This window comes from Pseudomonas halotolerans (genome assembly GCF_039581215.1).
Taxonomy (GTDB): domain Bacteria; phylum Pseudomonadota; class Gammaproteobacteria; order Pseudomonadales; family Pseudomonadaceae; genus Aquipseudomonas; species Aquipseudomonas tehranensis.
This window is the reverse complement of sequence record NZ_JBCNTJ010000003.1, coordinates 403,700-461,370: the sequence shown is the minus strand read 5'-3', so window position 1 is coordinate 461,370 and position 57,671 is coordinate 403,700. Positions and strand designations below refer to the sequence as shown.

Annotated in this window: 50 protein-coding genes (2 of these 50 running past the window's edge); 27 read left to right on the top strand and 23 right to left on the bottom strand. The window is 60.9% G+C overall.

Annotated features, from left to right (window positions below):
• A protein-coding gene (gene acnB, locus AAIS01_RS06720; RefSeq protein WP_343468368.1) for a bifunctional aconitate hydratase 2/2-methylisocitrate dehydratase crosses the window boundary here: on the bottom strand, positions 1-2,311 show its 5' portion. It extends 290 nt beyond the left edge of the window; the window shows 2,311 of its 2,601 coding nt (coding positions 1-2,311); its start codon is at positions 2,309-2,311; its stop codon lies off the left edge, out of view.
• A 408-nt stretch (positions 2,312-2,719) separates the two neighbouring features.
• On the opposite strand from acnB, the gene AAIS01_RS06715 reads away from it, so the two are divergent.
• Positions 2,720-3,190 (top strand): DUF1289 domain-containing protein, encoded by a 471-nt coding sequence (locus AAIS01_RS06715; RefSeq protein WP_047225747.1) that lies wholly within the window; start codon positions 2,720-2,722, stop codon positions 3,188-3,190.
• A gap of 136 nt (positions 3,191-3,326) precedes the next feature.
• Here AAIS01_RS06715 and AAIS01_RS06710 read toward each other — a convergent pair whose 3' ends face one another.
• Positions 3,327-4,190 carry a universal stress protein gene (locus tag AAIS01_RS06710; RefSeq protein WP_343468355.1) on the bottom strand — a complete coding sequence of 288 codons (864 nt, stop codon included), beginning with the start codon at positions 4,188-4,190 and terminating at the stop codon, positions 3,327-3,329.
• Between the two features lie 159 nt (positions 4,191-4,349).
• Here AAIS01_RS06710 and AAIS01_RS06705 point away from each other — a divergent pair, with 159 nt between their 5' ends.
• Positions 4,350-4,958 (top strand): MiaE family protein, encoded by a 609-nt coding sequence (locus tag AAIS01_RS06705; protein WP_092396857.1) that lies wholly within the window; start codon positions 4,350-4,352, stop codon positions 4,956-4,958.
• A 104-nt stretch (positions 4,959-5,062) separates the two neighbouring features.
• Here AAIS01_RS06705 and AAIS01_RS06700 read toward each other — a convergent pair whose 3' ends face one another.
• The 4 genes from AAIS01_RS06700 to AAIS01_RS06685 form a co-directional block, all read right to left on the bottom strand.
• Positions 5,063-5,551, bottom strand: coding sequence for a GFA family protein (locus AAIS01_RS06700; RefSeq protein WP_343468354.1), 489 nt, complete (start codon positions 5,549-5,551; stop codon positions 5,063-5,065).
• Between the two features lie 201 nt (positions 5,552-5,752).
• Entirely contained in the window at positions 5,753-6,370 is a 618-nt protein-coding gene (locus tag AAIS01_RS06695; RefSeq protein WP_343468353.1) for a DNA-3-methyladenine glycosylase family protein, read from the bottom strand.
• 23 nt (positions 6,371-6,393) lie between these two features.
• Complete coding sequence (locus AAIS01_RS06690) at positions 6,394-7,476, bottom strand: bifunctional transcriptional activator/DNA repair enzyme AdaA (protein WP_343468352.1); 1,083 nt, start codon at positions 7,474-7,476, stop codon at positions 6,394-6,396.
• A 66-nt stretch (positions 7,477-7,542) separates the two neighbouring features.
• The gene (locus tag AAIS01_RS06685) at positions 7,543-8,997 is read right to left on the bottom strand and encodes a TrkH family potassium uptake protein (protein WP_343468351.1); all 1,455 of its coding nucleotides are present in this window, start codon (positions 8,995-8,997) and stop codon (positions 7,543-7,545) included.
• A gap of 202 nt (positions 8,998-9,199) precedes the next feature.
• Here AAIS01_RS06685 and AAIS01_RS06680 point away from each other — a divergent pair, with 202 nt between their 5' ends.
• Entirely contained in the window at positions 9,200-9,787 is a 588-nt protein-coding gene (locus AAIS01_RS06680; protein ID WP_343468350.1) for a LysE family translocator, read from the top strand.
• Between the two features lie 103 nt (positions 9,788-9,890).
• Here AAIS01_RS06680 and AAIS01_RS06675 read toward each other — a convergent pair whose 3' ends face one another.
• The gene (locus tag AAIS01_RS06675) at positions 9,891-10,715 is read right to left on the bottom strand and encodes a helix-turn-helix transcriptional regulator (protein WP_343468349.1); all 825 of its coding nucleotides are present in this window, start codon (positions 10,713-10,715) and stop codon (positions 9,891-9,893) included.
• A 137-nt stretch (positions 10,716-10,852) separates the two neighbouring features.
• Here AAIS01_RS06675 and AAIS01_RS06670 point away from each other — a divergent pair, with 137 nt between their 5' ends.
• On the top strand, positions 10,853-11,815 hold the full coding sequence (locus tag AAIS01_RS06670) for a GGDEF domain-containing protein (protein ID WP_343468348.1): 963 nt from the start codon (positions 10,853-10,855) through the stop codon (positions 11,813-11,815).
• 251 nt (positions 11,816-12,066) lie between these two features.
• Here the strand turns inward: AAIS01_RS06670 and fabI are convergent, their stop codons facing one another.
• From fabI to gloB, 8 genes are all read right to left on the bottom strand, one after another.
• Positions 12,067-12,861, bottom strand: coding sequence for an enoyl-ACP reductase FabI (gene fabI / locus AAIS01_RS06665; RefSeq protein ID WP_025213267.1), 795 nt, complete (start codon positions 12,859-12,861; stop codon positions 12,067-12,069).
• A gap of 19 nt (positions 12,862-12,880) precedes the next feature.
• Positions 12,881-14,491, bottom strand: coding sequence for an ABC transporter ATP-binding protein (locus AAIS01_RS06660; RefSeq protein ID WP_343468347.1), 1,611 nt, complete (start codon positions 14,489-14,491; stop codon positions 12,881-12,883).
• 1 nt (position 14,492) lies between these two features.
• Entirely contained in the window at positions 14,493-15,512 is a 1,020-nt protein-coding gene (locus tag AAIS01_RS06655; RefSeq protein ID WP_343468346.1) for an ABC transporter permease, read from the bottom strand.
• A gap of 1 nt (position 15,513) precedes the next feature.
• Positions 15,514-16,587, bottom strand: coding sequence for a microcin C ABC transporter permease YejB (locus tag AAIS01_RS06650; protein ID WP_047225760.1), 1,074 nt, complete (start codon positions 16,585-16,587; stop codon positions 15,514-15,516).
• A 4-nt stretch (positions 16,588-16,591) separates the two neighbouring features.
• Complete coding sequence (locus AAIS01_RS06645; RefSeq protein ID WP_343468345.1) at positions 16,592-18,445, bottom strand: extracellular solute-binding protein; 1,854 nt, start codon at positions 18,443-18,445, stop codon at positions 16,592-16,594.
• Complete coding sequence (locus AAIS01_RS06640; RefSeq protein ID WP_431191907.1) at positions 18,442-20,274, bottom strand: extracellular solute-binding protein; 1,833 nt, start codon at positions 20,272-20,274, stop codon at positions 18,442-18,444. Before AAIS01_RS06640 ends, AAIS01_RS06645 begins: the two co-directional genes overlap by 4 nt.
• Positions 20,275-20,511: 237 nt before the next feature.
• Positions 20,512-21,942: a transglycosylase SLT domain-containing protein gene (locus tag AAIS01_RS06635; protein WP_343468344.1), complete on the bottom strand. Its 1,431-nt coding sequence runs from the start codon at positions 21,940-21,942 to the stop codon at positions 20,512-20,514.
• 99 nt (positions 21,943-22,041) lie between these two features.
• Positions 22,042-22,809, bottom strand: a complete 768-nt coding sequence (gene gloB / locus AAIS01_RS06630) for a hydroxyacylglutathione hydrolase (RefSeq protein WP_343468343.1) — start codon at positions 22,807-22,809, stop codon at positions 22,042-22,044.
• A gap of 65 nt (positions 22,810-22,874) precedes the next feature.
• Between gloB and AAIS01_RS06625 the strand changes: the two genes are divergently transcribed.
• From AAIS01_RS06625 to AAIS01_RS06610, 4 genes are all read left to right on the top strand, one after another.
• On the top strand, positions 22,875-23,633 hold the full coding sequence (locus AAIS01_RS06625; protein ID WP_025213275.1) for a class I SAM-dependent methyltransferase: 759 nt from the start codon (positions 22,875-22,877) through the stop codon (positions 23,631-23,633).
• A gap of 90 nt (positions 23,634-23,723) precedes the next feature.
• On the top strand, positions 23,724-24,176 hold the full coding sequence (gene rnhA / locus AAIS01_RS06620; protein ID WP_058544565.1) for a ribonuclease HI: 453 nt from the start codon (positions 23,724-23,726) through the stop codon (positions 24,174-24,176).
• A 231-nt stretch (positions 24,177-24,407) separates the two neighbouring features.
• Positions 24,408-25,169, top strand: coding sequence for a DNA polymerase III subunit epsilon (gene dnaQ / locus AAIS01_RS06615; protein ID WP_343468342.1), 762 nt, complete (start codon positions 24,408-24,410; stop codon positions 25,167-25,169).
• 266 nt (positions 25,170-25,435) lie between these two features.
• Entirely contained in the window at positions 25,436-26,050 is a 615-nt protein-coding gene (locus AAIS01_RS06610) for a GNAT family N-acetyltransferase (RefSeq protein WP_343468341.1), read from the top strand.
• Here AAIS01_RS06610 and AAIS01_RS06605 read toward each other — a convergent pair.
• Both AAIS01_RS06605 and AAIS01_RS06600 read right to left on the bottom strand, forming a co-directional pair.
• Positions 26,016-26,909, bottom strand: coding sequence for a LysR substrate-binding domain-containing protein (locus AAIS01_RS06605; protein ID WP_343468340.1), 894 nt, complete (start codon positions 26,907-26,909; stop codon positions 26,016-26,018). The two genes, AAIS01_RS06610 and AAIS01_RS06605, sit on opposite strands and share 35 nt — an antisense overlap.
• An 86-nt stretch (positions 26,910-26,995) precedes the next feature.
• Positions 26,996-27,229, bottom strand: coding sequence for a hypothetical protein (locus AAIS01_RS06600; RefSeq protein WP_343468339.1), 234 nt, complete (start codon positions 27,227-27,229; stop codon positions 26,996-26,998).
• Between the two features lie 184 nt (positions 27,230-27,413).
• Between AAIS01_RS06600 and AAIS01_RS06595 the strand changes: the two genes are divergently transcribed.
• Complete coding sequence (locus AAIS01_RS06595) at positions 27,414-27,971, top strand: NADPH-dependent FMN reductase (protein ID WP_343468338.1); 558 nt, start codon at positions 27,414-27,416, stop codon at positions 27,969-27,971.
• 288 nt (positions 27,972-28,259) lie between these two features.
• A complete protein-coding gene (locus tag AAIS01_RS06590; protein WP_343468337.1) occupies positions 28,260-29,543 on the top strand; it encodes an arsenic transporter in 1,284 nt (427 codons plus the stop codon).
• A gap of 104 nt (positions 29,544-29,647) precedes the next feature.
• Here the strand turns inward: AAIS01_RS06590 and AAIS01_RS06585 are convergent, their stop codons facing one another.
• On the bottom strand, positions 29,648-30,613 hold the full coding sequence (locus AAIS01_RS06585; protein ID WP_343468336.1) for a DUF1853 family protein: 966 nt from the start codon (positions 30,611-30,613) through the stop codon (positions 29,648-29,650).
• A gap of 273 nt (positions 30,614-30,886) precedes the next feature.
• Here AAIS01_RS06585 and AAIS01_RS06580 point away from each other — a divergent pair, with 273 nt between their 5' ends.
• The 8 genes from AAIS01_RS06580 (at position 30,887) to AAIS01_RS06545 (ending at position 41,296) form a co-directional block, all read left to right on the top strand.
• The gene (locus AAIS01_RS06580; RefSeq protein WP_003202709.1) at positions 30,887-31,777 is read left to right on the top strand and encodes an NAD(+) kinase; all 891 of its coding nucleotides are present in this window, start codon (positions 30,887-30,889) and stop codon (positions 31,775-31,777) included.
• Complete coding sequence (locus AAIS01_RS06575; protein WP_343468366.1) at positions 31,774-32,748, top strand: metallophosphoesterase; 975 nt, start codon at positions 31,774-31,776, stop codon at positions 32,746-32,748. The genes AAIS01_RS06580 and AAIS01_RS06575 overlap by 4 nt, the downstream gene beginning before the upstream one ends.
• Positions 32,745-33,617 (top strand): rhomboid family intramembrane serine protease, encoded by an 873-nt coding sequence (locus AAIS01_RS06570; RefSeq protein WP_343468335.1) that lies wholly within the window; start codon positions 32,745-32,747, stop codon positions 33,615-33,617. Before AAIS01_RS06575 ends, AAIS01_RS06570 begins: the two co-directional genes overlap by 4 nt.
• Positions 33,618-33,661: 44 nt before the next feature.
• On the top strand, positions 33,662-33,922 hold the full coding sequence (locus tag AAIS01_RS06565) for a YeaC family protein (protein ID WP_092398554.1): 261 nt from the start codon (positions 33,662-33,664) through the stop codon (positions 33,920-33,922).
• Complete coding sequence (locus AAIS01_RS06560) at positions 33,919-34,749, top strand: DUF2797 domain-containing protein (protein WP_343468334.1); 831 nt, start codon at positions 33,919-33,921, stop codon at positions 34,747-34,749. Before AAIS01_RS06565 ends, AAIS01_RS06560 begins: the two co-directional genes overlap by 4 nt.
• A 13-nt stretch (positions 34,750-34,762) precedes the next feature.
• Positions 34,763-37,420: an aminopeptidase N gene (pepN, locus tag AAIS01_RS06555; protein WP_343468333.1), complete on the top strand. Its 2,658-nt coding sequence runs from the start codon at positions 34,763-34,765 to the stop codon at positions 37,418-37,420.
• A 404-nt stretch (positions 37,421-37,824) separates the two neighbouring features.
• On the top strand, positions 37,825-38,877 hold the full coding sequence (locus tag AAIS01_RS06550) for a WD40/YVTN/BNR-like repeat-containing protein (RefSeq protein WP_343468332.1): 1,053 nt from the start codon (positions 37,825-37,827) through the stop codon (positions 38,875-38,877).
• Positions 38,878-38,920: 43 nt separating this feature from the next.
• Complete coding sequence (locus tag AAIS01_RS06545; protein ID WP_343468331.1) at positions 38,921-41,296, top strand: efflux RND transporter permease subunit; 2,376 nt, start codon at positions 38,921-38,923, stop codon at positions 41,294-41,296.
• Positions 41,297-41,464: 168 nt separating this feature from the next.
• On the opposite strand, the gene AAIS01_RS06540 is transcribed toward AAIS01_RS06545, so the two are convergent.
• The 3 genes from AAIS01_RS06540 to AAIS01_RS06530 form a co-directional block, all read right to left on the bottom strand.
• Positions 41,465-46,153, bottom strand: a complete 4,689-nt coding sequence (locus tag AAIS01_RS06540) for a dermonecrotic toxin domain-containing protein (RefSeq protein ID WP_343468330.1) — start codon at positions 46,151-46,153, stop codon at positions 41,465-41,467.
• 155 nt (positions 46,154-46,308) lie between these two features.
• Positions 46,309-47,028, bottom strand: coding sequence for a FadR/GntR family transcriptional regulator (locus AAIS01_RS06535; protein WP_343468329.1), 720 nt, complete (start codon positions 47,026-47,028; stop codon positions 46,309-46,311).
• Positions 47,029-47,230: 202 nt separating this feature from the next.
• Positions 47,231-48,967 (bottom strand): IlvD/Edd family dehydratase, encoded by a 1,737-nt coding sequence (locus tag AAIS01_RS06530; protein WP_343468328.1) that lies wholly within the window; start codon positions 48,965-48,967, stop codon positions 47,231-47,233.
• A 193-nt stretch (positions 48,968-49,160) separates the two neighbouring features.
• On the opposite strand from AAIS01_RS06530, the gene AAIS01_RS06525 reads away from it, so the two are divergent.
• The 9 genes from AAIS01_RS06525 to AAIS01_RS06485 all read left to right on the top strand — a co-directional run bounded on the left by AAIS01_RS06525 (position 49,161) and on the right by AAIS01_RS06485 (position 56,117).
• Positions 49,161-50,483 carry an MFS transporter gene (locus tag AAIS01_RS06525; protein ID WP_343468327.1) on the top strand — a complete coding sequence of 441 codons (1,323 nt, stop codon included), beginning with the start codon at positions 49,161-49,163 and terminating at the stop codon, positions 50,481-50,483.
• 150 nt (positions 50,484-50,633) lie between these two features.
• Positions 50,634-51,626: an AraD1 family protein gene (araD1, locus tag AAIS01_RS06520; RefSeq protein ID WP_343468326.1), complete on the top strand. Its 993-nt coding sequence runs from the start codon at positions 50,634-50,636 to the stop codon at positions 51,624-51,626.
• Between the two features lie 13 nt (positions 51,627-51,639).
• Complete coding sequence (locus AAIS01_RS06515; RefSeq protein WP_343468325.1) at positions 51,640-53,220, top strand: aldehyde dehydrogenase (NADP(+)); 1,581 nt, start codon at positions 51,640-51,642, stop codon at positions 53,218-53,220.
• A gap of 234 nt (positions 53,221-53,454) precedes the next feature.
• Positions 53,455-53,751 carry a DUF5629 family protein gene (locus tag AAIS01_RS06510; RefSeq protein WP_186655966.1) on the top strand — a complete coding sequence of 99 codons (297 nt, stop codon included), beginning with the start codon at positions 53,455-53,457 and terminating at the stop codon, positions 53,749-53,751.
• Positions 53,738-54,913 carry a lactonase family protein gene (locus AAIS01_RS06505; protein ID WP_343468324.1) on the top strand — a complete coding sequence of 392 codons (1,176 nt, stop codon included), beginning with the start codon at positions 53,738-53,740 and terminating at the stop codon, positions 54,911-54,913. The genes AAIS01_RS06510 and AAIS01_RS06505 overlap by 14 nt, the downstream gene beginning before the upstream one ends.
• 156 nt (positions 54,914-55,069) lie before the next feature.
• Entirely contained in the window at positions 55,070-55,249 is a 180-nt protein-coding gene (locus AAIS01_RS06500; protein WP_018611529.1) for a hypothetical protein, read from the top strand.
• Positions 55,250-55,410: 161 nt separating this feature from the next.
• A complete protein-coding gene (locus AAIS01_RS06495) occupies positions 55,411-55,536 on the top strand; it encodes a hypothetical protein (protein WP_343468323.1) in 126 nt (41 codons plus the stop codon).
• 114 nt (positions 55,537-55,650) lie between these two features.
• Positions 55,651-55,863 (top strand): hypothetical protein, encoded by a 213-nt coding sequence (locus AAIS01_RS06490; RefSeq protein ID WP_178129667.1) that lies wholly within the window; start codon positions 55,651-55,653, stop codon positions 55,861-55,863.
• Entirely contained in the window at positions 55,860-56,117 is a 258-nt protein-coding gene (locus AAIS01_RS06485; RefSeq protein WP_343468322.1) for a hypothetical protein, read from the top strand. The genes AAIS01_RS06490 and AAIS01_RS06485 overlap by 4 nt, the downstream gene beginning before the upstream one ends.
• 35 nt (positions 56,118-56,152) lie before the next feature.
• Here the strand turns inward: AAIS01_RS06485 and AAIS01_RS06480 are convergent, their stop codons facing one another.
• The gene (locus AAIS01_RS06480) at positions 56,153-56,755 is read right to left on the bottom strand and encodes a glutathione S-transferase (protein WP_343468321.1); all 603 of its coding nucleotides are present in this window, start codon (positions 56,753-56,755) and stop codon (positions 56,153-56,155) included.
• A protein-coding gene (locus AAIS01_RS06475) for an AAA family ATPase (protein WP_343468320.1) crosses the window boundary here: on the bottom strand, positions 56,752-57,671 show its 3' portion. 2,722 nt of this gene lie beyond the right edge of the window; only the last 920 of its 3,642 coding nucleotides appear in the window; its start codon lies beyond the right edge, outside the window; it ends in the stop codon at positions 56,752-56,754. Before AAIS01_RS06475 ends, AAIS01_RS06480 begins: the two co-directional genes overlap by 4 nt.

Genomic DNA, 57,671 nt, shown 5'->3' with positions numbered 1-57,671 from the left:
GCGAGCAGCCTGGCATTTCCATCCGGGCACCGGCCTTGCCGTAGATGCCGTAGTAGCCTTCTTCGGTAAGTTGGTGAGCGTCCATCTTGGTCGGCGGCGAGAGCCACAGACGGGTTGGCAGCTGACCCTTGACCTGTTCCAGCAACTTACCCGCAGCGCGGAAGTGGCCGATGTTGGTCATGCACGAACCGATGAACACTTCGTCGATCTTCTGCCCAGCGACGCTGGAGAGCAGGCGGGCATCGTCCGGGTCGTTCGGCGCGCAGAGCACAGGCTCCTTGACGTCGGCCAGGTCGATCTCGATGACTTCGGCGTATTCGGCGTCCTTGTCGGCTTCCAGCAGTTCCGGGTTGGCCAGCCAGGCTTCCATCGCTTGGGCACGACGCTCCAGGGTGCGGGCATCGCCGTAGCCTTCGCCGATCATCCAGCGCAGCAGGGTGATGTTCGATTGCAGGTATTCGGCAATCGATTCCTTGGACAGCTTGATGGTGCAACCGGCAGCCGAACGTTCGGCCGAGGCGTCGGACAGTTCGAACGCTTGCTCGACGGTCAGGGTTTCCAGGCCTTCGATTTCCAGGATGCGGCCGGAGAAGGCGTTCTTCTTGCCTTTCTTCTCGACGGTCAACAGACCTTTCTGGATCGCGTAGTAAGGGATGGCATGTACCAGGTCACGCAGGGTGACGCCCGGTTGCAGCTTGCCCTTGAAGCGAACCAGGATCGATTCCGGCATGTCCAGCGGCATGACGCCAGTGGCGGCGGCGAACGCCACCAGGCCGGAACCGGCCGGGAACGAGATACCGATCGGGAAACGGGTGTGGGAGTCACCACCGGTGCCGACGGTGTCCGGCAGCAGCATGCGGTTCAGCCAGCTGTGGATGATGCCGTCGCCCGGACGCAGGGACACGCCGCCACGGGTCATGATGAAGTCAGGCAGGGTGTGGTGGGTGGTCACGTCGATCGGCTTTGGATAGGCCGCGGTGTGGCAGAAGGACTGCATCACCAGATCGGTCGAGAAGCCCAGGCACGCCAGGTCTTTCAATTCGTCACGGGTCATCGGGCCAGTGGTGTCCTGGGAACCGACGGTGGTCATCTTCGGCTCGCAGTAGGTGCCCGGACGAACGCCGGTCACGCCGCAGGCCTTGCCGACCATTTTCTGCGCCAGGGTGAAACCCTTGGTGCTTTCGGCCGGTGCTTCAGGCTTCTTGAACAGGTCCGAAGCGGGCAGGCCCAACTCGGCACGTGCCTTCTCGGTCAGGCCACGGCCGATGATCAGCGGGATACGGCCACCGGCGCGCACTTCGTCCAACAGGACCGGGGTCTTCATTTCGAAGGTGGTCAGGACTTCGTCGGTGCCGTGCTTGCAGACTTTGCCAGCATGCGGGTACAGGTCGATCACGTCGCCCATGTGCATGTTGGACACATCGAATTCGATCGGCAGGGCGCCGGCGTCTTCCATGGTGTTGTAGAAAATCGGCGCGATCTTGCTGCCGAAGCAGAAACCACCGGCACGCTTGTTCGGCACGTAAGGCACGTCGTCACCGAAGAACCACAGCACCGAGTTGGTGGCTGATTTACGCGACGAACCGGTACCGACCACGTCACCGACGTAGGCGATCGGGAAGCCCTGGCCGCGCATTTCTTCGATCTGCTTCATCGGGCCGGTCTTGCCTTGTTCATCGGGCACGATACCGTCACGGGCCATTTTCAGCATGGCCAGGGCGTGCAGCGGGATGTCCGGGCGGGACCAGGCGTCAGGAGCCGGGGAGAGGTCGTCGGTGTTGGTTTCGCCGGTAACCTTGAACACGCGCAGGCTGATCTTGTCGGCCAGCACCGGGCGGTTCTTGAACCACTCGCCGTCGGCCCAGGATTGCAGCACGCCCTTGGCGTGAACGTTGCCGTTCTTGGCTTTTTCAGCCACGTCGTGGAAAGCGTCGAACATCAGCAGGGTGTGCTTGAGTTCTTCGGCGGCGACTGGCGCCAGTTCGGCGTCGTCCAGCAGGTCCACCAGGGTGACGATGTTGTAGCCGCCCTGCATGGTGCCAAGCAGTTCAACGGCGCGCTTCTTGTCCAGCAGAGGGGACTGGGCTTCGCCTTTGGCCAGGGCGGACAGGAAACCGGCCTTCACGTAGGCGGCTTCGTCGACTCCAGGCGGAACGCGATTGGTGATCAGGTCAACGAGGAAAGCTTCTTCGCCAGCCGGAGGATTCTTCAGCAGCTCGATCAGGCCTGCGGTTTGTTCGGCGTTAAGCGGCTGGGGAACGATACCCAGTGCTGCACGCTCTTCGATATGTTTGCGGTAGGCTTCAAGCACAGTTATTACCCTCATCAGTGGTCCCAAATGGGTGTCCGGGACGCTCATCCAGAAACCCACGGTACTCATGCGCGTCGGGGGCTTTTTGAGCCACCACGCCAGAGTTTCCGCAAGTTCCTCACAGAAGCTGCTTTCAAAGTTTTACGCCTGCAGAACGGGGAGCTGATGAGGGTTGGCGTTGGGCTTTCCCCGCTGGAAAGACCCTCGGCCAACACCGCTCTGAAGGAACGACTGTGCTCGTGACGCTTTGAAAACAGCTTCTAACGGACATTGGCGCCTTAAAAGGCTGGCTGATTCTACGGCAAAAAAAAAATAAACGTAAGTTAGGCCCTGAAGTTTGAGGGGTGATCAATCTTAGACAAAGGGCTAACATGCCGGCCTGTCCTGCTTTTGCGTGTGCTTTTCCTTATGCCCAACCAGCTCATCAAGACCCCCTGTGTCGGCCTCTGCTCCACTGTCTATGGTGACCTGGTGTGCCGTGGCTGCAAGCGGTTCCACCATGAAGTGATTCACTGGAACGGCTATAACGAGGACGAGAAACGAGCGGTGTGGATGCGACTGGAGCAACTGCTGGTCCAGGTCATGGTGGCCAAGCTGGAGGTTTTTGATCCTGCTCTGCTGCGCCAGCAACTGGAGACACGCAAGATCCGTTTTGTGCCGCACCAGTCGGAATATTGCTGGGCTTATCAGTTGATCGCCCGTGGCGCGCGGGTGATCAACAACCTGGAAGCCTACGGCATGGTGCTGATGCCCGAATTTCGCGACTGGGATCTGCCGGACCTGCGCGATGCCATTGATCGGGAATTTTTCCTGCTGTCCGAAGCCCATTACCAGCGCTACATCGCGCCGGGGTTTCTGAAGGATGCAATCGGCGGCTGACTCCCGGCCATTTGTGCAAAGAGCTTTTGTGGCGAGGGGATTTATCCCCGTTCGGCTGCGAAGCAGGCGTCTGGCGTTTAGAGTGATGGGCCTGCTCCGCAGTCCAACGGGGATAAATCCCCTCACCACAGCTTATTTACTCCCTGACCGCCAACTCCACCAGATGATCCTCAACCTCCTGCGGCTTGAGCACCAGCACATCGCTTTCCAGCGTATCGAGCACCGCTTCGGCGGTATTGCCGATCAGGACACCGGACAACCCGGAACGCGCCACGGTGCCGATCACTGTCACCGCCGCCTGCAGCTTGCGCGCCATGTATGGAATCAGGACGTCCGCCGGACCTTCTTCGATGTGCAAGTGTTGGTCGTCGATGTCGAACTCAGCCTGGAACGCCCGGCATTGTTCGCGGTATTTGGCCTCGATGGTTTCCTTGAGCTGGAACGTCGGGTCGGCGGACGAAAGCATCGGTGTGGGATGGGCGCTGATCACATGCAGATGCGCCTTGGCCAGGCTGGCGATGTCGTAGCCGTGATCGATGATGGTGGCGTGCAGGTGACGGTGCTCGCCGTCGGCATTGCCCACGTCGACCGCGGCCAGGATCACTTTGTCTTTCCAGGAACCGGCGGTTTTCACCAGCAGCACCGGCGTCGGACAATGGCGCAGCAGTTTCCAGTCTGCCGGGGTGAGCAGGGCTTTTTTCAGCGGGCTGTCGGGAAAATGTTGCTTGATCACCAGGCCGCAACCTTCGGCCTGCTGGACGTCGATGATGGTTTCGTACAGGCTTTCGTTCCAGGCCTGTTCGGTGGTCACGCTGTAACCGTCTGCCAGCAGTGCGGCCTTCAGCACGCTGAGCATGCCGGCATGGTCATGCTTTTTGTCGCACACCAGCAGGTGCAAGTGAGCCTGGGTCACACCGGCGATCAATTTGGCGCGCTTGAGCGCCAGGCTTTCCGAATGTTCGGGGTCGATGACCACCAGAATGCTGCGAATGGCTTGCATGATCGGCGTCTCCAGCAATAAAAAGGCATGGCGTTGCTCAACTATAGTTGCTATGGGGGCGTCGTCTACTTGATGCATATCAACGGCGGTGGCTGGTGGTCTGGAAGCAGGCCGGTATAATCGGCGCCCTTCGCTCGACTACCTTTTTCCGTGAGCCCCATGATCCTTCCCGAAATTCATGAATTCCTTGGTTGCCGCACGCCCGATGCCTGGGTCCAGGCGGCGCTGGCCGACCAGGAGACGCTGCTGATCGACCACAAGAACTGCGAATTCAAGGCCGCCAGCACCGCCCTGAGCCTGATCGCCAAGTACCACTCCCACGTTGACCTGATCAACCTGATGTCACGTCTGGCCCGGGAAGAACTGGTGCATCACGAACAGGTCATGCGTCTGATGAAAAAACGCAAGGTCGGCTTGCGCCAGCTCTCTGCCGGGCGTTACGCCTCGGGGCTGCGCAAAGTGGTCCGCAGCCACGAACCGGTGAAACTGGTGGACACCCTAGTGGTCGGCGCCTTCATCGAAGCCCGTAGTTGCGAGCGTTTCGAGGCCCTGGTGCCGCACCTGGACGAAGAACTGGGCAAGTTCTATTTCGGCTTGCTCAAAAGCGAGGCCCGGCATTTCCAGGGTTACCTGAAGTTGGCCTACCAGTATGGCGACGCCAAGGACATTGCCCAGGTGATCGACAAGGTGCGTGACGCCGAGCAGGCGCTGATTGAGTCGCCGGATGTGGAATTTCGCTTCCACAGCGGTGTGCCCGTCGCTGCGTGAGATAGGTAGGATCAAAAAAAGATCGCAGCCTTCGGCAGCTCCTACAGAACGCACGCCATCCAACTGTAGGAGCTGCCGAAGGCTGCGATCTTTTATGAAAGCCCCTAATCGGTCAAACCCAGCCGCTCATGCCACTGGGCAATGGACTCCTGGGGATAGACCTCGAACTGCTGATCACCCGCATGCGCCTCGACTTCCACCCACGGAGCCTTGGAGCCCAGCATCAGATGGGTGTGCTCAGGCGGTACCGGCAACGGCGTGTCGATGGCAGAGGCGAACGGGTGGATCAGCTCCGGCCATTCGGGGCTGAACAGCCACAAACCCGAGCCGCAAAGGGAGCAGAAGTGCCGTTCGGCGCTGCTGCGGTGGGCGCGTTTATCCCCTTCATCCTTGAGCCGTGCATGGTAGATCGAGATGTGCTTGCGACCGCGTACTTTCAGGCTTCGGGCATCGCCCCCGAGATTGATTGCAAAACCGCCACCGCCCTGGGTCTTGCGACAGATCGAGCAGTAGCAGCGTTGATAAGGGTAGGGGTGGGCGCAGGTGAGGCTGAACGACACCGCGCCGCAGTGGCAGGATCCTTCGAGCTGCATGAGAACCTCCAGTTGGCGATTGGGAATGGTTCTGGATAGCCTAGACGCTCAGCGTTTTTTGACAGTTGAATTCAGGCCGGCCATGCGGCAGCCATCGCGAGCAGGCTCGCTCCCACATTTGATCTTCAGTGAACACAAGTAATGTCTACACAGGAAATCCCCTGTGGGAGCGAGCCTGCTCGCGATGAACGATGACGCGCTCTAGCGACCGGGCACCCGCCACAAATACCACGCCGCCACCGTCCGATGCGGGCTCCACGCCTGTCCAATCCCAACCATCTGTTTGCGCGTGGGTTGGACGTCCAAGCCCTTGAGCCGCCGATAACCTTCCCGCACCCCAAAGTCATCCGCCGGCAGAATATCCGGCCGTTCCAGGCTATAGATCAGCAGCATTTCCACGGTCCAGCGTCCGACGCCGCGCAAGGTGATCAGGCGTTCGATCAAGGCCTCATCATCCATGGCCAGGGCCGTGGCGTAGTCCGGCACCACCGCGTCCATCGTCGCTTGGGCGATGCCCTGTATGGTCGCGATCTTGTTGGCGGAAAATCCGCAATCGCGCAGCTGTTGGACGTCAGTCGCCAGGATCTGCTCCGGCCTGGGGAAAGTCCCGCCGGGAAACAGCCCCAGAAAGCGGCCGAGAATCGCATCGCCGGCTTTAGCATGCAGTTGTTGATAGGCAATCGCCCGGACCAGGGCTTCGTACGGGTCGCGGGACGGTTTGGGCTGCAGCAGGCAAGGGCCGATCATTTCGACATGACGGCGCCAGTCTTCGTCGAGGCTTGCCAGAAAGACACGGGCGTCATGGTAGGACTCAGCCATCAGGTGGCCGCTCTCCAGGCTGATCAAAACGCCAGTGGCAGGCTAACCTGCACAGCGGCTTGTTCCAGCCGCAATAGAAATGCCTTGCGTGGCTGCCCGCCACCATAACCGGTCAATGAACCGTCCGCCCCGATTACCCGGTGGCAGGGGATGACGATGGCCAGGCGATTCTGGCCGTTGGCCAGCCCCACCGCGCGGCTGGCACCAGGGCTACCGAGGGCGGTGGCGATGCTGCCGTAGCTACGGGTTTGGCCGTAGGGGATTTTTTCCAGTTCAGCCCAGACTCGCATGGCGAAGGCGCTGCCGGGCATGTGCAGCGGCACGCTGAACGAGGTGAGCTTCCCTGCGAAGTAGTCGACCAGTTCGGTTTCGATCTGTTGCAAGTGGGGGGTGTGCCCCGGCGCGACGCTGTAGCCATAGCGCTGTTGCAATTCTTCGATTTCCCGAGTCAGGGCCGGGCGGTCGAGAAATTCCAGTAACACCAGGCCGCGCCGTTCGGCCATGGCCAGCATCGGCCCCAGGGGCGTGGTCAGGCGGGTGAACAGCAGGGGTTCGCTGTGGGCGGCGCGACCCGGTGTGATGTGGAAAGACTTCACGAAGGCGTCACGAAATCCGCTCAGGGACTCGTAGCCCGAATCGAAAGCCGCATTGTCGATGGAAGTCCCTTGTTTGATGCCCCCCAGCGCGAGGCCCAACCGACGGGTGCGCAGGTACGCGTGGAAAGTCATGCCGAAATGCTGCTTGAACCAGCGCCGCAGCTTCAGCGGTTCGATGCCTTGTTCCTGCAACGAGGCATCGGTCCAGCGCAGGTCGGGTTGATCGTCCACGGCCTTGAGCAGCGTCTGGATCCAGCCCGGCGCGATCGCGGCGGCATCCAGCGGCTTGCACCGCAGACAGGCCCGATAGCCAGCCGACATGGCTTCGTCAGCGTGGGCGAAGAATTCGACGTTCTCCGGCTTTGGCTTGCGTGCCGTGCAGCTGGGGCGACAGAAGATGCCGGTGGTCTTGACCGCCGTGAAGAACACCCCTTCGTAGGCGGTGTCTCGTTCGAGCATGGCGCGGACCATCTCGGCATGGGGTGGGAGTAACGAGTCGTGTAGGTTCATGGGGTGAGCATAGAGCCAGGCCCGCGACGGCTCCACCGAAAAATCGACAGTGAATTTCCATCCGCCTCAGTATCGCCAGAACACCTTCGTAAACAGCACCAGGACGGTCAGAATCTCCAGTCGACCCAGCAACATGCCGATGGTCAATAGCCATTTGGCCGCGTCCGGCAAGGTTGAGAAGTTCCCGGCCGGGCCGATGATCGGACCCAACCCTGGGCCTACGTTGCACACGGCCGTGGCGGCACCGGTCAGGGCTGTGGTCCAGTCCAGGCCGATCAGCGCCAGTCCAAGGGCGATACCACCAATGGTAATGGTGAAGAAAAAAGAGAACGTCAGCAGTGAGCGGACAATCTCTTCGTCGATGGGGTGATTGTTGTATTTTTTCTGGATCACCGCCCGCGGATGGATCAGTTGTTTCAAACTGCCCATCAGCAAGGCGCCAGCCACTTGAAAGCGAAAGATCTTCAGCCCGCCGGAGGTGGAGCCGGAACAACCGCCGACAAACGTCAGGTAGAAAAACAGCAGTAGGGCAAAACTGCCCCAGAGCGTGTAGTCACCCAACGCCACACCCGTGGTGGTGACTACCGACGTCACGTTGACGGCCACGATGCGCACGGCGTCCAGCCAGGCGTAATCGCTGTTCAGGCTCAGCCAGGTCCCCACCACGAGCCAGGTAATGACCAGGAAGCCGATGAATCCCCGGACCTGGTGATCCCTGAATAACGCACGCTTGTTCCCGCGCAACGTGGCGACATACAAAGTGAAGGGCAGTGCGCCGGCGATCATGATGATCACCGAGATCCAATGGATAGCCGGTTGAGACCAGTGCGCCAGGGACGAGTCCGAAGTGGAAAATCCGCCGGTGGAAATCAGCGACATTGCGTGGTTGATCGCGTCGAAAAACGTCATGCCCGCCAGCCACAAGGCCAGGGTAGCCAAGGCGCTTAACCCTACGTAGAGCCACAGGATATAAGTCGCCGCGACATGGGAGCGCGGTGTGACTTTCTCTGACCAGTCCGATGATTCGGTCTGGAACAGTCGCATGCCGCCGACCCGTAACAGCGGCAGGATGGCCACCGCCATGCCGATGAAGCCGATCCCTCCGAGCCACTGCAACATTGAGCGCCAGATCAGCAGGCCGGGGGAGGCATTGTCCAAGCCGGTGAGGATGGTCGAGCCGGTGGTGGTGATGCCGGACATCGTTTCGAAGAATGCGTCGGTGTAACTGATGTGCTGGATAAACACCATCGGCAGGGCCGCGAAGGTGCAGACAACGACCCAACTGGCGGTGGTGAGCAGATACATGTCCCGCGGACGCAGTTGTATGTGTGCCGGCCGGCCGCGGGCTACCAGCAAGATGCCGCAGACAAAGGTGATCAGGCTCGACCACAAAAACGCCGAGAGGTCATCGTTGCGCTCGTACACCATCAGTGTGAGAAGCGGAATTGCCATGCTGGCGGCCAAGGTGATCAGGAAAATGCCGAGGATGAATCCGATAAACCGCACAGCCGCAAGGGACATAACACACGCCTGAAAGAATGAGCCGCCCAGTATCGATTTCGATGACCGGACGCTGCGTAAAGTTTGCGTAAAAAAAAGCGCTCGAAACAGCACCTGTTCGCGCAGGACGGTAAGTGGCCGTCATTGGGCAGTTTTGTTCAAGACCGCCGGTGGCGTGCAATTTACCTTGAACGCCACCTCACGGACATGAAGAAGGTATGCAATGAGTCTGATTATTTCCATGGCGGCGTTCGCGCTGGTCGCTTCCATCACGCCCGGCCCGGTCAATATCGTCGCCCTCAGCTCCGGGGCTCGCTACGGGTTTCGTGCAACCTTGCGCCATGTGGCCGGTGCCACTCTGGGGTTTGTCTTGCTGCTGGTGCTGATGGGGCTGGGGTTGCACGAAGTGCTGCAGCGCTGGCCGGGCCTCACGCGAGTGGTGCAACTGGGGGGCGTGGGTTTTCTGTTGTTCATGGCCTGGAAACTGGCGATGGACAACGGTCACCTAGGGGGCGGAGACGAGGAACGGGCACCGTCGATGTTTTACGGCGCGTTGATGCAGTGGCTCAACCCCAAGGCATGGCTGGCCTGTGTGGCCGGGATGGGCGCGTTCGTGGCTGATGGTGAGGCGCGGTTGGTGTGGCAGTTCGCGGCCATCTACCTGGTGATCTGTTACCTCTCGGTGGGCTGCTGGGCCTATGCCGGCAGTTTTTTGCGGGGCTGGTTGGGCAACCCGACGACCATGCGCCTGTTCAATCGGACGATGGCGGCGTTACTGGTGGTCAGCGCGGTGTATTTGCTGTTGCCTTGAGTCGGGCCCGCTGAAGTAGTGGCAATCCCTATTTTCAGGCCGGAGTGCCGTTGTGGCGAGGGAGCAAGCTCGCCACTGAATGTGTTCAGGCCCGAGCGCTGCATCAGCCGCGATATTGGCCCGGCGTGGCGGCCAGGTGTTGTTTGAAGGCGCGCTGGAAATGCGCCTGGTCGGCGAATCCGCTGTCCAGTGCCACATCGGCGATCAGCTTGCCTTCGCGCAACTGTCGACGGGCGAACTGGATTCGACGATTGACCAGGAACGCATGGGGCGTCATGCCGTAATGGCGCTTGAAGGCCCGGCTCAGGTACGACGGCGACAGTTGTGCGGCGGCGCAGATGTCTTCGAGTTTCAAGGCCTCGCTGCAATGGTCATGGATGAACTGCGCCGCGCGCATCAGCCCCGGATGGCTGCCGCGGTCCGGGCGCCCGGCGGGGTTGAGCCGGTGTTGCAGGTCGATGAAAAACGCTTCGGCGGCGGCGTGTTTGCCGGCGATGTCGATCCGCTCGTCCACCAGTTGTGCATATAAACCCTGTAATGCGGCAAACAGCTCGATGTCACGGCTGTGGGTGGTGGCAAAACCTTGAAAATCCAGGGTCTCGTCAAAGCCGATTCGGCGCTGCAAGTCCGTCAGCCACTGGGTGTCGACGTACAGCATTACATACGACCATGGTTGATCATTGATCGGGTTGCACGCATGGACAGCGCCAGGGTTCATCAGCACGACCGTACCGCTCTCTACCTGGAAATTCGAGTGCTCATGAAGGTAGGTGCTGCGCCCGGCCGTGATTGCCCCGATGGAAAAATGGTCATGGGAATGACGCGAATAGCAGACCTTGCGCCCGTCGGCGATGGCTCGGGCTTCGAGGAAGGGCAGCGCTGCATCACGCCAGAAACGTGGGGCGGCATCGTGGGTGGCGGGCTTCATCGGTAAGCGTCCTCGTCTTGAACCTGGGTCGCAGTGTATTCGGCCCCGTCGATAAATGCCTGTTTGATTTGGTCGTTCGGTTTGAAGGGGCGTGGGCCTGGGCTAGACTTCAACAAGCCCTCTCGATGGAGTTCCCGATGCTTGCGCCAGGTAAACCGGATAACGAAGCCGTTCGCCTCAAGAATTTGCACTCGCTCAAATTGCTCGACACCGCGCCCGAGGAGCGCTTCGATCGCCTGACTCGCCTGGCCCGGCGTTTGTTCGATGTGCCCATTGCACTGGTGTCGTTGGTGGATGCCAACCGTCAGTGGTTCAAATCCAACGCGGGCCTGGACGCCAGTGAGTCCGGGCGCGACGTTTCATTTTGTGCGCACGCCATTTTGCAGGATCAGATTATGGAGGTCTGCGACGCGGAACAGGACGAACGGTTTCGCGACAACCCGTTCGTCACGGACAAACCCCGCATTCGCTTCTACGCCGGGCAGCCGTTGGCACTGGATGACGGCAGCAAGCTTGGAACCTTGTGTTTGCTGGACACCCGGCCGCGCAAGCTCAATGACGAAGAGCGCGAACTGCTGCGCGACCTTGCCAGCATGGCCGAACAGGAAATGGTTGCCGTGCAGATGGCGAGCATGGACGAACTGACGTTGCTGTCCAATCGGCGTGGCTTCAAGACGCTGGCCCAGCATGCGTTGAGCGTGTGCGAGCGCCTGTCGCGCCCGGCGACGCTGCTGTTCTTCGACCTCAACGATTTCAAACCCATCAACGACCGTTTTGGACACGCCGAGGGCGATACGGCACTGAAAACCTTCGCCGACGTGCTACGCATCGCCTTCCGCGAAAGTGATGTGATCGGTCGCCTGGGCGGCGATGAGTTCGTGGCGTTGCTCACCGGCTCTTCCCATGTCGAAACCGCGGCGATCATGGCGCGGCTCGGGGAAATCCTCGACGAGCGCAACGCGATGTTGCAGCGTGGCTATGACATCCGTTTCAGCGTCGGTCAGATCGAATACGATCCCCAGCGCTGTCAGTCGATCGACAGTCTTTTGGCAGATGCCGATGCAGCCATGTACGCTCAGAAACAGACGCTGCGTCGCTGACAGTGGAATCGGGTTGACGGCGACACATCCAATATCACTGCAAGCTGACCCACCTCGGAACCAATGTGGGAGCGGGCTTGCCCGCGAAGGCGTCAGCACAGTCAGTATCCATGTGAGCTGACCTACCGCTATCGCGAGCAAGCCCGCTCCCACAGGAGGAGTGCTGTGACTGGAAAATAGAGGGGCAAAAAAACGCCGCTTGCCCTTCTCAGGACAAGCGGCGTTTTTACGCATAGCACGTGGCGTGAAGATTACTCTTCGAGATTACCCATGGCGGTGGTGTTGAAGCCGCCGTCCACGTACATGATTTCACCGCTGATGCCCGAGGCCAGGTCCGAGCACAGGAAGGCGCCGGCGTTGCCGACTTCTTCGATGGTGACGTTGCGGCGCAGCGGGGTTTGCGCTTCGTTGGCGGCCAGCATCTTGCGGAAGTTCTTGATGCCGGAAGCGGCGAGGGTGCGGATCGGTCCGGCCGATACGCAGTTGACGCGGGTGCCGTCCGGGCCCAGGGAGCCGGCCAGGTAACGCACGCCTGCTTCCAAGGAAGCCTTGGCCATACCCATCACGTTGTAGTTCGGCATGGTGCGCTCGGCGCCCAGGTACGACAGGGTCAACAGGCTGCCGTTGCGGCCTTTCATCATTTCGCGACCGGCCTTGGCCAGGGCCACGAAGCTGTAGGCGCTGATGTCGTGGGCAATGCGGAAACCTTCACGGGTGGTGGCTTCGGTGAAGTCGCCGTCCAGTTGGTCGCCCGGGGCGAAGCCCACGGAGTGCACGATGCAGTCCAGGCCGTCCCACTTCTTGCTCAGTGCTTCGAAGACCTTGGCGATTTCTTCATCGCTGGCCACGTCGCACGGGAAGCACAACTCAGGGCTCGAACCCCAGCCTTGTGCGAACTCTTCAACGCGACCCTTGAGTTTGTCGTTCTGATAAGTGAAGGCAAGCTCAGCGCCCTCGCGATGCATGGCGGCGGCGATGCCGGATGCGATGGACAGCTTGCTGGCGACACCGACGATCAGTACGCGCTTACCGGCGAGAAAACCCATGTGTTGCTCCTCTTTCAGGTTATTCGGCAGTTGTTGGGGCCAGGAAAGCGGCCTCCAGCAACTGCTGTGTATAGGGGTGTTGCGGCGCGGCAAATATGCTGCGGGCATCACCTTGTTCGACCACTTGGCCATGCTTGACCACCATCAACTGGTGGCTTAGCGCTTTGACGACAGCCAGGTCATGGCTGATAAACAGGTACGTCAGGTTGTACTTGGTTTGCAGCGACCGCAACAACTCCACCACCTGGCGTTGCACGGTACGGTCCAGGGCCGACGTCGGTTCATCCAGCAGAATCAACGCCGGCTTGAGCACCAGGGCCCGGGCAATGGCGATACGCTGCCGCTGCCCTCCGGAAAATTCATGGGGGTAGCGGTTCCGGGTTTCCGGATCCAGGCCAACCTCCTTCAATGCCGCGATGATCGCTTGTTCCTGCTCGGCTGCGGTGCCGATCTTGTGGATCCGCAGGCCTTCGCCGACGATCTGGCTGACACACATCCGTGGGCTCAGGCTGCCGAACGGGTCCTGAAACACCACTTGCATCTCCCGGCGTAACGGCCGGACCTGCTGCTGCGACAGGCAGTCCAGCTGCTTGCCTTCAAACCGGATTCCCCCCTGGCTGCCGATCAACCGCAAGATCGCCAGCCCCAGGGTGGACTTGCCGGAGCCGCTTTCGCCAACGATGCCCAGGGTCTGGCCCTGGGGCAGGCTGAAACGGATACCGTCCACGGCCTTTATGTAATCCACCGTGCGTTTGAACAGCCCCTTCTTGATCGGGAACCAGACTTTCAGGTCCTCGACCTGCAACAGCGGCGGGCCAACCACGTTGGTCGCCGGGTTGCCGCTGGGCTCGGCGGCCAGCAGTTCCCGAGTGTACGGATGCTGCGGCGCGCGGAACAGCTCTTCGCACGATGCCTGTTCGACGATGCAACCGCGCTGCATGACACATACGCGATGAGCAATTCTTCGTACCAGGTTCAAATCGTGGCTGATCAACAGCAGAGACATGCCCAATCGCGCCTGCAACTCCTTGAGCAACTCGAGGATTTTCAGCTGGACGGTGACGTCCAGTGCCGTGGTCGGTTCGTCGGCAATCAGCAGTTCCGGCTCATTGGCCAGGGCCATGGCGATCATCACCCGCTGGCGCTGGCCGCCGGACAGTTCGTGAGGCAGGGCCTTGAGGCGCTTGTGCGGCTCGGGGATGCCCACCAGCTCCAGCAACTCCAGGGTGCGACGGGTAGCGACCTTGCCGGACAGGCCCTTGTGAATGCCCAGCACTTCGTTGATCTGCTTCTCGATGCAGTGCAGCGGATTGAGGGACGTCATCGGCTCCTGAAAGATCATCGCGATCCGGTTGCCGCGGATATGCCGGATGGTCTTTTCTTTGAGCCCCAGCAAGTCCTGGCCGGAATACTGGATGGTCCCGGTTGGATGGTGGGCCAGCGGGTAGGGCAGCAACCGCAGGATCGAGTGGGCGGTCACCGACTTGCCTGAGCCGCTTTCACCCACCAGGGCCATGGTTTCGCCACGCTTGATGTCGAAACTGACGCCTTCGACGACTCGCTGGCGCCGTTCGCCGACAATGAACTCCACCGCTAAGTCGCGTACTTCGATCAGATTGTCCTGATTCATCTCACTTCCTCGGATCGAAGGCATCGCGAGCGGACTCGCCAATGAATACCAGCAGGCTCAGCATGATCGCCAGCACGGCGAACGCGCTGATGCCCAGCCAAGGCGCCTGCAGGTTGGATTTGCCCTGGGCCACCAGTTCACCCAGGGACGGCGCGCCCGGAGGCAAGCCAAACCCGAGGAAATCCAGGGCCGTGAGGGTGCCGATGGCGCCGGTGAGAATGAACGGCATGAATGTCATGGTCGAGACCATGGCGTTGGGCAGGATGTGGCGGAACATGATTGCGCCGTTCTGCATGCCCAATGCCCGCGCGGCACGCACGTATTCCAGGTTGCGCCCGCGCAGGAACTCGGCGCGAACCACGTCCACCAGGCTCATCCAGGAAAACAGCAGCATAATGCCCAGCAACCACCAGAAGTTCGGCTGCACGAAGCTGGCCAGGATGATCAGCAGGTAAAGCACTGGCAGCCCCGACCAGATCTCCAGGAAACGCTGGCCGGCCAGGTCGACCCAGCCACCATAAAAGCCCTGCAAGGCGCCGGCGATCACACCGATGATCGAGCTGAGGAGGGTCAGTGTCAGGGCAAACAGTACCGATACACGAAAGCCATAGATCACCCGGGCGAGCACATCGCGGCCCTGGTCGTCGGTGCCCAGCCAGTTGACCGAGGAGGGCGGCGCTGGGGCCGGAACCTTCAAGTCGTAATTGATGCTCTGGTAGCTGAACGGGATCGGTGCCCACAGCACCCACGCGTCCTTGGCGGCCAGCAGATCGCGGATGTACGGGCTTTTGTAGTTGGCTTCCAGCGGAAATTCGCCGCCGAACGTGGTTTCCGGGTAGCGCTTGAGGGCCGGGAAATACCAGCCGTCGTCGTAGTGCACCACCAGCGGTTTGTCATTGGCGATCAGTTCGGCGCCCAGGCTGAGCCCGAACAGGATCAGGAACAGCCACAGCGACCACCAGCCACGTTTGTTGGCCTTGAACAGTTCGAAGCGGCGGCGATTGATGGGGGAGAGGTTCATCTCAATGCTCCCGGCTTTCAAAGTCGATGCGTGGATCGACAAAGGTGTAGGTCAGGTCACCGATCAGTTTCACCACCAGCCCCAGGAGGGTGAAGATGAACAGGGTGCCAAAGACCACCGGGTAGTCACGGTTGATGGCCGCCTCGAAACTCATCAATCCCAGGCCATCCAGGGAAAAGATCACCTCCACCAGCAACGAGCCGGTGAAGAAGATTCCGATGAACGCCGACGGGAAGCCGGCAATCACCAGCAACATTGCGTTGCGGAACACATGACCATAGAGCACCCGATTGCGGGTCAGGCCCTTGGCCTTGGCGGTGACCACGTACTGCTTGTTGATTTCATCGAGGAAGCTGTTCTTGGTCAGCAGGGTCATGGTGGCGAAGTTGCCGATCACCAGCGCTGTCACGGGCAAGGCCAGGTGCCAGAAATAGTCGAGAATCTTGCCGCCCATGCTCAGTTCATCGAAATCGTTGGACGTCAGCCCCCGCAGCGGGAACCAGTTGAAATAGCTGCCGCCGGCAAACACCACGATCAGCAGGATGGCGAACAGGAACGCCGGGATGGCATAGCCGACAATGATGGCCGAGCTGGTCCAGACGTCGAAATGGCTGCCATGACGTGTCGCCTTGGCGATCCCCAGCGGGATCGACACCAGGTACATGATCAGCGTACTCCACAGTCCGAGCGAGATGGAGACCGGCATTTTTTCCTTGATCAGGTCGATGACCTTGGCGTCGCGAAAAAAGCTGTCACCGAAATCCAGCCGGGCGTAGTTCTTGATCATGATCCACAGGCGTTCCGGCGCCGACTTGTCGAAGCCGTACATACGCTCGATTTCCTTGACCAGCGCCGGGTCCAGGCCCTGGGCGCCGCGATAGGCGGAGCCGGCCACCGACACTTCGGCGCCGCCGCCGGCAATGCGGCTGGTGGCGCCTTCGAAGCCTTCGAGTTTGGCGATCATCTGCTCCACCGGTCCGCCGGGCGCGGCCTGGATGATCACGAAGTTGATCAACAGAATGCCGAACAGCGTTGGAATGATGAGTAACAGGCGCCGAAAAATATAAGCCAGCATCGGGTTACTCCACACTCGCCGGGGCGACGATTTTTTGCTCGATGACCTGTTTTTCCACCTCAATGGAAGGCTTGACCTCTGGCTTGACCCACCATGTGGTGGTGCCGATGTCGTAGGTCGGGGTGATTTTTGGGTGGCCGATGTGGTTCCAGTAGGCGACGCGCCAGGTCTTGATGTGCCAGTTGGGAATCACGTAGTAGCCCCATTGCAGGACCCGGTCCAGCGCCCGGGCGTGGGCCACCAGGCTCTTGCGTGAGTCGGCGTTGATCAGCTCCTCCACCAGTTGGTCGACTGCCGGGTCCTTCAGGCCCATGGTGTTGCGGCTGCCGGGATTATCGGCGGCGGCCGACATCCAGAATTCACGCTGTTCGTTACCCGGTGAGCTGGACTGCGGGAAGCTGCCCACTATCAGGTCGAAATCCCGCGAGCGCACGCGATTGATGTATTGCGACACGTCGACCCGGCGGATCACCAGGTCAATGCCCAGGTCGCTCAGGTTGCGCTTGAACGGCAGCAGCACCCGCTCGAATTCGGTCTGGGCCAGCAGAAATTCCAGCACCACAGGTTTGCCCTGGGCATCGACCATCTTGTCGTCGACGATGCGCCAGCCGGCCTCCTGCAGCAATTGATAGGCCTTGCGCTGTTGGTCACGGATCATGCCGCTGCCGTCACATACCGAAGGCTCGAATGCCTGGGTGAACACCTGCTCGGGGATCTTTCCGCGCAAGGGTTCGAGGATCTTCAGCTCGTCTTCGCCGGGCAGTCCGGTGGCGGCCATCTCGGAGTTTTCGAAATAACTGCGGGTGCGCGCGTAGGCACCGTGGAACAGTTGTTTGTTGGTCCATTCGAAGTCCAGCAGCAGGCTCAAGGCCTTGCGCACCCGTACGTCCTGGAAGACCGGACGGCGCAGGTTATAGACAAAACCCTGCATGCCGGTGGGGTTGCCGTTGGGGATCTGTTCCTTGATCAACCGGCCTTCGGTCACGGCTGGGATGTTGTAGGCGTTGGCCCAGTTCTTGGCGGCCATTTCCAGCCAGAAATCGAACTGCCCGGCCTTCAATGCCTCCACTGCCACGGTGTTGTCACGGTAGTAGTCGGTGGTCAGCACGTCGAAGTTGTAGAAACCGCGGTTGACCGGCAGGTCCTTGCCCCAGTAGTCCTTCACGCGCTCATAGCGAATCGAGCGGCCAGCCTTCACTTCGGCGACCTTATAGGGGCCGCTGCCGAGGGGAATGTCCAGGTTGCCCTTGTTGAATTCGCGCCCGGCCCACCAATGCTTGGGCAATACCGGCAACTGGCCGAGGATCAGGGGCAGTTCGCGGTTATTCGTGTGCTTGAACTTGAACAATACCTTGAGCGGTTCTTCGGCGATCACTTCGGCAACGTCGTTGTAATAACCGCGGAACATCGGAGCCCCGTCTTTGGTCAAGGTCTGGAAGCTGAACACGACGTCTTCGGCGCGTACGGGATGGCCGTCGTTGAAGCGGGCTTCGGGTCGCAGGTAGAAACGCACCCAGGCGTTGTCCGGGGCCTTCTCGATTTTTTCGGCGATCAGGCCATATTCGGTAAAGGGTTCGTCCAGGCCTTGCTTGGCCAGGGTGTCGTAGATCAGGCCGATGTCATCGGCGGGGACACCCTTGCTGATAAAAGGGTTGAGGCTGTCGAAGCCGCCAAATCCGCCCTGGCGAAAAATCCCGCCCTTGGGCGCGTCAGGGTTCACATAATCGAAATGCTTGAAGTTGGCCGGGTACTTCGGCGGCTCGTCGTACAAGGTCACGGCGTGCTGCGGTGCGGCACAGGCCAGTCCTGCGAACAACAGGCCACTGGCCTGCAGGAGCAGGGCGCGTAAAGGCTTCATTGATCTTTCTCCGAAGATTTCAGCCACCATGCGCTCAAACCCAGGGTGTAGGGCGGCGTGGTGACAAAGGCAAACCGGTTACGGTAGGCCAGGCGATGATAATTGAGATACCAGTTAGGAATGCAGTAGTGCTGCCACAACAGCACGCGGTCCAGGGCTTTGCCGGCAGCAACCTGTTCGTCGCGGGTCCGGGCAGACAGTAGCTTTTCCAGCAGGTGATCGACCACCGGGTTGTTGATGCCGGCGTAGTTCTTGCTGCCCTTGACCCCCGCTTGGCTGGAGTGGAAGTACTGCCATTGCTCTAGGCCCGGGCTGAGGGTTTGGCCCAGGGTCAGCAGGATCATGTCGAAGTCGAACTGGTCCAGGCGCTGCTTGTATTGGGCGCGATCCACCGTACGCAGGCGGGCCTGGATGCCGATGCTGGCGAGGTTTTCCACGTAGGGCTGCAGGATGCGCTCCAGATTCGGGTTCACCAGCAGGATCTCGAAGCGCAATGGCTGACTGTCGGCGTTGAGCAGGCGCTGGCCGTGAATGCTCCAGCCGGCTTCCTTGAGTAACCCGAGGGCTTTGCGCAGGGTTTCCCGGGGGATGCCCCGGCCGTCGGTCCGGGGCAGACTGAAGGGTTGGGTGAACAGCTGGGGCGGCAGTTGGTCCCGATACGGCTTGAGCAGTAGCCATTCGTGGCCCACCGGAAGGCCGCTGGCGGAGAACTCACTGTTGGGGTAATAACTGAGGGTGCGCTTGTAGGCGCCGCTAAATAGCGTGCGGTTGGTCCACTCGAAGTCGAACATCATCCCCAGGGCTTCACGCACCTTGGCCTGGGCGAACGTGCTGCGTCGGGTGTTCATGAACAGACCCTGGGTCTGGGTCGGGATCTGGTGGGCAATCTGCGCCTTGATCACCTCGCCACGGTTGACCGCCGGGAACTGATAGCCGTTGGCCCAGTTTTTGGCCTGGTGCTCAATGTAAATGTCGAACTCTCCGGCTTTGAAGGCTTCGAAAGCCACTTCACTGTCGCGGTAGAACTCCACGTCCATCCGGTCGTAGTTGTATTTGCCGCGATTGACCGGCAAGTCCTTGCCCCAGTAATTCTTGACCCGCTCAAACACCAACTGGCGACCAGGCTGCACTTTGCTGATCCGGTAAGGGCCGCTGCCCAACGGTGGTTCGAAGGTGGTGGCCTTGAAGTCGCGGTCTTTCCAATAGTGCTGGGGCAGTACCGGTAACTCGCCCAGGCGCAGGATCAGCAGCGGGTTGCCCGTACGCTTGAACACAAAGCGGATTTTCAGCGGGTTGAGGATGTCGACCCGTAGCACTTCCTGAAGGTTGGTGCGGTACTGCGGATGGCCTTCCTTGAGCAGCGTTCTATAGGAGAACGCCACGTCATAGGCAGTGATTGGCACGCCATCGTGAAAACGCGCTTCGGGCCTGAGGTTGAATACCACCCAACTGCGGTCTTCGCTGTATTCCACCGACCGGGCGATCAGGCCATAGCTGGACGTCGGTTCGTCGCCGGACGGCGCGTACTGCCCCGTGCCAACCATCAGCGGTTCGTTCAGCTCGTTGATGCCGTATTGCAAGAAATTGGGCGTCGAAACCGGGCTGCTGCCTTTGAATGTGTAGGGATTGAGCGTATCGAAGGTGCCGAATGCCATGACCCGCAAGATTCCGCCCTTGGGCGCTTGCGGGTTGACCCAGTCGAAGTGGGTGAATCTGGCCGGGTACTTGAGCGTGCCGAACTGCGCATAACCATGGCTTTCGCTAATGGTTGCGCTGGCGGGAGAGCTCAAGGCCAGGCTGATCAGGAGCAGGAGGAGGGGACGTATCAAGTCTGAGATCCGATCCAGGCGGCTTGGGCTTTATGGCCTGTACAGTAACAGCTTGTATCGGCAGGAAAAAGGCGGGGGCTCAAAGCTCTAGAATTTGCTTGAACTGTGGCGAGGGAGCTTGCTCCCGCTGGGTTGCGAAGCGACCCCAAAAGCGGTCACTCAATCCATCTGTCACACCGAGGTGTCAGATTCGGGGCTGCTTCGCAGCCCAGCGGGCGCAAGCTCCCTCGCCACAAGTTAGTGCGGGGAGTAAACCGTCAGCATCTGCCCGGGTTTCAGCGCCTTGCCGACCCGTGGATTCCAGCGCTTGAGGTGCTGCATTTCCACGTTGAAGCGTTTGGCGACCACGTACAGCGAGTCGCCTCGCTTGACCTTGTACTGAGTCTGCTTCTTTTTATTCTTGCTGCTGGCCGCGACTACGGTGTTGACGCGTTTGCGGGTGTCCTGCATGACCAGGGTCTGGCCGATCTTGAGTTTGTTGCCGCTCAATCTGTTCCAGCGTTGCAGGTCTTTGATCTGAACATTGTTGGCCCTGGCGATCAGACCCAGGTTATCGCCACGCTTGACGCGGTAGGTGCGCTTGGCACCCGCCACTGCGCTGTCCTCGGCTGACTCAAAAACCGGTTTGAGCGATCGTTTGCTGATCAGTTCTTCCGGGCGCATGGTAGACAGGCTGGCGGTCAGCAACTGGGCCTTGGACGTGGGCACCAGCAGGTGCTGCGGGCCGTCGATGGTGGTGCGCTGCTTGAATGCCGGGTTGAGCTGGAACAGCTCGTCTTCGTCGATGTCGGCCACCGCTGCAACCTTGGACAGGTCCATGCGCTGGTTGATCTCGACGACCTGGAAATACGGTTCGTTGGCGATCGGGTTGAGGTTGACCCCGTAGGCCTCCGGGGCAAGCACCACCTGGGACAACGCCAGCAACTTCGGCACATAGGCCTGGGTTTCGCTGGGCAGTGGCAGGTTCCAGTAATCGGTGGGCAGGCCAAGTTTTTCATTGCGCTCGATGGCGCGGCTGACCGTGCCTTCGCCTGCGTTGTAAGCGGCCAACGCCAACAACCAGTCGCCGTTGAACATGTCGTGCAGGCGCGTCAGGTAATCCATCGCGGCCGTGGTGGAGGCCGTGATGTCGCGACGCCCGTCATAGAAGCGGGTCTGGCGCAGGTTGAAGTAGCGCCCCGTGGAGGGGATGAACTGCCACAGGCCCACCGCATGGGCCCTGGAATAAGCCATGGGGTTGTAGGCGCTTTCGATTACCGGCAGCAGTGCCAGCTCGAGTGGCATGTTGCGTTCTTCAAGGCGCTCGACGATGTAATGAATGTAGAGGCTGCCACGTTCGCCAGCGTTTTCCAGGAAGGACGGATTGCTGGCGAACCACAAGCGCTGTTGCTCGATACGCGGGTTGACGCCTGCGGTTTCCTGCAGCTGGAAGCCCTGACGCATGCGCTCCCAGACGTCCTGGGGCACTTGAGGCGTGGGTTTTTCAGTGAGCCAGATGGGCTTCTGCTTGGCGCGGGCGGCGATATTCGGTGTATGAGCCACATCGGTCTGCGGCACCTGGCTCGTGCTCTGGCAACCCGCCAGGGTGGCGGACACAGCCACTGCAACGGCTTGAGCCAGGCGGGTCAATGTGTCTGACTGGACGGACTTACGTATAGATGACGACATTGGCTGGAAGTAAGTTCCGGGCAAAAATGTCGGCCGATTCTAGGAAGCGCACCCCAACAGGTCAACCATTCAGAATTTTTGTATCAATCGCCCACGGTCTTAGAACTTATCTTTCCACGCCCTCAAGGCCGCAAAAACCTCACTTGGCGTCTCGTTACGCTGGCCATTCCGTTCGTCTGCTTTTTGTTTAACGGATGTTTCAGCGGTCCGCAGGAACGGATTGGTGAGCTTTTCAAGTGCCAGGGTCGAAGGCAGGGTCATCACGCCGGCGTTGCGTTGCTGGCTGACTTTTTCCAGGCGAGCGGCAATGTCCGGGTTGCCCGGCTCAACCGCTGCGGCGAACTTAAGATTGCTGAGGGTGTATTCATGGGTGCAGTAGACCAGCGTATCCTCGGGCAGGGAGGCAAGGCGGCTGAGGGACTGGTGCATTTGTGCAGGCGTGCCTTCGAAGAGCCGGCCACAACCGGCGGCAAACAGGGTGTCGCCACAGAACAACAGGCCATGATGGTAATACGCGATATGGCCCAGGGTGTGGCCGGGTACGGCGTAGACATCGAAGTCCCAGCCGAGCACGCTGAGTTGGTCGTTGTCTTGCAGCGCCACGTCCCGCGCCGGGATGTTTTCACTGGCCGGGCCGTAGACGGTGGCGTGTGTCGCATTTTTCAGTGCCTGGACGCCGCCGACATGGTCGTGATGATGGTGGGTGATCAGGATGTCGCTCAGGACCCAGCCTGGATGGGCGTCGAGCCAGGCCTGCACCGGCGTCGCGTCGCCGGGGTCGACGACGACGCAGCGTTGAGTGGCGTGGTCCTGTAACAACCAGATGTAGTTATCGGTGAACGCGGGCAGGGCACTGATCTGTATCATCGAGGAATTCGCCAAGCAGAAAACAAAGGCGCATCTTAGAACTTCCTGACGCGTTGGAGAATGCAATGACCGATGAAGCGTTCGCTCAGGCTGATCCCGACTGGCTTGCGTTGATCAGCGCCGCCCGTGAGTGGCTGTCCGGCCCTGTCGGGCAATTTTTGCTGGAAGAGGAGCGGCGCATGCTCGAAGACGAGCTGGGCCGGTTCTTTGGTGGCTATCTGGTGCACTACGGGCCTTCGGCGCAGACACCGCCGTCGGCGCCGCAGGTCCAGCGCAATGTCCGCCTGGGCGCGCCCTTGCCCGGCGTGGAGATTGTCTGTGAAGAGCAGGCCTGGCCGTTGAGCGAGCATGCCGCCGATGTGGTGGTGATGCAGCACGGCCTGGATTTCTGCCTGTCCCCCCACGGATTGCTTCGCGAGGCGGCCAGCAGCGTGCGCCCTGGCGGGCATCTGTTGATCATTGGCATCAATCCCTGGAGCAGTTGGGGTTTGCGCCACGTTTTTGCTCATGATGCTTTGCGTCAGGCCCGCTGCATCTCGGCGTCAAGGGTCGGTGACTGGCTCAACCTGCTGGGCTTCGCGCTGGAGAAACGCCGCTTCGGATGCTATCGTCCGCCGCTTGCGTCGCCCAAGTGGCAGGCCCGTCTGGCCGGCTGGGAGCGCAAGGCCGGTGACTGGCAGCTGTCTGGCGGCGGCTTCTATCTATTGGTGGCGCGCAAGATTGCCGTCGGCCTGCGCCCGGTGCGTCAGGCGCGACGCGAGCCGATGGGCAAGCTGATTCCCTTGCCGATGGCCAAGGTCAATCGTCGCCACATCGAGCCGTAACCCTTTTTCTGATGGTCTGGCCGGCATTTCGGTTGCGGGTATTGTCGTTCCCGCCCGGCAGGCCTTTGCATTTTTTCTGGATGGATTGGCATGAGCGATAGCGTAGAACTCTTCACTGACGGCGCCTGCAAGGGCAATCCCGGCCCGGGTGGCTGGGGGGCGCTGCTGGTCTGCAAGGGTGTCGAGAAGGAACTCTGGGGCGGTGAAACCAATACCACCAACAACCGCATGGAGCTGATGGGTGCCATTCGGGGCCTGGAGGAGCTCAAGCGGCCTTGCGACGTATTGCTGGTGACCGACTCGCAGTATGTGATGAAAGGCATCAATGAGTGGATGGCCAACTGGAAGAAGCGCGGCTGGAAAACCGCAGCGAAAGAACCGGTGAAGAACGCCGATCTGTGGAAGTTGCTCGACGAGCAGGTCAACCGCCACAACGTCACCTGGAAATGGGTGCGCGGCCACATCGGCCATCACGGTAACGAACGGGCCGACCAGTTGGCCAACCGTGGGGTGGATGAGGTGCGGGGGTACAAGCAGGCTTGATGCAACCCCGTTAAGTTGGGCATGCACACTTTGTGGCGAGGGGATTTATCCCCGCTGGGCTGCGAAGCAGCCCTAAAGCCAGACACCACGGTGTGTCAGGAAGATTGCACGGGGTCGCTTCGCGCCCCAGCGGGGATAAATCCCCTCGCCACAAAGCTGCGGCCAGCAACTCCCTCGGGGCGTGTTAACATCCGCGTTTTTGCAAGCATGCCCGTTGAGAGCTGAGCACTGATGGCCAACAGATCTGTTGTACTGGATACCGAAACCACCGGCATGCCGGTGACCGATGGTCACCGGATTATCGAAATCGGCTGTGTCGAACTGATCGGCCGGCGTCTGACCGGTCGCCATTTCCACGTTTACCTGCAACCGGACCGCGAAAGTGATGAAGGCGCCATCGGCGTCCACGGCATCACCAACGAGTTCCTGGTGGGCAAGCCGCGCTTCGCCGAAGTGGCCGATGAATTCTTCGAGTTCATCCAGGGTGCGCAACTGATCATCCATAACGCGGCGTTCGACGTTGGTTTCATCAACAACGAATTTGCCCTGATGGGCCAGCACGACCGGGCCGATATCACCCGGCATTGCACCATCCTCGATACCCTGATGATGGCTCGGGAGCGGCACCCAGGGCAGCGCAACAGCCTCGATGCCTTGTGCAAGCGCTACGGGGTCGACAACTCCGGCCGTGAACTGCATGGCGCCTTGCTCGACTCGGAGATCCTTGCCGACGTCTACCTGACCATGACGGGCGGGCAGACCAGCCTGTCCCTGGCGGGCAACGCCTCCGATGGCAATGGCACGGGTGAAGGTTCGGGTAACCAGGCCACGGAAATTCGTCGCCTGCCCGCTGACCGCACCCCAAGCCGGATCATTCGGGCCAGCGAAAATGACCTGGCCGAACACGCCGCACGTCTGGAAGCCATCGCCAAGTCCGCCGGTGCTCCGGCATTGTGGACGCAATTGGCCGAATCCCAGGCCGCGGCGAACTGATGCCCCTTGTAGGAGCGGGCTTGCTCGCGAAGGCGGCGATACTGTCGGTGCATATGCAAGTTGACCCGCCGCTTTCGCGAGCAAGCCCGCTCCCACAAAAGCTATCGCCCACCATCATTCATTTCTCGCCACAATCGCCAGTACCTTCTAACCTGAGGTAACAGGCAGGCTACGGATACCCGCTTGATGTATGAAGTTTCGAGAGACAAGGGCAATGGATGGCAGAGTGCCGTTGGTTGCTTCAAGGAATGAGGACCTTCCCCAGCATGCAGCCGGTCATGAATCCCAAGCACCCCGGCCTGTCGGTGCGCGTCGTCGATGATGGTTTTGCAGCCTACATCTGGGGCAGCGACTTCAGTTTCGAGGTCAGCGCCTATGGGGCGGCGCAGGTGGGTCGGTCGGTGAGTCAATGGCCCGTGACGCCGATTGCCCCTTATCGCAAATGCTATGGCATCGATCCTGAGGAATTCAGCAGCTTCCGCGATGCGCCGGACAGCGAGATCTTCATGGCTTATCTCGATGACCAACCGGTAGGGCATCTGGTGGTGAGCACCAACTGGAATGGCTTTGCCCACATCGATGAGCTCGCCGTGCACGCCCCGGCCCGCCGCCACGGCGTGGCCAAGGCTCTGCTTGATGTTGCGCACTTCTGGAGCCGCAAGAAAAAACTGCCGGGGATCATGCTCGAAACCCAAAACAACAACCTGGGGGCTTGCCGGCTCTATGAGCGTTGCGGCTATGTGCTGGGCGGTATCGATCACTTGCGCTATCGCGGCATTGACCGGCATACGGCCGAAGTCGCGTTGTTCTGGTACCGGCTATTCGATGATCCGCTGGGGATGTCAATCAGTGGCTCAGCAACGCCTCGGCTTGTTCCGTAATCAACCCCAGCAACGATTCAATGGCGGCAGATGGCGCCGTGCCTTTGAGGCGCAAGGCATAGAGACAGACCGCAATGGCGGGCGACACCGGGCAGACGTCCAGCCCGCCGTCCCTGGCGCCTGAGGCCGTGAACGGATCGACGATGGCAAGCCCTTCACCGGCCTCGACCATGGCGCGCATCATCTGATGGGTCTGTACGCGGATCTGGATCACCGGCGCGGGGCGTAGCGCCGCCAGTTTGTGGTCGAATACCGGGCTCAGCGGATCATGCCCATCCAGGCCCACCAACGATTGACCCGCCAGATCCTGAACCGAAATGTATTTTTGCCGCGGTTGCAGCCAGCCGTGGGGCGCCAGCAATTGCAGTTTGCCCTGGGCGATCATCTGGCACTGGATGTCGGGGTGTTCGGGGTCGTGCAAGCTCAGGCCCAGGTCACTGTCGCGTAGCAGCAGGCTTTGGATAATGTCTCGGCTCGGTTGGCTGAGCAGGGTGCATGGGGCGTCCGGATGGCGTCGACGCAGGGCGGCGATACTCTGGGGCAGTAACTGCTGGGCCAGGGGAGGCGTGCAAATGATGCGCAGGGGCGGTGCCTGATAGTGTTTCAGGCTGCTGGCCAGTCGCTGCACGGGTTCAAGGGTGTCATACACGCGCGTGATACCGTCGCGCAACTCAAGGGCTTCGCGAGTGGCCTGCAAGCGCCCGCGCACACTGGCAAACAACATGAAGCCCAATTGCGCTTCGGCGTCGCGCAGAATCGCCTCGACCTCAACCACCGGCAATTGCAGCCATTCGGCCGCGGTGCCGAGATGGCCAGTCTGCAACAGCGCCTGGATCACTTCGATGTGGCGTAAACGCATGCAAAAAGTCCATGTTGGGCGGGGGAGCCATTGAGTGGCTGAATCCTAACCCAAGTCCGGGCCTCACTTCTGCTCATAACATCTGGTTATGACGCTATTTGCGTTTCGGGTTCGCGTGTCAGTTCGATGCCTGACTGCACCAGCACAAACCGCTCATCGTCGACTTTATTGACGCGGTCACCGATGGCCAGCTTATAGGTAGTGACAGGCTCCTTGCCGTTACCGTCGTGGGACGGGGTCGATTCCTGGAATTCATGCACTGAATAGACACGCCCTTCGGCGTCCCGCGCATGAAATTGTCCGACAAGTACTGCTGCCATTGCTTAGAACCTCTGGAAATAAATCACTCGATTTGCGGTTCTGTAGACCTTGCTCAAGCGCGGTAAGTTTTCCTACATGAAAAAAATAGTCCAATGGAAAGGTTTTCGGCTCTCCGCTGGTCCAATTGTCCGCCCGATCATCTATAAATAGTGGCTCCATTGAGCCCTAGTCGAGAAGTTTCCAATGAGTAATGTCTATACCGTGGCCGTTTTAGTGGGGAGCCTGCGCAAGGCTTCGATCAACCGCAAGCTGGCCCTGGCCCTGGCGGATCTGGCGCCAGCCAACCTGAAACTGGACATCATCGAGATTGGCGAGCTGCCGCTCTACAACGAGGATATCGATGTCACACCCCCGGCAGCCTACAGCACTTTCCGTCAGCAGGTGGGTGCGGCCGACGCATTGCTGTTTGTCACCCCGGAATACAACCGCTCGGTGCCGGCCCCGATGAAAAATGCCATCGACGTCGGTTCGCGGCCTTACGGCAAGAGTTGCCTGAGCGGCAAACCGGGTGCGGTAATCAGCGCGTCGCCGGGCGCCATGGGTGGTTTTGGCGCCAACCATCATTTGCGCCAGTCCCTGGTCTTCCTCGATGTGCCTTGCATGCAGCAACCGGAGGCTTATCTGGCTGGCGCGGGGAGCGCGTTCGACGAGCAGGGCGAACTGTCTGAGTCGGTGAGGCCGTTCTTGCAGAAATTCATCGATGCCTATGGCAAGTGGGTCGAGCAGCATAAAAAGGCCTGATACCTGGGATTTCAGATAGACCCGGTGGCGAGGGAGCTTGCTCCCGCTCGGTTGCGCAGCGACCGCCCAAAGGGGCCTGCTGCGCAGTCCAGCGGGAGCAAGCTCCCTCGCCACAGGGGCGGGTTCAGTCAGTGTCCGTTTACTTCACGCCGAGCTTTACTGGATATTCGAAGTTCCCTATCGTTGCCCTCGCTCAGCAGGCCCCAACCCCATCGAAGTCTTCAATGGCTTGGGCAGCGCCTGCTGCCGATTTCTTCCGGTTAACCCCTTCTTTCAAGGCTGTTGCGCATGCTCCTCGCGTCGTTGATTTTCCTGCTGACCATTACGCTGGTGATTTGGCAACCCAAGGGGCTTGGCGTCGGTTGGAGCGCGACGCTCGGTGCGGTACTGGCCTTGTTGAGCGGGGTGGTGCAGGTAGGTGATATTGCGCTGGTGTGGCAGATCATCTGGAACGCCACCGGTACGTTTATCGCACTGATCATCATCAGCCTGTTGCTGGACGAGGCCGGGTTCTTTGCCTGGGCAGCGCTGCATGTGGCCCGATGGGGGCGGGGCAGTGGGCGCAAGCTGTTTGCCTTCATGGTGTTGCTCGGCGCGCTGGTGTCGGCGCTGTTCGCCAATGACGGCGCGGCGCTGATCCTGACGCCGATTGTGATTTCGATGCTGCTGGCGCTGCGTTTTTCTCCGGCGGCGACCCTGGCGTTCGTGATGGGGGCCGGTTTCATTGCCGACACGGCGAGTTTGCCGTTGGTGGTGTCGAACCTGGTGAACATCGTTTCGGCCGACTTCTTCGGCATTGGTTTCAACCGTTACGCGGCGGTCATGGTGCCGGTGAACCTGGTCAGCGTCGCGGCCAGCCTGGGGATATTGCTGTGGTTTTTCCGGCGTGACATCCCGCGTGATTACGATCCGCATCAACTGGATGATCCGGCGAGTGCGATCCACGACAAGGCAACTTTTTATGCCGGTTGGGCGGTGTTGGCGATCCTGTTGCTGGGCTGCTTTGCCCTTGAGCCCTTAGGGATTCCCATCAGCGCGATTTCCGCCGTTTGCGCGGCGTTGTTGCTGGCCGTTGCGGCGTACGGTCACAAGATTTCCACCCGTAGGGTGATGAAAGAAGCGCCGTGGCAGATTGTGATTTTCTCCCTGGGCATGTACCTGGTGGTCTATGGCCTGCGCAATGCCGGGCTGACCGGCTATCTGGCCCAGTGGCTTGACGGCTTCGCCGCCTACGGCGTGTGGGGCGCGGCCATGGGCACCGGGCTGTTGACGGCATTGCTCTCGTCGGTGATGAACAACCTGCCGACGGTGCTGATCGGTGCGTTGTCCATCGACGCCAGCCAGGCCACCGGTGTGGTGAAGGAGGCGATGATCTACGCCAACGTCATTGGCAGTGACCTGGGTCCGAAAATCACCCCAATCGGCAGTCTGGCAACCCTGCTGTGGTTGCATGTGCTGGCGCGCAAGGATATCCGCATCGGTTGGGGGTATTACTTCAAGGTCGGGATTGTGCTGACGGTGCCGGTGTTGCTGGTGACGTTGGCGGCGCTGGCGGTGCGGTTGTCGTTCTAAACCGCGGTGGCTTCTTCGCGAGCAAGCCCGCTCCCACAGGGGAATGCGTTCCAAATGTGGGAGCGGGCTTGCTCGCGAAGGCGACCGTCCAGACACCGTCAAAATCAACCATTGCCCGGCACATCCGGCCAACGGTCCGCCACCAGGAACAGCCGCTCGGCCTCTTCCCATTCACCCTTGGTGTTTTCCGTGAGGCGCACCATCAGTTGCGCCGGCGCCATGGGGTCCAGGGCCAGTCGCCAGGCGTCCAGTTGCTCGGTGCTCCAGGTCTGGTCCGCTGGGTAATGCGCCGGGGCCAGCCAGGCCGCGCGGGGGAGGGGTTGCCAGCGCCCCGGTGGGCGTTGCGCGACGAACGCCGCCCAGTCGCACTGATGCAGCCAACTGCCGCGCAAATGCCTGGGGTGTGCACCGGCTGGCGCTTCGGCATGGCCGGGCCACGGGTAAAGCAGGTAGCCACCCAGCCAGAGCTCGGAACGAAACGACTCGATGCCCGAGGCGTCAATGCCCAGCGCTGCCAGGGCGTCACGGCTTTCCGGGCGCGCCGAGATCGGTAATTGGTGTTCGCGTAGATGGGCCAATTTTCGGTCGAGCCGGTCATGGCTGCCCGGGCCGAGCCACTGCGCCGCATCTTGCCCGTTACCGTCTTGAGGGCCGAGGTAAAGCTTGATGGCCAGTTCCAGGTGATGGATGCCTTCGTCGTCGCGCAGCAGCAGGTCCAACTCGCCCAGAGTATGGCCCTGATGCCGGATCGGCAGGTTCGCGGCGACCAGCTCGATGCCCGGTGCGTGTTGCACCGCAAACTGCCACAGCCTTTCGTAGTACAGGCCCAGGCGCCGGGTCCGGCCCTGGGACAGGCAATGCAGCAGGGGATAGCTGTCGCGGTCCAGTTGCTGCAGCCAGTGTTCGAACCGGTGAGGCTGATGCACCCAGTCACTGCCGGTCAGGGGGTGGCGTTGGGGCCAAGGCGTGTCGATGAGCATCGGCGGGGCCAGGATCGCCCACGCCAGGTCGCGCACCTCGGGATGGCGCAGACGGCGGGGCAAGTCGAGCAATTCTGGAAACAGGATCATTTTGCGAGCATAGCCGCTATGCCGCCAATGCTGTTCATTTCAGGAAAGTAAAGAGCCGTGGCGAGGGAGCTTGCTCCCGCTGGACTGCGAAGCAGGCCCCCTTGGAGCGGCTGCTGCGCAACCGAGCGGGAGCAAGCGCCCTCGCCACAGTGATTCAGGTAAACCTTAAATGAACGGCATTGCCTCATGGTGAAGGCTTAAAGCATTTTGTCTATGGGCCGCTTTCGCCCATAATCGGGTTTTTCGCCCGACGCAGACCCTCGCAGGAGCCCCATGGAGCAATTTCGTAATATCGGCATCATCGGTCGCCTGGGCAGTTCGCAGGTGTTGGACACCGTTCGCCGACTCAAACGCTTCCTCCTGGAGCGGCACCTGCATGTGATCCTCGAAGACACCATCGCCGAAGTCTTGCCCGGCCACGGCCTGCAGACGTCGTCGCGCAAGATGCTCGGCGAAGTCTGTGACATGGTGATCGTGGTGGGCGGCGATGGCAGCCTGCTGGGGGCCGCGCGAGCCCTGGCGCGCCACAACATTCCGGTGCTGGGGATCAACCGCGGCAGCCTGGGGTTTCTGACCGATATCCGCCCCGACGAGCTGGAAACCAAAGTGGCCGAAGTGCTGGATGGCCACTATCTGGTGGAGAACCGCTTCCTCCTGCAAGCCGAGGTGCGCCGTCACGCCGAGGCCATCGGCCAGGGCGATGCCCTCAACGATGTGGTGCTGCACCCGGGCAAGTCCACGCGCATGATCGAATTCGAGCTGTACATCGACGGCCAGTTCGTCTGCAGCCAGAAGGCCGACGGCCTGATCGTCGCCACGCCCACCGGCTCCACGGCCTATGCACTTTCCGCCGGTGGCCCGATCATGCATCCCAAGCTCGACGCTATTGTGATTGTGCCCATGTACCCCCATACCTTGTCTGGGCGACCCATTGTGGTCGATGGCAACAGTGAGCTGAAAATCGTCGTGTCCAAGGATATGCAGATCTACCCGCAAGTGTCCTGTGACGGCCAGAACCATTTCACCTGCGCGCCGGGTGACACCATCACCGTCAGCAAAAAAGCGCAGAAGCTGCGCCTGATCCACCCGCTGGATCACAATTACTACGAAGTCTGCCGGACCAAGCTCGGCTGGGGCAGTCGGTTGGGGGGTGGAGGCGACTGATGCTCGATCCTGCGCGCAGTTACGACCTGATCGGCGACGTGCACGGATGCGCCCTGACCCTGGAACGCCTGTTGGACCGCCTCGGTTACCACAAGCAGGGCGGCGTCTGGCGGCACCCGTCGCGCATGGCGGTGTTCCTGGGGGACATCATCGACCGTGGCCCGCGGATCCGCGAAGCCCTGCACATCGTCCACGACATGGTGGTGGCCGGCCAGGCGCTGTGCATCATGGGCAACCATGAGTTCAACGCCCTGGGCTGGAGCACACCGGCATTGCCAGGCAGCGGCCAGCGCTACGTGCGCGAACACACCCCGCGCCATGCGCGCCTGCTCAACGAAACCCTGACCCAGTTCGAACAGCACCCGGGTGACTGGCATGACTTTCTCAAATGGTTTTACGAGTTGCCGTTGTTTGTCGATGCCCAGCGCTTCCGGGTGGTGCATGCCTGCTGGGACAACGGTCTGATCGAGCCCCTGCGAGGCCTGTTCCCGGACGGCTGTATCGACGAGCATTTCCTCCAGGCCTCGGCAGAGCCGGGCAGTTTTGCCTGCACGGTGTTCGACCGCCTGCTGCGTGGCACCGACATGCGCTTGCCCCATGGCCTGACCCTCACCGGGGGTGACGGTCTGACCCGTTCGTTTTTCCGCACCAAGTTCTGGGAAGACGATCCGCAGACCTATGGAGACATCGTGTTCCAACCCGACGCCTTGCCCGAACCGGTGGCCCGCACGCCGCTGTCGCCGGATGAAAAGAACAACCTGCTGCGCTATGGCGTTCATGAGCCACTGCTGTTCGTCGGTCATTACTGGCGCAGCGGCAAACCCGCGCCGATCCGCGCGAACCTGGCCTGCCTGGATTACAGCGCGGTGCTTTACGGAAAACTGGTGGCCTATCGTCTCGACGCAGAGACCCGCCTGGACCCGCACAAATTTGTCTGGGTCGATGTCGAGCGGCCGGAGGAGTTGCGATGAGCGTCGTAGCGGTCTTGCGCTTGCCCTTGGCCGAGGATTTGAGCGGCTTCGTCAAATTGCTCCAGCGCATGCAGGTGCCCCATCGGGTAAGCGAAGAGGCGGGCGAGCAGGTGCTCTGGGTGCCGGATGAAGTCAGCGAAGACGTGCGCTCGTTGTACGCACGCTTCCCGAGCGGCGATCCCGAGCAACAGTTGGCGTTGCCCGCCACTGGCAGCACGTCGCGACGGCCTGGTTTCGTCGAGCAACTGACCCGCAGCCCGGTCACCGCCCTGGTGTTGCTGCTAAGCCTGATCGTCGGCGCCGTGACGTTGCTGGGGGAAAATCTCGAGACCTTGCACTGGCTGACGTTCCTGGAGTTTCGCGTCGTCGGCGACTATATCCATTTCACGCCCCTGGCCGACAGCCTGGCGGCGGGGCAGTGGTGGCGCCTGGTGACGCCGATGCTGATCCATTTCGGTTTCCTGCACATCGCCATGAATGGCATGTGGTATTGGGAACTGGGGCGGCGGATCGAAGCGCGCCAGGGCGGCATCAACCTGCTGGGGCTGACACTTCTGTTCAGCCTCGTGTCCAACTTCGCCCAATATTTGTTCAGTGGCCCGACCTTGTTCGGCGGCTTGTCCGGCGTGCTCTATGGCCTGTTGGGGCATTGCTGGATCTTTCAACTGTTGGCGCCGAACCCGGCCTATCACTTACCCCGCGGGGTGTTGGTGATGATGCTGGTGTGGCTGGTGCTGTGCCTGTCCGGGCTGATCTCGCTGATCGGCTTCGGCGAAATTGCCAACGCGGCCCACGTCGGCGGGCTGCTCATCGGTTGCTTCACGGGGTTATTGGGCGGGCTGTTCGCTCGTCGTAAAGTGGCCCCCTGACGGGCGCTGTAATATTTGAATAGGCGCGATTGCGCGGAGAACCCATGTCCTCGTTCAACGAAATGATCAAAAACATCACCCCCGATATCTATCAGAGCCTGAAACTGGCGGTGGAAATCGGGAAATGGGCCGATGGCAACAAACTCACCGCCGAGCAGCGCGAATTGTCGCTGCAGGCGATGATCGCCTGGGAGATCCAGAACCTGCCCGAAGAGGAACGCACCGGCTACATGGGCCCGCAAGAGTGCCAGTCCAAAGCCACCCAAGTGCCGAACATCCTGTTCAAGTCGGATGCCATCCATTGATCGAGATTGGCCGCGGTGCAATCAGCAAGATGTCGGCCCGCCTTGACGGGCCGACCGTTCAATACGCCTTTCGCCTGGGCGATACCGAGGTGCCGGTCAATCCGTTGATCGGCAGCACGTTGCGCCTGGAGTTTCTCGGCGCGATCCACTGCAGCCATTGCGGACGCCGGACCAAGACCAGCTTCAGCCAGGGTTATTGCTACCCCTGCATGACCAAGCTGGCCCAATGCGACCTGTGCATCATGAGCCCGGAGCGCTGCCACTTCGAGGCGGGCACCTGCCGTGATCCGGCCTGGGGCGAACAGTTCTGCATGACCGATCATGTGGTGTACCTGGCCAATTCCTCGGGCGTGAAGGTCGGCATCACCCGCGCCACACAGCTGCCGACCCGCTGGCTGGACCAGGGCGCCAGCCAGGCGCTGCCGATCCTGCGGGTCGCCACGCGCCAGCAATCAGGCTTTGTCGAAGACCTGTTGCGCAGTCAGGTGGCGGACAAGACCAACTGGCGCGCATTGCTCAAGGGCGATGCCGTGGCGGTGGACCTGCCCCGGATCCGCGATTCGCTGTTCGAGAGCTGCGCTGAAGGTCTGCAAGGCTTGCAGGAACGATTCGGTCTGCAAGCGATCCAGACCATAGCGGACGTCGAGCCCATCGAGATCCGTTATCCGGTGGAGCAGTACCCGGCCAAGATCGTCAGTTTCAACCTGGACAAGAACCCGATTGCCGAAGGCACGCTGCTGGGGATCAAGGGCCAATACCTGATTTTCGACACTGGCGTGATCAATATTCGTAAATACACGGCTTATCAGCTCGCCGTGCATCAGTAGAAGGACTCGACCCATGCGCACCGAACAACCGAAGATGATTTACCTGAAGGACTATCAGGCGCCCGAGTACCTGATCGACGAGACACACCTGACCTTCGAGTTGTTCGAGGACCACAGCCTGGTCCATGCGCAACTGGTGATGCGCCGTAACCCCGAGCGCGGTGCCGGCCTGCCGCCCCTGGTGCTCGATGGCCAGCAGCTGGAACTGCTCTCGATCAAGCTCGATGACACCGACCTGAATCCGCTGGACTATCAACTGGACGGCAGCCACCTGACCCTGCAACCCAAGGCCCCGGCCTTCACGGTGGACACCACTGTCAGGATCCACCCGGAAACCAACACCGCCCTGGAAGGCCTGTACAAGTCCGGCAGCATGTTCTGCACCCAGTGCGAGGCCGAGGGTTTCCGCAAGATCACCTATTACCTCGACCGTCCGGATGTGATGAGCACGTTCACCACCACGGTGGTGGCTGAACAGCACAGCTATCCGGTGTTGCTGTCCAACGGCAACCCGATCGCCAGCGGTCCCGGCGAAGATGGCCGGCACTGGGCGACCTGGGAAGACCCGTTCAAGAAACCTGCCTACCTGTTTGCCCTGGTGGCCGGTGATCTGTGGTGCGTCGAAGACACCTTCACCACCATGACCGAGCGCACCGTGGCGCTGCGCATCTATGTCGAGCCGGAAAACATCGACAAGTGCCAACACGCCATGACCAGCCTCAAGAAGTCGATGCGCTGGGATGAAGAGGTCTATGGCCGTGAGTATGACCTGGACATCTTCATGATTGTCGCGGTCAACGATTTCAACATGGGCGCCATGGAAAACAAGGGCCTGAACATCTTCAATTCCAGCGCGGTGCTGGCCCGCGCCGAGACCGCCACCGATGCGGCGCACCAGCGGGTCGAGGCGATCGTTGCCCATGAGTATTTCCATAACTGGTCGGGCAACCGCGTGACGTGCCGTGACTGGTTCCAGTTGTCCCTCAAGGAAGGCTTCACCGTGTTCCGCGACGCCGGTTTTTCGGCCGACATGAACTCGGCCACGGTCAAGCGTATCCAGGACGTGGCGTACCTGCGCACTCATCAGTTTGCCGAAGACGCCGGTCCCATGGCCCACCCGGTGCGCCCGGACAGCTTCATCGAGATTTCCAACTTCTACACCCTGACCGTGTACGAAAAAGGTTCGGAAGTGGTTGGCATGATTCACACCCTGCTGGGCGCCGAGGGCTTTCGCAAGGGCAGCGACCTGTACTTCGAGCGCCACGACGGCCAGGCCGTGACCTGCGATGACTTCATCAAGGCCATGGAGGATGCCAATGGCGTCGACCTGGGCCAGTTCAAGCGCTGGTACAGCCAGGCCGGCACGCCACGGCTGGCGGTCAGCGAGTCCTACGACCCGGCGGCCCGGACCTACAGCCTGACCTTCAGTCAGAGCTGCCCACCGACCCCGGACAAAATGGAAAAACTGCCCTTCGTGATTCCCGTGGAGCTGGGGTTGCTGGACGGCAAGGGCGCTGAAATGCCTTTGCGTCTGGCCGGTGAAGCGGCGGCACAGGGTACCTCCCGGGTGATCTCGGTGACTGAAGCCGAGCAGACGTTCACCTTTGTCGATATCGCCGAACAACCCCTGCCATCGCTGCTGCGTGGCTTCTCGGCGCCGGTGAAGCTGAGCTTCCCGTACAGCCGCGACCAGTTGATGTTCCTGATGCAGCACGACCGCGACGGCTTCAACCGCTGGGATGCCGGCCAGCAATTGTCGGTGCAAGTGCTACAGGAACTGATCGCCCAGCATCAGAAAGGTGAAACGCTGGTGCTGGACCCGCGTTTGGTCAGTGCGTTGCGCACCGTACTGTCGGACGAATCCCTGGACCAAGCCATGGTCGCGGAAATGCTCTCGCTGCCTGGCGAGGCTTACCTGACGGAAATCAGCGAAGTGGCCGACGTGGAGGCGATCCACGCCGCCCGTGAGTTTGCCCGCAAACAACTGGCGGAGAATCTGTTCGAAGCCTTGTGGCTGCGTTATGAAGCCAACCGCGACCTGTCCAAGCGCACACCGTATGTGGCCGAGGCCGAGCATTTCGCCCGTCGCGCCTTGCAGAACATCGCGCTGTCGTACCTGATGCTCACCGACAAACCCGAGGTGCTCAGTGCCACCCTGGAGCAGTTCGACACCGCCGACAACATGACCGAGCGTCTCACGGCGCTGGCGGTGCTGGTCAACTCCCCATTCGAAGCCGAGAAAGCCAAGGCCCTGGAAGTGTTCGCGGAAAACTTCAAGGGCAACCCGCTGGTCATGGACCAATGGTTCAGCGTCCAGGCCGGCAGCCCGCTGCCGGGTGGGTTGGCGCGGGTCAAGGCGCTGATGGAGCACCCTGCGTTCAATATCAAGAACCCGAACAAGGTACGGGCGCTGGTCGGCGCATTCGCCGGGCAGAACCTGATCAACTTCCACGCTGCCGACGGTTCGGGTTATCGCTTCCTGGCGGACCTGGTGATCCAGCTCAATGGCTTCAACCCCCAGATCGCCGCACGGCAACTGGCGCCGCTGACCCGCTGGCGCAAATACGACAGCGCCCGCCAGGCGCTGATGAAAGCCGAACTGGAGCGCATCCTGGCGTCCGGCGGGCTGTCGGCCGATGTGTTTGAAGTGGTGAGCAAGAGCCTGGCGTAACCTTGATGCCGCGGTCTGCCACCAGACCGCGGTGCCTTCATCGCGAGCAAGCTCGCTCCCACATTTGATCTTCGGCGGATGCAATACTTGTGTTCACCGCGCATCGAATGTGGGAGCGGGCTTGCTCGCGAATGGGGCGCCACCATAACTGGCCTTGAAATGCGCTCCAATCACCCTGCCGAATACCCCTTCATTCACCCCCAGCCGCACCCCCTACGGTTAACAAAAGATAACGTGGCGTCGATTGTCAGACCTTTCCAAAGCCCGATAGGATAGGTCAGCTTCCGAAGTGGCTCTAGATTGCAGGTTTCAGGACTATGCTCCAGAACAGTCAATCACGATGAGCCCGCTTACGGCGCCCTGAAGGGTTGAATGACCTAACAATAATAATGGGGGAAAGGTCTATGAATGAGCCTGTCATGGCTGTGGGCCGCTGCCGGCCGCCGGTACTGCGCCGAGTCGCGTTGCTGGTCTCGGCGCTCTCGCTGCTGGGCTCTGCCGTGTTGTCGGCACCGGTGATGGCTGTTGCGGCGTCGACATCCGATGTCATCTATTCCGTCGAGTCGGCCAAGGCCAGCAAAACCCTGATGCTCGATGTGGTCCATGCCGGCAAACGCCTGGTAGCGGTCGGTGATCGCGGTCACATTGTCTATTCGGACGACCAGGGTGGTTCCTGGACTCAGGCCAAGGTGCCGACCCGGCAGTTGCTCACCGCAGTATTTTTCGTCGATGACCAACACGGCTGGGCCGTGGGGCACGACGCACAGATACTGGCCAGCGAAGACGGTGGCGCCACCTGGACCAAACAATTCGAAGACCTGGCGCGTGAGGCGCCGTTGCTTGACGTCTGGTTCAAGGACGCCAACAACGGCTTTGCCGTGGGCGCCTACGGCGCGTTGTTCGAAACCAGCGACGGCGGCAAGCATTGGGCAGACGTCGGTGATCGCCTCGACAACGAAGACCAGTTCCACCTCAACGCGATCGCTGCGGTGAAAGACGCCGGGCTGTTCATCGTCGGTGAGGCCGGCAGCATGTTCCGCTCCACCGACTGGGGCCAGACCTGGGAAAAGGTCGAAGGCCCTTACGAAGGCTCGTTGTTCGGCGTCATCGGCACCGCTCAGCCGTCAACGCTGCTGGCCTACGGCCTGCGCGGCAACCTCTACCGCTCCACCGATTTTGGTAGCACCTGGGAGCAGGTCGAGCTCAAGGCCACCCGCGGTGCCCTGGAATTCGGCCTGTCCGGGGCCACGCTCTTGCCAGATGGCTCCATCGTCATTGTCGGCAACGGTGGCAGTGTGGTGCGCAGCAGCGATGACGGCGTAACCTTCAGCGTATTCAACCGCCCGGATCGGATTTCCGTGGCGGCCGTCACGGCGGCGGGCAACGGCAATCTGATCCTGGCAGGACAGGGCGGCGTTCACGCCACCACTCCCACCGGCGCTGAATTGAGCAAATGAGCCGCAAACATCCGGCGGGCACAATAACAAGAAGGCGGACCCCATGAGCAGTCATCACCAAGACAAGGCGACGTTCCTCGAACGCCTGATTTTCAACAACCGCCCGGCAGTGATCGTCATTTGCCTGCTGGTCAGTATTTTCCTGTTCTGGCAAGCCACGCTGATCCGGCCGTCCACCAGTTTCGAAAAGATGATCCCCCTTGAGCACCCCTTCATCGAGAAGATGCTCGAACACCGCAATGACTTGGCGAACCTGGGCAACACGGTACGGATTTCCGTGGAGGCCACCAACGGTGACATTTTCTCCAAGGATTACATGGAGACCTTGCGCCAGATTCATGACGAGGTGTTCTACATTTCCGGCGTCGATCGCTCCGGCCTCAAGTCGTTGTGGAGCCCGAGCGTGCGCTGGACCGAAGTGACGGAGGAGGGCTTTGCCGGCGGCGAGGTGATTCCCCAGAGCTATGACGGCTCGGCCGACAGCCTCGACCTGTTACGCAACAACGTGCTCAAGTCCGGCCAGGTCGGGCGCCTGGTGGCCAACGATTTCAAATCGAGCATCATCGATATTCCGCTGTTGGAGTCCTATCCTGACCCGCAGGACCAGGGCAAGCTCCTGGCCCTGGATTACCAGAAGTTCTCCCACGAACTCGAAGACAAGATCCGCAACAAGTTTGAAGCCCAGAACCCCAACGTGAAGATCCATATCGTGGGCTTCGCCAAGAAGGTCGGTGACTTGATCGACGGCCTGACCATGGTGGTGATGTTCTTTGGCGTGGCCTTCGTCATTACGCTGGTGCTGCTGTACTGGTTCACCAACTGCATGCGCAGCACCATTGCGGTCTTGAGCACCACGCTGGTGGCGGTGGTCTGGCAGTTGGGGTTGATGCACGCCGTCGGTTTCGGGCTCGACCCTTATTCGATGCTGGTGCCGTTTTTGATCTTCGCCATTGGTATCTCCCACGGCGTGCAGAAAATCAACGGAATCGCGTTGCAATCCAGCGAAGCGGACAACGCCCTGACGGCGGCGCGGCGAACATTCCGTCAGTTGTTCCTGCCGGGGATGATCGCGATCCTGGCCGATGCCGTCGGTTTCATCACCTTGCTGATCATCGATATCGGCGTGATCCGGGAGCTGGCCTTTGGTGCATCCATCGGCGTGGCGGTGATTGTGTTCACCAACCTGATCCTGTTGCCGGTGGCGATTTCCTATGTCGGCATCAGCAAGCGAGCCATCGAACGCAGCAAGAAGGATGCGACGCGTGAGCACCCGTTCTGGCGCCTGCTGTCGAAGTTTGCCAGCGCCAAGGTCGCGCCGGTGTCGATCGTCCTGGCCTTGATCGCCTTTGGTGGCGGCCTCTGGTACAGCCAGAACCTGAAGATCGGTGACCTGGACCAGGGCGCGCCGGAGCTGCGTCCGGACTCGCGTTACAACAAGGACAATAACTTCATCATCAGTAACTATTCCACCAGCTCCGACGTATTGGTGGTGATGGTCAAGACCAAGGCTGAAGGCTGCTCACGCTATGAAGCCATGGCCCCCATCGACGAACTGATGTGGAAAATGCAGAACACCGAGGGGGTGCAGTCGGCGATCTCCCTGGTCACCGTGTCCAAGCAAATGATCAAGGGCATGAACGAGGGCAACCTGAAGTGGGAAACCCTGTCGCGCAACCCTGACGTGCTGAACAGCTCCATTGCCCGGGCCGATGGCCTGTACAACAACAACTGCTCCGTGGCCCCGGTGTTGGTATTCCTCAACGACCACAAGGCCGAAACCCTGGACCGCGCCGTGAAGGTGGTGCAGGAGTTTGCCAAGGAAAACAATCGCGATGGCCTGGAGTTCATCCTCGCCGCCGGTAACGCCGGCATTGAAGCGGCGACCAACGAAGTGATCAAGGAATCGGAACTGACCATTCTGATCCTGGTGTACATCTGCGTGGCAACCATGTGCATGATCACCTTCCGCTCCTGGGCGGCGACGCTGTGCATCGTGCTGCCGCTGGTGCTGACGTCGGTGCTGGGCAACGCGCTGATGGCCTTCATGGGGATTGGCGTGAAGGTCGCGACGCTGCCGGTGGTGGCGCTTGGCGTGGGGATCGGCGTCGACTATGGCATCTACATCTACAGCCGCCTGGAAAGCTTCCTGCGGGCCGGTTTGCCGTTGCAAGAGGCGTACTACCAGACGCTGAAGTCCACCGGTAAGGCCGTGCTGTTCACCGGCCTGTGCCTGGCCATCGGTGTATGCACCTGGATCTTCTCGGCCATCAAGTTCCAGGCAGACATGGGCTTGATGCTGACCTTCATGCTGCTGTGGAACATGTTCGGCGCGCTGTGGCTGTTGCCGGCGCTGGCGCGGTTCCTGATCAAACCGGAGAAGCTGGCAGGGCAGAAGGGCAATTCGTTGTTTGCCCACTGATGAGGGGCAGTCCTAGGGAAAACCAATGTGGGAGCGAGCTTGCTCGCGATAGCGGTGTGACAGTCAATGAAGGTATTGAATGTCCGTCAGCCATCGCGAGCAAGCTCGCTCCCACAGGTTTTTTCTCGCGCTCAGCGACTGATCACTCCAGCCTGCAAGCCCTGGCCATCAAGGCGCCAAGGGCAAGAACTTGCTCTGCGCCAACGACTTGCTAAGCTGCCCTCGATGCACATTCACCACCGCATAAGGGCTATCGGCCTTGGCGAGCAGGGAGTGGTAGTGCTCCCGGCGCTGCTCCTTGGTCTTCAAATGCGCGACGCTGTAGTCAGCCTTCGGTGTGTCAGCCGTTTCGTAGTGGAAATGGGCATACCAGAGGGGAAAGCCCTCACGGTCGTTGATGGCGTATTCCTGGAGAAAATCCTTACGGTTTCCTTTCAAAGCCTGGCGATCACCGAGCCGTGCGACTTGTATCAGGTTCTTTTCGAACAGGAACCGAAGGTTGCCGTCGGTAGGCGGCAATTGCAGGCTCAATTCGGTGCGCAGGGCACTGCCTTTGGTGGTCAGGCTGGAGACTGCGTCTGACAACTGTTGGCTCAGTGCCTCGTCTGCCGGGGTACGCGGGGTTTGCGCTGCGGTGAACGCCCGGTCGAGCTCCTCGCCAAGCTTGCGAAACCTGCTCGCCTCATTGTTCAAGATCTCCTCGATTTCCTGAGGATGGCGGCAGTGTTTCTTGTAGCTTTCAGCGCGGTGCAGACGTGCGTCCAGCTCATCGAGCAGTTTTCGCGCATCGGCCTTGATCGCCTTGACCGATCTTGTCTCGGGTGCCGGGGCGGGTCGGCGTACATCGACGACATCCCAGACATCGTCGTGGCGTGAATAGGTGGCGAGAACCTCGTCATCGATTTGTGAACGCATTTCGACGACTTCAATCGGCAGGGATGTGCCCGCCGGTTTCAGGTCGCCAATCAGGACGCCATTGTGGCGGGTCCTGATCAGTTTTTTCTGTGCGTGTGCGACAGCTGTCCTGGAACGTTTCGGCGGGCGTTTGCGCGGTTTTGGCTCGGGTTTGATTTCGGCGGCGAGTCTCCCCGACACCTCTTGGTAGAGACTGTCGACCAACTTGACCAGCCTGTCGAAATAGGACTCGTGGATATCGTCGGGGTAGAGGGTCTTGACCCCTTGCAAGGCATCCAGGGTCTTGCCATAGCGCTCGGTCAGGCTTGTCAGAATTTCGAGTTGTTCCTGTGGCGTAAGCTCGTACAGCCGTAGCTCGCTGTGGGAGCGTGTTTGTTCCCCCAGCGGTATGACGATGCGAAGCAGGACGCCGGGCAGGTCCGATTGGGGGTTTTTGATCGACAACATGGGAAGTGTAGAAAGTTGCAATGCTTTGCGGCCGATGGCATTTGATTCGTTCAACGGACGGTCTCTGGTCAGGCGTTCGAACGCTTGTGCGCCATCGGCATCGAAGTTCAAGAGGCGCTCAAGGTATTCATCCTTGAGTTCCAGCCAGTAGATCGCTCGATCATTGATGTCACTCATGAGGTCGAGGAACTTCATATAGTCCTGCATGTGGTGGGTGAGGACTTCCCGGACATCGCTTTCTGCTCGAAACCTGGAGTCCCTGTTCTTGGCGGCCAGGTAATCCATTTCGGTGACCACGAAGGCCTTACGGGCATTGTTGATCACGTTTTCAAAGAGTCCGCGCATGTACTTAGGTGTAAGCCCAATGCCCAGGCTGGCGCGTTCGGGCGCGCTCTTCAGCAGCTTCAAGTAAATCTCGGTCTGTTCTTGGAGCAGGTCGTGGAATGTTTTGCGTTTCGGCGCTCGCTGCGCTTCGGAGTAAGCGCTTCCCTCCTCGAGTTTTGTCATCACTTGCTGGGCCACGTCGAGGGCTTTTTGTCGATCGGCTTCCTGCGCAACCCATTGGTTGAGTTCCGCGGTCAACTCCTTGGTGCGTTGCAGATTGAGGTCGCGCTGTGCTTGCATCCGTTTGGGGGGCGCACCGCCCAGCAGGCGCAGGCGCAGATCCAGGGACCAGCGGCCCTGGCTGTCGGCTTTCAACGGCGGCCCGTTCCGGCTGGGGTCGAGTGGGTCGACGATGGTCGCGCTGCCGTCCACTTCAGGGTTGACCTGATACAGGACGTCTTCCACCTCGGCATGCCATTTTTTGTCGATCACGTACAAACCCTTGTACGGGCCATAACCGATGGGCTCGGGCATTGCCGGAGGGCGCGGTGCCTGCAAGCGCAGCAGCCGGGTGCGTTGTTCTGCAGTCAGGCGTTGGCCGGCGCTGGCGAAGCTGAAGTCCAGGCGTCTACTGGCGGCTTCGGCGTGGGCGCCAGGCACGGCGATGGTTCCCTCCACTACGGTGGGTGGTGTCGGCGCGGGCCACTGCTCGGCAACGGTGCGTGGCGCCGGGGGACGCATGGCTTGCTCCTTCAGCGATGGGGCCAGCGCCGCACGGGTGACCGGCGCATGCCCGGTGGGCAGTTGGCTCACCAGCATGGCCAGATTGACGAGCAGGTCGACGGCGGCAAGCTCTCGTGCCACCGGATCCTCGCTGATCAGGGCCGGAATGTCCTGTTGGGCGCTGGCCATCAGGTTCCATAGCCAGACGGTGGTCATGGCCGGGCCGCGCAATAAAGGGAACAGCAAGGTGTTGAACAACAGACCGCCGCCGTGAAGCAACACGGCCCAGCGGCTCTCGCTATTGGACACCGAGTCCCGGTCGGCCTGGGCGACCAGGGCCTGGGCATTGCAGCCATAGAGGTACTGCATCAGTTCGCCGTTGTGCAGCGCTTGCAGCAATTCGCCGTGGGTGTCCGCAGTGGCGAGTGTGGCGGGGGCGGGTTTGTCGGGAACACTGAACTCATCACCGGGGAAGAACCGTACGATGTGTGGCTCCAGGAAACCGCCGTTGGCGTACACCGGGCGTGCGGCGTCGGACAGCCAGGTCAGGACGCTGTTCTGCAGGTCCCCGGCGGCGGCAATGGCCTGAAGCATCGCCTCCCGTGTCGGGAATTCTTGCAGCGCAGGGGCGTAAAGCGGCCGATACAGCAGGTGCGGGCCGGTGGTGGTGTCCTGCGCTTCGATAAGGAACATGTTGGTCACGATGTCGGGCTGGGCTTGGGGTTTGCGCAGCAAACCCAGGTGGCGAATGACCACCGGGCGACCGTTGAGTTGTTGGCTCGCCGCGTCAGGCTGGAGAACGGCTTCCAGCAGGCGCAGGCCTTGGAGGGTCATGCCGTTTTCGTGGTCCAGCCGCTGTTTCAGCGCTTCGAGGGCCAGTTGCGCAGGGATCTGTTCGGCGAACATCCGTTGACGGTTCTTTGCCTGGGGCGAGCTACCGAGCAGGTGCAGTTGCAGGTAGCGAGGATAGGTCGTGCCAATGTCGACCTGTTCGACCAGCCCGGTCACGAAGTCCGGGGTCAACCAGGCCGGCAACGTCAGGCCCAAGCGATGGCTGAGGGTGAAGTGGCCGCTGGGGCGGCCGACGAGATTGTGGATGGCCAGTTCGGTCAGGCTCATCTGTCGCTTCTCGCTGAGGCCGATGGTCCCGGGATAGCCGGCGGAAACGGTGAAGTTCAGCAGTACATCGTCGGGCTGGTATTGACCCGATGACACTTTGTCCGGGCTGCTGTCGTTCGTCTGCCCCATGGAACTGGACAAGGCGCTGGCGGTGAAGGCCTTGATGTCCTCGATGCCGCTGAGGAAGGTCTGGCCCTGATGGCGTTTTTTGGCGCTGGCCAGGGCCAGGCTGTAGTGCTGGAGCCGTGTCTGGTCGGCGATGGCGGCTTTTTTCAGCCAGCGGGGCAACAAGGGGGTCAGGCGTGCCGAGGTTTGCGCTGAGAGTCGGGGGGCTTCCAGCAGGTAGCGGGCCGGGTCGCTCAGGTCGTTATAGAGGTTCTTCAGGTTTTGCAGGCCGATCCCTGTGGGCAGCTGTACCGCTTTCAGGTCGGCCAATTGTTGCTCCAGCAGCATCGCCGCCTGGCTCTCGAAAACGTTGCCGCTTATCTCGTAGCGCTGGCAGGTGAGGGTGTCGACGGTATAGCGGCTGGCGATCGAAGCGCCCCAATGCTGATTGAAGGCGTCCAGGGAGGCAAAGGATTGCACGGGGCTGCCGGGGCGGGACAGGAGGAACTCGGTCGCGCCTTGCGCGGTGCGAACCAGAAGAATCTCGCTGCCGACCCGTACGGTGCTGGTGGTGCCCCGGGTGAGCCGGGTTTCCAGGCTGTAGGCGTACACAGGCGTCTGTGGATTGAGACAAAAGCGCCGCTTGCGGTCCGGCCAACGGACGACCTGGTCAAGCATCTCGCGTGCCGTATCAGCGAGGCCGGGCTGTTGCAGCCCGCGGATGCTCAGCATGTTCCTCAACACATCGCTAAGCCAGCTCCAGCGGTTGCTGCGGCCATTCGTATCAGTTGCGTCAATGGTGTCGCCCCAATAACGGACCAGCGCATCCTCCAGTCCAAGCGGTACGCTCCAGGCCAGTTCCAGCAGCGATGTCTTGATGACCTGGATGTCCACTTCCTGGTTGCCTGTCCGGAGACGGCGCGGTGGGGTGTCGGAGAGAAAACAATCCAGGTTGCCCCGTGGGCTGAAATCCACGGGTGTGCCAACGGCCAGGTGATCGAGCACCACGGGCATGAACGGCTGGAACTGCCAGGCACGTCCGGTGCCGTCCGGAGTCGCCAATTTGACGGTGGAGAGGTCGATGTCCAGCCAGGGGTATGTTCGCTTGAGAGCCTGTTCGAGCATGCGTTGCGCGATCTGTTCGAAGGTCGGGTGACTGGCGAATTGCAGGCTGACGCTTTGTGTCAATGCGGGGATGGCATCTACAGAGGAAGGGGCGGTCATGAGAAGTCCTTTTCACAAAACATGGCCGTCGGAATGACGGCGAGAAAAAGTATCGACTTCTCGGTCCGGTGCGGGTGGTACATAAATACCACCCTGCTACAGAGCGGTTGTGTGAGGCCTCTTCGGTGGCATCGGCGGGAGGGAGGACAGGACCGTCAGGACGGATCGTTGCCCAGCACGACGTTCAGTGCGCTGCGGGCATCGTCAAGTTGCACCAGCGTGGCATGTCGGGCACCGAGGGCGTCGCGGTTTTCGATGGCGGTGAGAATTGCCTTGTGTCGCGGCATCGCCAATTCATGCAGGTTGGGCCGCTGGTTGGAGTGCTTGAGGGCTTCGGCGATGGCCACCGACAACATGTTGCAGAGGTTGGCGAGCAGGTCGTTGTGGGTGGCGTCGGCGATGCGGCTGTGAAAGTCCAGGTCCGGTTGCAGTAGGGCCTCGGGGGTCGGGGCGACTTCCATGCGTTGGTAGGCTTCACGGATGGCAGCGATGTCCGCCTCGTCGGCGAACTGTGCGGCGAGGGCCGCGGCGGCCGGCTCGATGATGCTGCGCACGCTGGTCAGCAGGTTGAAGAATTCATTCTGCGGGCTGCTTTGCATCAACCAGTGCAGCACATCGGGGTCGAGCATGTGCCATTCCCGGCGCGCCTTGACCACCGTGCCCACCCGCGGACGCGAATACACCAAACCCTTGGCGACCAGCACCCGCGTGGCCTCGCGCAACACCGGGCGGCTGACGGCATACTCCTCGCACAACAACGCTTCGGCGGGCAGTTTATCGTCGGGTTTGAAACGTCCGGAAACGATCTGCATGCCCAGTTCCTGGACGATGCGCGCGTGCATGCTTTTGCGGTCGGAGGGTTTACGGTAATCCATGGGGCGCGGCGCGATCCTGTGCGAGGGGGGTGTTGCGCATGATAGCAGGCGCGGCGATGGCGGGTCGCTAGTGCGATTCAATGCTGACGCCGACCTACTGTGGGAGCGAGCTTGCTCGCGATATCGGTTGAACATTCAACATCTAAGTTGGCTGTTACACCGCCATCGCGAGCAAGCTCGCTCCCACAGGGGATGGATGGGGTCAGTGGGAGTGGCGTGGTACTTCGGCGCCGCGGCAGCCCACCAGGAAGTCGAAGTCACAACCCTGGTCCGCTTGCAACACGTGGTCGATGTACAGCTGGCGGTAGCCGCCCACCAGCAGTTGCTGCGGGGGGGCGATGTCGGCCAGGCGAGCGGCGAGTTCGGCGTCGGGGATGTCCAAATGCAGACGACCGCTGGCGCAATCGAGTTCGATCCAGTCACCTTCTTTCACCGCCGCCAGGGGCCCGCCGGCTGCTGCTTCCGGCGCCACATGCAAGACCACGGTGCCGTAGGCGGTGCCGCTCATGCGCGCATCGGAAATCCGCACCATATCCGTCACGCCCTGGGCCAGCAGCTTGGCCGGCAAACCCATGTTGCCGACTTCGGCCATGCCCGGATAACCCTTGGGCCCGCAGTTCTTCATCACCAGGATCGACTGGGCGTCGACATCCAGCTCTGGGTCATTGATCCGTGCCTTGTACTCGTCGAAGTTCTCGAACACCACCGCGCGGCCGCGATGCTGCATCAGCTCAGGCGTCGCGGCAGAGGGCTTGAGGACCGCGCCGAGGGGCGCCAGGTTGCCGCGCAGCACGCAAATACCGCCGTCGGCCCGGATCGGGTTGTCCAGGGTGCGGATGACTTCATCCTGGCCGTAGATCGGTGCGTCCTTGGTGTTCTCGCCGATGCTCTTGCCGTTGACGGTCAGGGCATTCGGGTTGGGGATCAGGTTGGCCTCGCCGAGACGGCGCAGCACCGCGGGCAGGCCGCCGGCGTAGTAGAACTCCTCCATCAGGAAGCGCCCGGACGGCTGCAGGTCGACGATGGTCGGCATGCCGCGACCGATGCGGGTCCAGTCGTCCAGGTCCAGTTGCACGCCGATGCGCCCAGCGATGGCCTTGAGGTGGATCACCGCGTTGGTCGAGCCGCCGATGGCTGCGTTGACGCGGATGGCGTTTTCGAAGGCTTCCTTGGTCAGGATCTTCGACAGTTTCAGGTCTTCGCGGACCATTTCCACCGCCCGCATGCCGGACATGTGGGCCAGCACATAGCGGCGCGCGTCCACCGCCGGAATCGCGGCGTTGTGCGGCAGCGACGTGCCGAGGGCTTCGGCCATGCAGGCCATGGTCGAGGCCGTGCCCATGGTGTTGCAGGTGCCGGCCGAACGGGACATGCCACCCTCGGCCGCAAGAAAATCATCAAGGGTGATGGTGCCGGCCTTGACCTGTTCGCTCAACTGCCAGACCACGGTGCCGGAACCGATGTCCTGGCCTTTGTGCTTGCCGTTGAGCATCGGCCCGCCGGTCACGACGATGGCCGGCACGTCACAACTGGCGGCGCCCATCAGCAGGGCGGGGGTGGTCTTGTCGCAGCCGGTGAGCAGCACCACGCCGTCAATCGGATTGCCGCGAATCGCTTCTTCCACGTCCATGCTTGCCAGGTTGCGGGTCAGCATGGCGGTAGGGCGCAGGTTCGATTCGCCGTTGGAGAACACCGGAAACTCCACCGGAAAGCCGCCAGCCTCGATCACGCCGCGCTTGACGTGTTCGGCGATCTGCCGGAAATGCGCGTTGCATGGCGTCAGCTCCGACCAGGTGTTGCAGATGCCGATGATTGGCTTGCCATGAAACTGATGGTCGGCGATGCCCTGATTTTTCATCCAGCTGCGGTACATGAAGCCGTTCTTGTCGGCGGTGCCAAACCATTGGGCCGAGCGCAGGGAGGGTTTCTTATCAGACATGATCGATTCTCTTATTGTATGACTATATGGTTTCAGCTTGCGCCTAACATAGGCGCAATTTGCGCAGTTTGGAAGTGTTGTTGGGTAAATAGTATTACTATATAGTCGAGCATAACGGAGGGATTGTCCTGGCGCTCATCGGTCAGAGAAATCCCCCAGGGTTCTATAACAACAACAATCGGAGACCGGTCCCATGAGCCAGGAATTGCGGCTTATTCGCCGCATCACGCTGAAACTGATTCCCTTCCTGATCCTGCTATACCTGATCGCCTACGTGGACCGTTCCGCCGTGGGCTTTGCCAAGCTGCACATGGGCGCCGACATCGGCATTGGCGACGCCGCCTACGGCCTGGGTGCGGGGCTGTTCTTCATTGGCTATTTCCTGCTGGAGATCCCCAGCAACCTGATGCTGGAGCGCTTCGGTGCCCGGCGCTGGTTCGCCCGGATCATGATCACCTGGGGCGCCATCACCATCGGCATGGCGTTCGTGCAGGGGCCTTACAGCTTCTATGTGATGCGCTTTCTGCTCGGCGCGGCGGAAGCCGGATTCTTCCCCGGCGTGCTGTACTACATCACCCAATGGTTCCCGGTACGCCGTCGCGGCAAGATCCTGGGCCTGTTCATTCTGTCCCAGCCCATCGCCATGATGATCACCGGCCCCGTCTCCGGCGGCCTGCTGGGCATGGACGGCATCCTGGGCCTGCACGGCTGGCAGTGGTTGTTTATTGTCATCGGCCTGCCGGCGGTCCTGCTGACCTGGCCGGTGCTGCGTTATCTGCCGGATGGTCCGCAACAGGTGAAGTGGATGGACCAGGCCGAAAAGGACTGGCTGAGCGGTGAACTGAAAAAAGACCTTGAGGAATACGGCCAGACCCGACACGGCAATCCGCTGCACGCCTTGAAGGACAAGCGCGTCCTGCTGCTGGCGCTGTTCTACCTGCCGGTGACCTTGAGCATCTATGGGCTGGGCCTGTGGCTGCCCACGTTGATCAAGCAGTTTGGCGGCACTGACCTGGTGACCGGTTTCGTGTCCTCGGTGCCCTACATCTTCGGCATCATCGGTTTGCTGATCATTCCTCGCAGTTCCGACCGCTTGAACGATCGCTACGGTCATCTGGCCGTGCTCTATGTGCTGGGCGCCATCGGCCTGTTTCTCAGTGCCTGGCTGACGGTGCCGGTGTTGCAGTTGGCGGCGCTCTGCCTGGTGGCGTTCGCGCTGTTTTCCTGCACCGCGGTGTTCTGGACCTTGCCGGGGCGTTTCTTTGCCGGCGCCAGTGCGGCGGCGGGTATCGCGCTGATCAACTCGGTGGGCAACCTGGGTGGCTACATCGGGCCGTTCGTGATCGGTGCGCTGAAGGAATACACCGGCAACCTGGCGTCGGGGCTGTATTTCCTGTCCTGCGTGATGGTGTTCGGCCTGGTGTTGACCGGGGTGGTGTATCGGTTGCTGGAGCGCAAGCATGTGCTGCCGGCGGATCAGTTCGCGGCCAGTGCCCGGGGGGCGACGCGTACCTGAGGCCACTGCACTTAACTGTGGGAGCGAGCTTGCTCGCGATGGCGGGCTGACAGTCGACATCGTCGGTGAATGTGAGGCTGCTATCGCGAGCAAGCTCGCTCCCACAAGGGACTGCACCGAATTCAAGTTTTGCTTACAAGGAGAAAAGATATGCGTTTAGTTCAGTTCGAATTGCCTAACGGCGAACGCCGCGTCGGTGTGGTCGACGGCGACCAGGTGCGCGAAGTGCTGGGCGCCGGTAGCGTGCGCGACCTGGCGCTGGCGGCCATCGAGGCGGGCGTGAAGCTTGAGCAGCAGGTCAACAGCCTAGGCTTGGGCGCCGGTCATGACTACGCCCGGTTGCTCAGCGAACTGCGCATCCTGCCTCCGCTGGATCACCCGGATCCGGCACACCTGCTGGTCAGCGGCACCGGCCTGACCCACCTGGGCAGTGCCTCGGCCCGGGACAAGATGCATCAGCAGGCCGGCGACGAAACAGCCATGACCGATACCATGCGCATCTTCAAGTGGGGCGTGGAGGGTGGTAAGCCTGAGAGCGGACAGGCCGGTGTGCAACCGGAGTGGTTCTACAAGGGCGACGGCAGCATTGTGGTCCGTCCGGGCCATCCGTTCCCGCTGCCGCCCTTTGCCGAAGACGCCGGCGAAGAGCCGGAAATCAGCGGGCTGTATGTCATCGGCCACGACGGCAAGCCCTATCGCCTGGGCTTCGCGGTGGGCAACGAGTTCTCCGACCACGTCATGGAACGCAAGAATTACTTGTACCTGGCCCACTCGAAATTGCGCAGCTGCAGTTTTGGTCCGGAACTTCGCGTGGGTGAACTGCCTCAACATCTTTCCGGGACCAGTCGTATCCTGCGCAACGGCGAAGTGCTGTGGCAGAACGAGTTCCTCAGCGGCGAGGCCAACATGTGCCACAGCCTCGAAAACCTGGAGTTCCATCACTTCAAGTACAGTCAGTTCCTGCGCCCGGGGGACGTGCACGTTCATTTCTTCGGCACCGCGACCCTGTCGTTCGCCGACGGCATCCGCACCCAGCCGGGGGATGTGTTCGAAATCAGCCAGGCTGAATTCGGCGCCCCGCTGGTCAATGGCATTGCCCCGGTAGACGCGGTGTTCAACCCGGGTACTATCGGCACACTTTAAAAGGAGACTTGCGATGAACCAGATCCTTGGCCACAACTACATCGGCGGGGCGCGTAGCGCGGCCGGCCAGACCCGCCTGCAAAGCGTCGACGCCAGCACGGGCGAGGCCTTGCCCCATGATTTCATCCAGGCCACGGCAGAAGAAGTCGATGCTGCCGCCAAGGCCGCGGCTGCGGCTTATCCGGCCTACCGGAGCCTGAGCGCGGTGCGCCGGGCCGAGTTCCTCGAGGCCATTGCCGATGAACTGGATGCCCTGGGCGATGAGTTCGTGGCCGTGGTCTGCCGTGAAACCGCGCTGCCGGCGGCACGGATCCAGGGCGAGCGCGGTCGCACCAGCGGCCAGATGCGCCTGTTCGCCAAGGTTCTGCGTCGTGGCGATTTCTACGGTGCGCGCATCGACCGCGCCTTGCCGGAACGCACGCCGTTGCCACGTCCGGACCTGCGCCAGTACCGCATCGGCCTGGGGCCGGTGGCGGTGTTCGGCGCCAGTAACTTTCCCCTGGCGTTTTCCACCGCTGGTGGTGACACCGCGTCGGCCCTGGCCGCCGGTTGCCCGGTGGTGTTCAAGGCCCACAGCGGTCACATGGCGACCGCCGAGCACGTGGCCGATGCGATCATCCGTGCGGCGGAAAAAACCGCGATGCCGGCCGGTGTGTTCAACATGATCTACGGTGGTGGTGTCGGTGAGTGGCTGGTCAAGCACCCGGCGATCCAGGCCGTGGGCTTCACCGGTTCTCTCAAGGGCGGCCGGGCCCTGTGCGACATGGCGGCCGCACGTGCGCAGCCGATCCCGGTGTTTGCCGAGATGTCGAGCATCAACCCGGTAATCGTCTTGCCGCAAGCGCTGGAGACCCGCGCCGAGAACGTTGCGCGTGACTTGACCGCTTCGGTGGTGCAGGGCTGTGGTCAGTTCTGCACCAATCCTGGCCTGGTGATCGGCATTCGTTCGCCGCAATTTACCGCCTTCACCCAGCAAGTGGCCGCGTTGATCAGCGATCAGGCCCCGCAAACCATGCTCAACGCCGGCACGCTGCAAAGCTACGGCAAGGGCCTGCAGAAGCTGCTGGCTCACCCAGGCATTGAGCACCTGGCCGGGCGCGAGCAGCAGGGCAACCAGGCCCAGCCGCAGTTGTTCAAGGCTGATGCCAGCTTGTTGATCAACGGTGACGAGGCGCTGCAAGAAGAAGTGTTCGGCCCGACCACGGTGTTTGTCGAAGTGGCGGACCCAGCCGAGCTCACTGCCGCGCTGAACGGCCTGCACGGTCAACTGACCGCGACGATGATTGGCGAGCCGGCGGATTTCGAACGGTTCAGCGAATTGACGCCGCTGCTGGAACAGAAGGTCGGCCGCATCCTGCTCAACGGTTATCCAACCGGGGTGGAGGTGTGTGATTCGATGGTCCATGGCGGGCCTTATCCGGCCACGTCCGATGCCCGTGGGACTTCGGTAGGTACGCTGGCGATCGATCGTTTCCTGCGCCCGGTGTGCTTCCAGAACTACCCCGACAGTTTGTTGCCGGAGCCGTTGAAAAACGCTAACCCGCTGGGGATCCAGCGGTTGGTCGATGGGGTGCCGGGGCGCGAGGCGCTCTGATCGCAGTCAGGCAGTTGCATTGAGGTTCAACGGTCTGCCGCCATCGCGAGCAGGCTCGCTCCCACAGTGGATGGGTGGTGAATACAAGATGTGTGTTCGCTGCAAATCCAATTGTGGGAGCGAGCCTGCTCGCGATGCGATCTGGCAGTCGATAGTGCTTTCGAACCTTTTGGCCCAAGGCCCACTCGCCCATTGGGTTATCATGACAACTTTCCCAACGACCGACTGATCACCATGACTGCCTTGACCGACACCCTGCTGCACGCCCTCGAATCCTGCGACATGCTGATCATCGACGGGCTGCACGCATTCGACTTTTCCCTCGACGAACAAGACCAGTTGCACGTCGAGTGCATGAACGGTCGCACCCTCGAGCATTGGCGCTTCACGCCTGCGCAGATGGAGGCCGCGACGTTCGATAAAGCCTCGAAACACTGGATCATCACCAGTGATTCGGGTGACCACCATCTGGAGTGCGTGGAAGCGACGAGCGGCCACGACGATGAGGACGACGAACATGAGGATGCGTAGTTTCTGGCCCTTGTTGATGGCCGGCAGCGTGGGCGCCATGGGCGTCCAGGCAGAGACCGATGAGCGCCATCAACTGCTGGTGGGTTCCTATACCGCCGGCCAGAGCCAGGGCATCTACCGCCTGCAATTCGACAGCCGCAACGGCCAGCTCGATGCCCAGCCGTTGCAAGTGATCAAGACCGACAACCCATCGTGGCTGACCCTTTCCAAGGACATGAGCCGGCTGTTCGTGGTGAATGAAAACGGGCCGGGGCAAAAAGACCCGGTGGGCAAGGTCAGCAGCTACGCCATTGACCCGAAAACCCATGAACTGAGCCTGATCAACCAGGTGCAGTCCCTGGGCAACGAGCCGACCCATTCCAGCCTCAGCGGTGATGGTCGACATCTGCTGGTCAGCAACTATTCGGTGGTGGAAGACCCGGGCGGCACCCTGGCGGTGTTGCCGGTGGGCGCCGACGGTAAGCTGTCGCCGGTGGTGCAACTGAGCAGCCATCAACCGAGCCGGGTCAATCCCGAGCGGCAGATGTCCGCTCATGTGCACTCGGCAGTATCTTCGCCTGATGGTAAATATGTGTTCGCCAGCGACCTGGGGGCGGACAAGGTGTTTGTCTACCGATATGACCCGCAGGCAAATCCCGAGCTGCCATTGACCGCCGCCGAGCCGGCATTCGTGCAACTGCCGCCGGGTAGTGGGCCACGCCATTTGCTGTTCAGTAGAGATGGCAAGCACGCGTGGTTGACGATGGAAATGACTGCCCAAGTGGCGGTGTTCGACTATCAGGATGGGCGTTTGAGCCAGCGACAGCTGGTCGACCTGGCAGCGGGTAAACCACAGCCCGGCAGGGCGGCGGCAGCGCTGCATGCCTCCAAGGATGGCAAGTTCCTGTACGTCAGCAATCGTGGCACCACCAACGAAGTGCTGGTGTTCGCCATCGACCCGGCGGCCGGCACGCTGAAAGAGCTTCAGCGCCGCTCCGTGGAGGGGGATCATCCGCGGGAATTCAGCCTCGATCCGAGCGGAAAATTCCTGCTGATCGCCAATCAGAAGAGCAACCAGATCGTGGTTGTCGAGCGTGACCCCAAGACCGGCCTGCTGGGTAAAACCGTGCAGAAGTTGGCGATGGATGCACCGAGCGACTTGAAATTCATGGCCCCTCAGTAACGCGAAGGCCCCGATTTTCGGGGCCTTCGTCGTTGTATCAACAAGACTGATATTCGCTAGTGTTGCAAAGCATTTCAAAGCGGGACGCCTCGGCGCGTAAGTTTGCTTCACGGCCCAACCGGGCAGATAAGCCAATTGAATCCGAGGACTACCGACATGAATCTGAATCTCTTCTCCGTGATCGCTGCTTCCGCTATCTCCGCCACCGTGGCGCTGCCAGCCAGTGCCAGCATTGAAATCAGCGACAAGAAAAACCGCACCCAGAGCTACACCGAAAAATACCTGCAACAGAGCGCCAATTTCTACGCCGCCCTGGACCACAAGACCCAACACTGAACCGCGCTGAAAACTGAAGCCTGCGATCTTTTCATCTTTGAAAAGAGAAAAAATCGCAGGCTTTGCCTGCTCCTACGAAAAACCCACTGTAATATCACTTGGCCATGTGTTTAAATTTGACGCTAGTAAATTGACTCCTTCTCCAACAAGAGATCGACACCATGGCGATGCGTCTGGCAATGATGCTGCTGTTCCTCTATTCCACCCCCATTGTTTCGGCCGCCGAGCCAACCCCCGGCGAGCTGGAAGTGGCGCGTGAGCGATTATTGAGCTTGCTTGAAGACTGATCTGTTGGGGTGAGTAATCAATAAAACTGATAGACACTATGCGTATTGATCGCTATTAAAATCGGTTTAGTTGATTGATTCTGTGGGCACTGAAACATGCCCACGGAGAACCCCATGGCCAGCACGATCCTTTCTTCTGCCAGACACGGCGCGTACATCGCCATCGGCCTTTACGTGGCGATGGTGTTGGTGGTCAGCCTCGGTGCCCAATACCAAGGCTCTGCCGAAACCTCCCTGCAGGCCGCCCGGCCTTCTGTTCATTATGGTCCCCCGGTTGCCCGCGCGGCGCTCGAGCATGGCGCAGCAAAAGGGGCGGTCGGCGCATGAACAGAAGCAAGTTTTGGGTGATCGCATTCCTGGCGTTCATCACCAATGGTTTTTCATTGCTGGGTCTGGGGCAAGCGTCGGCGGGATCTTTGGCGCGGACCATCGAGTGTAACCACAACATTGCGCACAATATCCTGACTGCCAAGGCCTTGGAGGCGTTGGTGGGGAATCCGCCGGTCAAGCCCAGGGCTGCCGTCTTCGGGCCTTTTCAGATCGATTGTGCAGTGGTGCGCATGTGCAGCGTGGCTGCCTGAAGCAAGCCACAAAAGCTGTTCATCGGGAGGGATGATTACTTGGCCATGATCGCCACGAACAATTCGCAATCCAGCAAGCCTTGCAACCAACGCTGTAGGCGAGGGTAGGGCGCTGCGGCGAACCATTCCCGGTCGACATGAGCAAACTGCCGCACGAACGGCATCAGCGCCACATCGGCCAGGCTCTGGTGAGCCGCTGCCAGAAATGCTCGAGTTTCAAGCAATGCTTCCAGCCTGCGCAGGAAGACCTCGCCCTCGGCCCGATAATGCTCCAAGGAGGATTCGGGATGGCGCTCAGGGTATTTGTAGCGGTTCAGGTGAAGCTTGAAGACCTGGTCGTTTTCCTCGATCAACGCGGCCGTCAACGCCTGGCCTTCGAGGTCGCCGAGCAACCGCCAATCATCCGGATCATGCTGCGCCAGGGCCCAGCGCATGATTTCCAGGCTTTCATCGATCACCCGGTCATCGACCTGCAACACCGGCACCGTGCCCTTGCCGGAAAGCGCCAGCATCTCGGGCGGCTTGGCCTTGAGGCTGACTTCGACAATGTTCAATTCGATCGCGCTGTAGCGCAACGCCATGCGCGCTCGCATCGCGTAGGGACAACGCCGGAAGGAGTAGAGCGTGGCGCGGTTCATTTCACCTCCACGGTACTCAAGCCATTTCCTTGACGACGAACCTGGATCTGCACCGGGATCCGCTCGTGCATTTCCTGGACGTGGGAAATCACCGCAACCTTGCGTCCTTGGGCTTGCAAACCGTCTAGGGCATCCATGGCCAGTTGCAGGGATTCGGGATCCAGGCTGCCAAAGCCTTCGTCAATGAACAGCGATTCGATTTTCAGCGTGCTGGACGCCATCGAGGCCAGGCCCAGCGCCAGGGCCAGGGAAACCAGGAAGGTTTCGCCGCCGGACAACGAATGCACCGAGCGCAGTTCATCGCCCATCTCCGTGTCCATCACCAGCAACCCCAGCATGCTGCCACCGCGTTTGAGCCGGTAGCGGCGCACCAATTGCCGTAGCTGCACGTTGGCGTGATGCACCAGCAAATCGAGGTTGTACGCCTGCGCCAGCTTGCGGAAGCGGTCGCCGGTGGCCGAACCGATCAGCGCATCGAGCCGCGCCCAGCGCTGGTATTCGGTATAAGCCTGTTCGATCTGCTGGGCCAGGGCCTGATTGGCGTTCTGTCGGCGCTGGTCCTCGGCCTGTTCGGCGCGTAACTCGGCACATAGCTGTTCGCTGGCGGCAGATTGGGTTTGAAGGTCGGTGAGGGCCTGGGCCAGTTGTTCGGATTCCAGGTTGCCGTTGTGCTGGGCCTGATGGTGTTGCAGGCGCTGCTCGCGTTCAGTCAGCAGCACCCGGGCCTGCTCGATGGCTTTTTCGCTGTTGAGCAGTTGCTGGCGCAGTTGGCCGATGTGTTGCTCATCAAGGCTGAGCAATGCGTCCAGCGCGGCATCGTCCAATTCCGGGTGGCAGGCGCGCCATTGTGCGATGCCGGCGGCCAGGGCCGTGTGTTCGGTGTCCAGCGCTTGGGCCTGTTCCTGGCGGGCTTTGA

Coding starts and splice junctions, on each gene's coding strand:
- AAIS01_RS06610 (WP_343468341.1), top strand. CDS start 25,436: ATGCAGCCGGTCATGAATCCCAAGCACCCCGGCCTGTCGGTGCGCGTC.
- dnaQ (WP_343468342.1), top strand. CDS start 24,408: ATGGCCAACAGATCTGTTGTACTGGATACCGAAACCACCGGCATGCCG.
- AAIS01_RS06710 (WP_343468355.1), bottom strand. CDS start 4,190: ATGCAAGCCATTCGCAGCATTCTGGTGGTCATCGACCCCGAACATTCG.
- AAIS01_RS06490 (WP_178129667.1), top strand. CDS start 55,651: ATGGCCAGCACGATCCTTTCTTCTGCCAGACACGGCGCGTACATCGCC.
- AAIS01_RS06485 (WP_343468322.1), top strand. CDS start 55,860: ATGAACAGAAGCAAGTTTTGGGTGATCGCATTCCTGGCGTTCATCACC.
- araD1 (WP_343468326.1), top strand. CDS start 50,634: ATGCGTTTAGTTCAGTTCGAATTGCCTAACGGCGAACGCCGCGTCGGT.
- rnhA (WP_058544565.1), top strand. CDS start 23,724: ATGAGCGATAGCGTAGAACTCTTCACTGACGGCGCCTGCAAGGGCAAT.
- AAIS01_RS06670 (WP_343468348.1), top strand. CDS start 10,853: ATGCTTGCGCCAGGTAAACCGGATAACGAAGCCGTTCGCCTCAAGAAT.
- AAIS01_RS06600 (WP_343468339.1), bottom strand. CDS start 27,229: ATGGCAGCAGTACTTGTCGGACAATTTCATGCGCGGGACGCCGAAGGG.
- AAIS01_RS06625 (WP_025213275.1), top strand. CDS start 22,875: ATGACCGATGAAGCGTTCGCTCAGGCTGATCCCGACTGGCTTGCGTTG.
- AAIS01_RS06505 (WP_343468324.1), top strand. CDS start 53,738: ATGAGGATGCGTAGTTTCTGGCCCTTGTTGATGGCCGGCAGCGTGGGC.
- AAIS01_RS06590 (WP_343468337.1), top strand. CDS start 28,260: ATGCTCCTCGCGTCGTTGATTTTCCTGCTGACCATTACGCTGGTGATT.
- AAIS01_RS06495 (WP_343468323.1), top strand. CDS start 55,411: ATGGCGATGCGTCTGGCAATGATGCTGCTGTTCCTCTATTCCACCCCC.
- AAIS01_RS06645 (WP_343468345.1), bottom strand. CDS start 18,445: ATGAAGCCTTTACGCGCCCTGCTCCTGCAGGCCAGTGGCCTGTTGTTC.
- AAIS01_RS06540 (WP_343468330.1), bottom strand. CDS start 46,153: ATGACCGCCCCTTCCTCTGTAGATGCCATCCCCGCATTGACACAAAGC.
- AAIS01_RS06480 (WP_343468321.1), bottom strand. CDS start 56,755: ATGAACCGCGCCACGCTCTACTCCTTCCGGCGTTGTCCCTACGCGATG.
- AAIS01_RS06580 (WP_003202709.1), top strand. CDS start 30,887: ATGGAGCAATTTCGTAATATCGGCATCATCGGTCGCCTGGGCAGTTCG.
- AAIS01_RS06545 (WP_343468331.1), top strand. CDS start 38,921: ATGAGCAGTCATCACCAAGACAAGGCGACGTTCCTCGAACGCCTGATT.
- AAIS01_RS06705 (WP_092396857.1), top strand. CDS start 4,350: ATGATCCTTCCCGAAATTCATGAATTCCTTGGTTGCCGCACGCCCGAT.
- AAIS01_RS06690 (WP_343468352.1), bottom strand. CDS start 7,476: ATGAACCTACACGACTCGTTACTCCCACCCCATGCCGAGATGGTCCGC.
- AAIS01_RS06715 (WP_047225747.1), top strand. CDS start 2,720: ATGCCCAACCAGCTCATCAAGACCCCCTGTGTCGGCCTCTGCTCCACT.
- AAIS01_RS06660 (WP_343468347.1), bottom strand. CDS start 14,491: ATGAATCAGGACAATCTGATCGAAGTACGCGACTTAGCGGTGGAGTTC.
- AAIS01_RS06680 (WP_343468350.1), top strand. CDS start 9,200: ATGAGTCTGATTATTTCCATGGCGGCGTTCGCGCTGGTCGCTTCCATC.
- AAIS01_RS06585 (WP_343468336.1), bottom strand. CDS start 30,613: ATGATCCTGTTTCCAGAATTGCTCGACTTGCCCCGCCGTCTGCGCCAT.
- AAIS01_RS06650 (WP_047225760.1), bottom strand. CDS start 16,587: ATGCTGGCTTATATTTTTCGGCGCCTGTTACTCATCATTCCAACGCTG.
- AAIS01_RS06500 (WP_018611529.1), top strand. CDS start 55,070: ATGAATCTGAATCTCTTCTCCGTGATCGCTGCTTCCGCTATCTCCGCC.
- AAIS01_RS06605 (WP_343468340.1), bottom strand. CDS start 26,909: ATGCGTTTACGCCACATCGAAGTGATCCAGGCGCTGTTGCAGACTGGC.
- AAIS01_RS06675 (WP_343468349.1), bottom strand. CDS start 10,715: ATGAAGCCCGCCACCCACGATGCCGCCCCACGTTTCTGGCGTGATGCA.
- AAIS01_RS06570 (WP_343468335.1), top strand. CDS start 32,745: ATGAGCGTCGTAGCGGTCTTGCGCTTGCCCTTGGCCGAGGATTTGAGC.
- pepN (WP_343468333.1), top strand. CDS start 34,763: ATGCGCACCGAACAACCGAAGATGATTTACCTGAAGGACTATCAGGCG.
- AAIS01_RS06530 (WP_343468328.1), bottom strand. CDS start 48,967: ATGTCTGATAAGAAACCCTCCCTGCGCTCGGCCCAATGGTTTGGCACC.
- AAIS01_RS06655 (WP_343468346.1), bottom strand. CDS start 15,512: ATGAACCTCTCCCCCATCAATCGCCGCCGCTTCGAACTGTTCAAGGCC.
- AAIS01_RS06510 (WP_186655966.1), top strand. CDS start 53,455: ATGACTGCCTTGACCGACACCCTGCTGCACGCCCTCGAATCCTGCGAC.
- AAIS01_RS06695 (WP_343468353.1), bottom strand. CDS start 6,370: ATGGCTGAGTCCTACCATGACGCCCGTGTCTTTCTGGCAAGCCTCGAC.
- fabI (WP_025213267.1), bottom strand. CDS start 12,861: ATGGGTTTTCTCGCCGGTAAGCGCGTACTGATCGTCGGTGTCGCCAGC.
- AAIS01_RS06700 (WP_343468354.1), bottom strand. CDS start 5,551: ATGCAGCTCGAAGGATCCTGCCACTGCGGCGCGGTGTCGTTCAGCCTC.
- AAIS01_RS06550 (WP_343468332.1), top strand. CDS start 37,825: ATGAATGAGCCTGTCATGGCTGTGGGCCGCTGCCGGCCGCCGGTACTG.
- AAIS01_RS06525 (WP_343468327.1), top strand. CDS start 49,161: ATGAGCCAGGAATTGCGGCTTATTCGCCGCATCACGCTGAAACTGATT.
- gloB (WP_343468343.1), bottom strand. CDS start 22,809: ATGATACAGATCAGTGCCCTGCCCGCGTTCACCGATAACTACATCTGG.
- AAIS01_RS06635 (WP_343468344.1), bottom strand. CDS start 21,942: ATGTCGTCATCTATACGTAAGTCCGTCCAGTCAGACACATTGACCCGC.
- AAIS01_RS06685 (WP_343468351.1), bottom strand. CDS start 8,997: ATGTCCCTTGCGGCTGTGCGGTTTATCGGATTCATCCTCGGCATTTTC.
- AAIS01_RS06595 (WP_343468338.1), top strand. CDS start 27,414: ATGAGTAATGTCTATACCGTGGCCGTTTTAGTGGGGAGCCTGCGCAAG.
- AAIS01_RS06515 (WP_343468325.1), top strand. CDS start 51,640: ATGAACCAGATCCTTGGCCACAACTACATCGGCGGGGCGCGTAGCGCG.
- AAIS01_RS06535 (WP_343468329.1), bottom strand. CDS start 47,028: ATGGATTACCGTAAACCCTCCGACCGCAAAAGCATGCACGCGCGCATC.
- AAIS01_RS06565 (WP_092398554.1), top strand. CDS start 33,662: ATGTCCTCGTTCAACGAAATGATCAAAAACATCACCCCCGATATCTAT.